Raw genomic sequence first — 56,243 nt, forward strand, 5'->3', positions numbered from 1 at the left:
CGTGACGACCCGTTCCGACGAGCCGACCGGGCGCTGGGGCGCCGCGCGGGCCCGCCTCGCGCAGCTCGCCCGCAAGCCGGTGTTCCTGCTGGCCGTCCTCTACGTGCTGTTCGTGGTCGTGTCGGCGTTCGCGCCGGGCCTGTTCACCTCGTACGGGCCCTACGACACGCATCCCGAGGCGGTCGTGCAGGCGCCGAGCATCCACCATCTGTTCGGCACCGACACGTACGGCCGCGACCTGTTCAGCCGGGTGCTGCACGGCTCAGCGCTCACCATCAAGGCCACGCTGATCGCCCTGGGCATCGCCGTCGTCGCCGGCCTCGCGCTCGGCGTCGTCTCCGGTTTCGTCGGCGGCCTGGTCGACGCGGTCCTCATGCGGCTCGTCGACGTGCTGCTCGCGATCCCCAGCCTGCTGCTCGCGCTGTCGATCGTCACGGCGCTCGGCTACGGCACCGTGCCGGTCGCGATCGCGGTCGGCGTCAGCATCATCCCCGGCTTCGCCAGGACCACCCGGGCCGAGGTGCTGCGGGTCAAGACGCTGCCCTACGTGGAGGCGGCCCGCGCCGGCGGCGCCTCCTGGGGCCGGGTGCTGCTGCGGCACATCCTGCCGAACTCGTGGGGCCCGGTCGCCGTGCTCACCGTCCTCGACGGCGGCATCGCGATCATCGCGATCGCCTCGCTGAGCTTCCTCGGGTTCGGCGCCAAGCCGCCGGCCGCCGAGTGGGGAACCCTGATCGCGACCGGCCGCAACTACCTGCTGACCGCCTCGTGGATCAGCCTGCTGCCCGGCCTGTTCGTGGCGCTGCTGGTGCTGTCCCTCAACCACATCTCCAAGACCATGCAGGAGCTGGAACGGTGACGGCGATCCTTCCCGAGACCGGCCTTTCCAAGGCCGCCGTGCCGGCCGATCCGTCAGGCCGCCCGCTGGTCGAGATCCGCGGCCTCGACGTCGGCTACGTCCGCCACCGCGAGGTCCGCCCGGCCGTCGTGGGGCTGGACCTGACGGTCCGGTCCGGCGAGGTGGTCGCCGTCGTCGGCGAGTCCGGCTCGGGCAAGACCACCACCGCGAACGCCGTCATCGGCCTGCTGCCGGCCAACGGGCGGATCACCGCGGGCTCGGCTGTCATCGACGGCGTCGAGACCGCCGGAGCCTCCGAGGGCACCCTGCGGACGCTGCGGGGCTCCGTCGTCGGGCTCGTCCCGCAGGACCCGATGGTCGGCCTCAACCCGACCCGGCGGATCGGCGCGCAGATCGCCGAGGCGGTCCGGCTGCGCGGGGTCCGCGGCCCACAGGTGGACGCCGAGGTGCTGGAGTTCCTCGGCCAGGCGGGCGTCCCCGACCCCGCCGCGCGGGCCAGGCAGTACCCGCACGAGCTGTCCGGCGGCCTGCGCCAGCGGGTGCTGATCGCGATCGCGCTCGCCGGGCGGCCCAAGCTGATCATCGCGGACGAGCCGACCAGCGCCCTCGACGTCACCGTCGAGCGCAGGATCCTCGACCACCTGACCGGCCTCGTCCGGGAGCAGGGCATCGCGCTGCTGCTCATCACCCACGACCTGGCCGTCGCCGCGGACCGGGCCGATCGGGTGATCGTCATGCGGGATGGCCGGATCGTCGAGCAGGGCGAGCCGCGGACCATCCTCGTCACCCCGCGCGAGGCATACACCCGGGCGCTCATCGCCGCCGCGCCGGGGCTCGCGCACGGCGGGCGGGTCGTGCCGCGCTTCGACGTGCGCGGCCAGCCGGCACCGGAGCCGATCCTGGTCCTGACCGACGTCCGCAAGACGTTCCCGGCCCGGGAGACCCGCCGCGGCCAGCGTGGCTTCAACGCGCTGGACGGCGTGTCGATCCAGGTGCCGCGCGGGCGGACCCACGCGCTGGTCGGCGAGTCCGGCTGCGGGAAGACCACGACGCTGCGGATCGCGCTCGGCCTCGAGGCGCCGACCAGCGGCTCGATCGTGCTGGACGGCGCCGAGCTCGGCGGCCTGTCCTGGGGCAGGCAGCGGCCGCTGCGGCGCAAGGCCCAGCTCGTGCACCAGAACCCGTTCGCCGCGCTCGACCCGAAGTTCACGATCCGTCAGTCGATCACCGAGCCGCTGGTGGCGATGCGGATCGGCGACCGGCGCGGCAGGGACGCGCGGGCCAGGGAGCTGCTGGACCAGGTGGCGCTGCCGGCGGCGTACCTCGACCGGCTGCCCACCGAGCTGTCCGGCGGCCAGCGCCAGCGGGTCGCGATCGCCAGGGCGCTCGCGCCGAGCCCCGACCTGCTGATGCTCGACGAGCCGGTCAGCGCGCTCGACGTCTCCGTGCAGGGGCAGATCCTGCGGCTGCTCACCGAGCTGCAGGCCGAGCTCGGCCTGTCCTACCTGTTCGTCTCCCACGACCTGGCCGTCGTCGCGGAGATCTCCCACACGGTGTCGGTGATGAGCGGCGGGCGGGTCGTCGAGGAGGGCCCCGTCGCCGAGGTGTTCACCAACCCGCGCAGCCCGCACACCCGCGAGCTCATCGACGCCATCCCCGGCCAACGCACCGCGGCCCTGGCCCGGGACGCTCCGACGCCCGGCGCCGCATCAGTGCCGGCGACCGATGGCTCCTGACGGCCAGGCGCGGCCACCGGGGCCCGGCTCCGGCGGCCGTCGCCCGTCCGCGCTGGCGGCACAGCTCGCCGGCGCCCGGGCGAACCCGGGGCCGGCGTGGGTCGCGACCGTCAGCGGCCTGCTCAACGGGGCCACCATGGTCGTCGGCGCGAGCGCCGTCGGCTGGTCGACCGACCATCTCGTCGTCCCGGCGCTCACCGGCGGGCGGGTGCCGGCGAGCGCCTGGTGGGACAGCGCGCTGTTCATCGCCGGCGTCTCGGCCGTCCGGTGGAGCACGATCTTCGTGCGTGGCGTCGCGACCGGGCTGGTGCAGCACCGGGCGGCGGCCCACACCCGCCGCGCCGTGGTCCGGCGCTACCTGAAGCTGGACCTCGGCTGGCACCGGCGCCATCCGCCCGGCCAGCTGCTCGCGCACGCCGTCTCCGACGTCGACGCGCTCTGGTCGCCGATGCAGTTCGCGTACTTCGCGGTCGGCATGGTCTTCATGCTGCTGCTGGCGCTGGCCGAGCTGTTCTGGCGCGACCTCGCGCTCGGCCTCGTCGGGCTCGCGCTCGTCGCCGGGGTGCTCGGCCTCAACCTGCTCTACCAGCGGCTGCTCGCGCCGCGGGCCCGCGAGGCGCAGGCCGCCCGCGGCACGGTCGGCTCGGTGGCGCTGGAGTCCATCGAGGGCGGCCCGGTGGTCCGCAGCCTGGGCCTCGCCGGCATCGAGGACGACCGGTTCGCGCCCGGCGTCGAGGCGCTGCGCCTGGCCGACGCGCGGATGGCGAAGGTCGGCTCAGCGTTCGACCCGATGCTGGAGCTGCTGCCGAGCGTCGCGGTGCTGGCGGTGCTGGCCGTCGGCGCGCCCCGGGTGGCACGGGGCGATCTCACCGTCGGCGACCTCGTCGGCGTCGTGTACCTGCTGCTGACGATCGCGATCCCGCTCAACGTGATCAGCCGCTTCCTGTCGATGCTGCCGATGGCCAGCGCGGGCCGGGAGCGGGTCGACGGCGTGCTGGGCGACCCGGACGTCGCCCGGTTCGGCGAGCGACGGCTGAGCGGGCGGGGCGGGCTGCGGGTCGAGCTGCGCGGCGTCGGCGTCGTCCGCGACGGTCACCGGCTGCTGGACCGGGTCGACCTCACGCTGGAACCGGGCACCATCACCGCCGTCGTCGGGACGGTGGGCGCGGGCAAGACGACGCTGCTCGACGTGGCCGGCGGGCAGAGTCACCCGTCGGTGGGCGTGGCGCTCTTCGACGGCCTCGACGTCCGCGAGCTCGCCGAGGACGCGGTCCCGGCGAGCGTCGCCGTCGTGTCGCAGAGCCCGTTCCTGTTCGCCGAGTCGATCCGGGCGAACCTCGCGCTGTCCGGCCACCCGCGCGAGCACCGCGAGTACGACGAGGCCGAGCTGTGGCGCGCCCTGCGGGCCGCGGCGGCCGACGAGGTCATCCGCGGCCTGCCCGACGGGCTGGACACCGTGGTCGGTGAGCGCGGCGCGACGCTGTCGGGCGGCCAGCGCCAGCGGGTCTGCCTGGCCAGGGCGCTGGTCCGCCAGCCCAGGCTGCTGGTGCTCGACGACGCCACCTCGGCGCTGGATCCGCGGGTCGAGCGCCAGGTGCTCGCCGGCCTCGCCGAGCTGGTCGCGGCCGGCGGCCCGACCGTGCTGATCGTCGCCAACCGGCCCGCCACCGTGGCGCTCGCCGACCGGGTGGTCTTCCTGCGGGCCGGGCGGGTGGCGGCCACGGGCACGCATGAGCGGCTGCTGGCGATCGAGGAGTACCGCCGGATCGTGACCGCCTACGACCACGCCCCAGCCGTCGAGGACGCGGGGGAGGTGGCCGACGATGAGCTCTGGCGCGTCTCCTGAGCCGCCGCCTGCCTTGTCAGCGGAGTACGTCCCGGCGCTGGACCGGTACGGGCTCGCGGACCTGTCGGGTGTGGGGCCGGCGCGGCTCGTCGCCGTCGCGCTGGGCGCCTCGCCGCGACTGCGCGAGGGGCTGGCCCTCACCGGCCTGCTCGCGCTGCTCGCGGGCGCCGGCCGGATCGTCGCGCCCCTCACCGTGCAGCACGTGCTGGACGCGGGTCCGCGGCCGGGCTCGGTCACCCCGGCGGTCCTCGTCGGGTCGGGTGCGCTGCTCGTGGCCGGGGTGTCGTCCGTGCTGCTGAACCGGCGGCTGCAGTTCCAGGTCGAGCGGGCGCTCGCCGGGCTGCGCCGGGCCGGGCTGCGCCGCGTCCACGACATGGCCGCGACGACCGCAGACCGGGTGCCCAGCGCCGACCTGGTGACCCGGCTGACCAGCGACCTCGACCAGGTCACGACCTTCCTGCAGGGCGGCGGCATCCAGTTCGTCACCAACGCGGCCCAGCTGGTGATCGCCATGGTGATCATGCTGATCTACAGCTGGGTGCTGTCCCTGCCGGTGCTGCTGCTGGCCGTGGCGCTGGTCGTGACGATGGTGTCGGTGCAGCGGGTGATCGCCCGCCGGTTCGACCAGGCGCGTCGCGACCTGTCCCGGATGCAGAGCGCCGTCGCCGAGTCGGTGACCGGAGCGCCGGTGATCCGCTCGACCGGCACCGGGCGGCGGACCCGGGCCAAGCTGGACGAGGCCGTCGACCGGGCCCGGGACAGTTTGGTGCGTACCCTCTGGCCGCTGCACGGGAACACCGCGTTCGGGGAGCTCGCGATCTCCACGATGACCATCGCGGTCATCCTCGGCGGGGTCTGGTGGGCGCGGGTCGGCGGCCCGGCCCAGCCACGGCTGACGGCCGGCGACCTGGTCGCGATGGTGTTCCTGGTGACGTTCTTCGTCCGGCCGCTGCAGTTCCTCGTGCAGAGCCTAGGCGAGGCGCAGAACGCGCTCACCGGCTGGCGGCGCGCGCTGGAGCTGGTCACCACCCCCAGCGCAGAGGTGCGCCACGGCGCACCTCTGCCGGCCGGCCCGGTCGGCGTCGCGCTCGACCGGGTGTCGGCGCGGTACGGCGACGGGCCACTGGTGCTGCGCGAGCTGACCGTCCGGATCGCCCCCGGCGAGCATGTCGCCGTCGTCGGGCGCACCGGCTCGGGCAAGTCGACGTTCGCGAAGCTGCTCACCCGCCGGGTCGAGCCGGCGGCCGGGACGGTGGTCCTGTCCGGCGTCCCGCTGGGGCGGATCGACGACGGCGCGCTGCCCGGCCGGGTGGTCGTCGTCCCGCAGGACCCGTTCCTGTTCGACGGGACGCTCGGGGCGAACATCGCCCTCGGCTCGCCGGGGGCCGCGGACGCCACGTCGCTGGCGGCGCTCGCCGAGCTCGGGCTCACCGACTGGCTGGCGACGCTGCCCGACGGTCTCGCGACGCCGGTCGGGCCGCGGGGCGACCGGCTGTCCGTCGGCGAACGCCAGCTCGTGGCGCTGGCCAGGACCGCGCTCGCCGACCCCGACCTCGTCGTCCTGGACGAGGCGACCTCGGGCGTCGACCCGGCGACCGACGTCGCCGTGCAGGCCGCGCTCGCCGCGCTGACCCGCGGCCGTACCACCGTCTCGATCGCCCACCGCATGATCACCGCGGCGAGCGCCGACCGGGTGCTCGTCTTCGCCGACGGCCGGATCGTCCAGTCCGGCCCACACCGCGAGCTGCTCGCCCAGGAGGGCCCCTACCTGGGCCTCGTCGCCGCCTGGAACCGGCCAACGGCCGACGAGATCGCCCGGCCGGCGGCCGGCCCTGATGACCCCGACCGGAGGAACGTCCGATGACCACGCTCGCCAGCGTCGAGCCCAGCGAGGCCGCGGCCCCGCGACCGAAGAAGCGGCTCGGGTTCAACACCCGGGTCTCGTTCCCGACGGGCGAGGCTGCCCGCGGCCTGCGCGAGGGCATCGAGCTGTTCCAGGCCGCCGAGGCGCTCGGCTACCAGTCGGGCTGGGCCTACCAGCGGCACTTCGACAACTACCTGTCCTCGCCGCTGCCGTTCTTCGCCGCCGCCGGCCAGCACACCACCACCATCACCCTCGGCAGCGCCGTCATCCCGATGCGCTACCAGGACCCGATCCTGCTGGCCGAGGCGGCCGGCACCACCGACCTGCTGACCGGCGGCCGGCTGCAGCTGGCGTTCTCCAGCGGCACCGACCTCTGGGACGGCGTCTTCGGCGGTGTCGGCACGGACGCCCGCACCGAGGGCCAACGGCGCCTGGCCCGGTTCCTCGCCGGCGTCGGGGGCGAGACCATCCACACCGTCACCGAGCAGAAGGGCCCCGCCGGCCCGCCCGCCGGCACCAGGCTGACGGTGACCCCGCACAGCCCGGGCCTGCGCGGCCGGATCTGGTACGGCTCGGGCCACATCGCCTCCGCGGTCCAGGCCGCCCGCCAGGGGCTTCGCCTGATCACCGGCACGATCCTGCACGAGGTGACGCAGGAGTCGTTCCCCGAGTACCAGGCGCGGCTGATCGGCGAGTACCGCGCCGCGTGGACGGCCGCGCACGGCACGCCCCCGCCGCCGGTGGCGGTCGCCGCGTCGGTGCTGCCGGGCACGACGCCCGAGCTGCGCGCGACCTACGCGGCCTACGACCTGGAGCGGCGCACCCAGGGGCCGGCCGCGTCCCGGCCGAAGGGGGCCCTGCCGCCGACCTTCTCGGCCGACCTCCCCAAGGGCTTCCTGATGAGCCCCGTCTACCACGGTGACCCGGACTCGGTCGCCGCCGCGGTCCTGGCCGACCAGGGCCTCGCCGCGGCGGACGAGCTCGTCCTGTTCCTACCGCCGGCGTTCGGCCTGGCCGAGAACATCCGACTGCTGTCCGACCTGGCGCGGACCGTCGCCCCGGCGCTGGGTTGGACGCCCGCCGGCTGACGCCTGTGGCGCGGCTCGCCTGCCGCCCGCCCCTCGACTTCCCTGCGTGCCCACCCCGACAGGAGAGACCATGACCGTCAGCCAAGCGACCGGACCGATCACCGATGCCTCCCTGTTCACGGCCGTCCTGAGTCACTTCGCCTCAGGCATCACCGTCATCAGCTCGACGAGTGACGGGCGGCCGGTCGGGCTGACCTGCCAGTCCTTCTTCAGCCTGTCCCTCGACCCGCCGATGGTCGCGTTCTCGGTCGCCAGGACGTCGACGTCGTTCGCCGCGATCCGCCGCGCGGGGGACTTCGTCGTCAACGTGCTGTCCGCCGAGCAGCGCGACGTGAGCTCCGCGATGGCGCGCAGCGGGACCGACAAATGGGCCGACGTCCGCTGGGAGCGGGGGACCATCACGGGTCACCCGGTCATCGAGGAGACGCTCGCGTACCTGGAGTGCCGGATCGCGGCCGAGTACGACGGCGGCGACCACGTCATCGTCACCGCGCACGTGCTCGGCCTCGGCCACGCCACCCACGAGACCGCCCGGCCGCTGCTGTTCTACCGGTCGAGCTACCACGGCCTGGCCGACCACGCCCGCGCCTGACGGCTGCGCGGACTGACGGCCGTACGGACCGGCCGACCCCGTACGGGCCGGTCAGCCGCGGCGAGCCTTGGCCGTGGCGGCCGTGTTGGCCTTCTCGATCGCGGCGACGAGCTGCTGCCTGGTCATCGACGACCGGCCCTTGATCTCGAGGCGCCGGGCGATCTGGAGCAGGTGCTCCTTGGTCGCGTTGGCGTCGACACCGCCGTGGCTGGCGCGCCTCACCGTGCGCGGCGTGGCCGCCTGGGCGTCGGACGGGCCCTTCGCGCCGCCGGCCTTGACCTCCCAGTGGTCGCCGACCTTCTCGAACGAGTGCTTGAGCGCGGCGTACGCGGTCTGGCTGGCCCGTCGCCCCGCGCCGTACTGCTTGATGGCCGAGTCGTGGGTCTTCACCCAGGTGTCCTGGGCCTTGCGCGACGACCGCGCGACGGTCGATGGCATGTCCTGCCTGCCGGGCATGTCCGCGAGCACCTCCCGTGTCTCGGCTCCCTGGGGTCCGGGACGCCGTCGGCGGCGGTACCTACCCCGGCGCCGCCCGCTCAACCGACAGCCGCCCGCCCAACCGGCGCAGGCCCTCAACCGGCAACGGCCCGGCGCGCGGCCTGTGGGAGGGTCGCAGGCATGGTGAGGGTGCCCACCCGGACGATGAACGACGGTCGCGCGCTGCCCGTGCTCGGGCTCGGGACCTACCGGACCGACGACGCGGCGGCGGCCGACGCCGTGCGGGCCGGGCTCGCGGCCGGCTACCGGCTGATCGACACCGCAGCGTCGTACTACAACGAGGCGGGTGTCGGGCAGGGCATCGTCACCAGCGACGTGCCCCGCGACGAGATTCTGGTGACCACGAAGCTGATGGGCGTCGACCATGGCTACGAGCCGGCGCTGCGCGCGTTCGACGAGTCCCGCAAGCGGCTCGGCCTGGAGTACGTCGACCTCTACCTGATCCACTGGCCGCTGCCGCGTCTCGACCGGTACGTCGAGTCCTGGCGGGCGCTGCTGCGGCTGCGGGACGACGGGCTGGTCCGGTCGGTAGGCGTCTCGAACTTCAACCCGGCCCACGTCGAGCGCCTCCTCGCGGAGACCGGCGTCGCCCCGGCGGTCAACCAGGTCGAGATGCACCCGTACTTCGCCCAGGAGCCGGTGCGGGCCTACAACGCGGCGCACGGCATCGTCACCCAGGCCTGGCAGCCGCTGGCCCGCAAGACGGCCCTGCTGGCCGAGCCGGCGCTCGCCGAGATCGCCACCAGCCACGGCGTGAGCCCCGCGCAGGTCGTGCTGCGCTGGCACCTGCAGCGCGACGTCGTCCCGATCCCGAAGTCCGCGACGCCCAGCCGCCAGCGGGAGAACCTGGACGTCTTCGGCTTCACCCTCACCGACGCCGAGCTGGCCGCCCTCGTCGACCGCCCACAGGCCAGGTCCGGCGCCGACCCCGACGACCCGGCCCTCACCTGACCCGGCCCGCCGACGGCCGGTCCCCTCGACAGTGATGACCGCCGTTTCGGCCCTCGGGTGGTTGTCTCCGAGCCGGTGGGACAGCCACGGGAGGGCGGAACGCCGATCATGGCCATGGCGGCGACGCCATCGGCCCCGGCCAGGGCATAGTCGTTTCCCTCCGAGGTGCGTATGTGGTCAGATCGGGCAATGGGTGCGGCGACCGTCCGAGATGTGGCGCCGGACGACTGGGGCGACGTTCGGGCCATCGCGGATGAGCACGAGATCCGGGTGGGCTGGCCGGCCGGTGAACCCGACTTCCTCGATCTGGAGCGCGCCGCCGGGCGGCTGATGGTCGCCGTGGCGGGCGACGGTGTCGTCGAGGGCTTCGCCGGCACGCTGACCCGTGGCACGCTCACCCACCTCGGCGATCTGTTCATCGCGGCGCGGGCGCAGTCCGGCGGCCACGGCCGGCGGCTGCTCGACGCGATCCTGCCGCCGGCCGGGGCGGACGTCGTCACCTTCGCGTCCTCGGACCGGCGCGCACAGGCGCTGTACCTGCGGTACGGCCTGGTACCCGGGCAGCCGCTCTGGTACCTGCGCGGTGGCCCGGCGGCCCGGCTCGGCGTCGGCGGCGAGCTGAGGGCCGCGTCGGTCGAGGAGATCGCCGGGCTGGACGCGGCCGCGAGCGGGGGCGAACGAGCCCGGCACCTGGCCTGGTACGCGGGCCTGCCTGGCGTCGCGGTCTGGGCCGGCCCGGGTGGCTACGTGTTCACCCGCGTCGAGGGCGTCATCTGCCATGTCGGGCCGGCCGGCGGGGAGGACGCCGCCGCGTGCACCCAGGTGGTGCTGGCCGCGGCCCGCCTGGCCGCCGCGGACCGGCTCACCGTGAGCGTGGCCGCGTTCGGCGCGCACCCGGTCACGCGCGCCCTGGTCGAGGCCGGCTACCGGATCGAGGACCAGGACACCCTGATGGCCAGCCGGCCCGGCCTGTTCGACGCGCGGCGCTACGTCCCGAACACCGACCTCGGCTGACGCCCGGCCCGCGGGCCCTTAGCCGGCGGGCACGCCGGCCGGCGTCTCCCAGGGGGCGTGGGGGAGCACGTCGCCGGTCTCCAGCAGCGTCTTGAGATTGGCGAAGACCGCCGGCCAGCCGTGCGCGATCGCGGCCCGGGCCGTGGCGTCGGGCAGGTTGGTGTGGGTGACGGTCAGCCGGACGATGTCGCCGAACGGCTCGATCGTGAACGTCACGACGCTGGGCTCGAAGGCCGGGTCGGCGTCCTGCTCGGGCGTGTCGAAGCCGAACGACAGCCGGGCCGGCGGCTCGACGACCAGCACGGTGCCGACGGCGTCGACCACGCCGGAGCCGTCGGTCCTGGTGTGCTCGACGCGGCTGCCGACGGTCCAGTCCGAGACCTGGGCGTGGCCCCAGAACCGGCCGGTGAGCTCGGGGTCGACGAGGGCGCGCCAGACGTCGGCCGCGGTGGCGCGGAGGTAGGTCGTGTAGACGTACGCGGGAACCGGGTCTGCCATCGGGCGCTCCTCAGCACGGTGGCGGATCTGGTCGAGCAGGCCGAGGTTCGGCTCCTCGAACTTCCAGATCCAGCGGGTCTGGATGTCGTGGATCGGCACCGGGTTCAGGTAGTGCAGCTTGCGCCGCCCGCTGCGCACGGCCGTCACCAGGCCGGCGGCCTCCAGCAGGGCGAGGTGCTCGCTGACCGACTGGCGGCGCATCGCCAGCCCGTCGCACAGCTCGCCGAGCGTGAGCCCCGCCTGGGCGTGCAGGGCGTCGAGCAGCCGGCGCCTGGTCGGGTCGGCCAGCGCCCGGAACACCGTGTCCGCGTCCACGGCTCCATTATGCAGGCCTCAGCCTGCATGTGTAACTGCGCAGGCCTCAGCCTGCATGTGTAACTGCGCAGGCTTCAGCCTGCATGTCGTGCCGACCCTGGGCGCCACGCGGTTTGGCAAGAGTCGGCGCGGGTAGCCGGGGAAGGAGAGGCGTCACCGAGCGCCGATCAAGTCTTGCCGTGGGTGATCGCTCTGGCGCGGGCGCGGCCGCCCCGACGCGCAGGCCGACAACTTCGCGCAGGCCGACAACTTCGCGCAGGCCGACAACAGGAGGAGTGAGCCCCGTGACGACCGCCAAGGAGCGCCGCCCGACGACGACCGACGCCGGCGTGCCGGTTGCGAGCGACGAGCACTCGCTGTCCGTCGGCCCGGATGGCCCGCTGCTGCTGCAGGACCACTACCTGCTCGAACAGATGGCGAACTTCAACCGGGAACGCATCCCGGAGCGCCAGCCGCACGCGAAGGGCGGCGGGGCCTTCGGCACCTTCGAGGTGACGCGGGACGTCAGCCCCTTCACCAGGGCCGCCGTGTTCCAGCCGGGCGCCCGGGTCGAGATGCTGGCCCGTTTCTCCACCGTGGCCGGCGAGCGCGGCAGCCCCGACACCTGGCGGGACCCGCGCGGGTTCGCGCTGAAGTTCTACACGCCCGAGGGCAACCTGGACATCGTCGGCAACAACACCCCGGTGTTCTTCGTCCGCGACCCGATGAAGTTCCAGCACTTCATCCGCTCGCAGAAGCGCCGTGCCGACAACAACCTGCGCGACAACGACATGCAGTGGGACTTCTGGACGCTCTCGCCGGAGTCCGCGCACCAGGTCACCTGGCTGATGGGCGACCGCGGGATCCCGCGCAGCTGGCGGCACATGAACGGCTACTCCAGCCACACCTACATGTGGATCAACGCGGCCGGCGAGCGGTTCTGGGTGAAGTACCACTTCAAGACCGACCAGGGCGTGGACTTCCTGACCCAGCAGGACGCAGACCGGCTGGCCGGCGAGGACGCCGACTTCCACCAGCGTGACCTGTACCAGGCGATCGACGGCGGGAACTTCCCGAGCTGGACGCTGAAGATGCAGATCATGCCGTTCGACGAGGCGAAGACCTACCGGTTCAACCCGTTCGATCTGACCAAGGTCTGGCCGCACGGCGACTACCCGCTGCACGAGGTCGGGCGGATGACGCTGAACCGCAACGTCGAGGACTACCACACCGAGATCGAGCAGGCGGCCTTCGAGCCGAACAACCTGGTGGCCGGCACCGGCCTGTCGCCGGACAAGATGCTGCTGGCCCGCGGGTTCAGCTACGCCGACGCGCACCGCGCCCGACTCGGCGTCAACTACAAGCAGATCCCGGTGAACGCGCCGAAGGTTCCGGTGTATAGCTACGCGAAGGACGGGGCGATGCGGATACGCAACGCCTCCGACCCGGTGTACGCGCCGAACTCCTATGGCGGCCCGAAGGCCGACCCGGCGCTGACCGACGACGGCGGCCTCTGGCAGGCGGACGGCGAGATGACGCGGACGGCCTACACGCTGCGCCGCGACGACGACGACTTCGGCCAGCCGGGCACCCTCGTGCGCGAGGTCCTCGACGACGCGGCCCGTGAGCGGCTCGTCGGCAACATCGTCGGGCACCTGCTCAAGGGCGTCAGCGAGCCGGTCCTGGTCCGGGCGTTCGAGTACTGGCGCAACGTGGACAAGAACCTCGGCGACGCCGTCGAGGCCGGAGTCCGCTCCAGCCAGCGCAAGGCCTGACCCGACCCCTGCGTGACCCGCCTGTCCGCGCCCGCGGCCGGGCGGGTCAGGCGGGTGATGCGGCCGCGGCGGCTTCGACGGCCTCGTTCAGCACCGCGCCCGTCGCGAACCCCGCGTAGGCGGCGAACTGCAGGACGATCTCGTCCAACTCCTCCCTTGTGAGGTCACCGGAGCGCAGGGCGGTCGTCACGTGCATGCGGATCGGCGTGGGCGCGCCGGTGGTGCCGACGCAGCTGATCGAGAGGATCCGCCGGTCGCGCCTGGTCAGCCCGGGCCGTAGCCACAGGTGGCCGAAGACGAAGCCGAGCACGCCGGCCTGCCGGTACGGCGAGGTGCGCGGCGGCGCGCCCGGCAGCAGGTTGATCTCCTTGAAGACCTCCTCGCCGCGTGCGAGGCGTTTCTCCCAGTCGTTCTCGCCCAGGCCGTCGTTCGGCAGCACCGGCCACGGCTCGGGCTCGCGGCCGTTCTCCCGCGCGATCCGGGCCGACTGCTCACCGACGACCCGCTCCAACTCGGATCCCTTCGGCCAGCCACAGTAGACGGCGAAGTGCAGCACGAGTTCCAGCATGGTCGCGAGGTCGAGGTCGCCGCTGTTCAGCGCGGCGTGGACCTGCTCCTCCATCGGCCCGGGCGAGCCGGCGGCCGCCACGCAGGCCAGCGTGACCAGGCGGCGGTCGTGGCGGCTCAGCCCTGGGCGGGACCACACGTCGCCGAACACGAAGTCACGGGCGGCCCGCGCGAACGGCGTCGCCGGGGCGGCCAGCTCCCCGGTCATCACCTCGCGGAAGGTCTCCTCCGCGTCTGGCTTGCCCATGTCGGGTCTCCCGTCGGCCCAGCTCCAGGCGAACTAACACTCGTGTCACATTCATACCGCAATCCGGGCCCCGGCCGGCGCGCGGCGGGTTACGGTCGAGAAGCTGGGCGGATGCTCAGCGAACTCCGGACCCCGTGCCAGCTCGCGGACCTCCGTCGCCCGCGAGCGAGGGTGGACCTGCTGGGAGCATGCCTTGTCGCGAGCGATCGAGTTTCCCGTCTTCGACGCGGACAACCACATGTACGAGACGACCGACGCCTTCACCAGGTACCTGCCGGCCGAGTACAGCGGCCTGGTCAAGTACGTACAGGTCAACGGCCGGACCAAGATCGCGTTACGCGGTCAGATCAGCGAGTACATCCCGAACCCGACCTTCAACGTGGTGGCGCCGCCCGGAGCCCAGGAGCTGGAGTTCCGGCTGAAGAACCCGTCGTCGAAGACGAAGGCCGGCGACATCGAGGTACTGCCGCCGCCGCGGTACGTGCCGTCGGTGCCGGCGTACTTCAACCCGGCGGACCGGCTCGAGCTGATGAACGAGCTGTCGATCGACCGGGCGATGATGTGGCCGACGCTCGCCAGCCTGCTGGAGGAGCGGCTCGCGGACGACCCCGAGGCGACGGTCATCGTCGTGCGGGCCCTGAACCAGTGGATGCACGAGCACTGGACGTTCGACTTCGAGAACCGGATCTTCCCGACCCCGATCATCACGCTGCCCATCCTGGATGAGGCGCTGCGTGAGCTGGACTGGGTGCTGGAGCGCGGGGCCCGGGCGATCCTGGTCCGGCCGGCGCCGGTGCCCGGCTACAACGGGACGCGCCGCTCGTTCGCGCTGCCGGAGTTCGACCCGTTCTGGAAGCGGGTCGAGGAGGCCGGCGTCGTCGTCGGCATGCACGCCTCCGACGACGGCTTCCAGCGGTACCTGAACGAGTGGGAGGGCGCCGCCGCCGAGTTCCTGCCGTTCAAGTCGAAGCGGTCCGGGTTCGCCGAGCTGGTGATGAGCGAGCACCGGGTGATCAAGGACGTGATAGCCTCGATCATCGGACATGGGCTGACGAGCCGGTTCCCCGGCCTGCGCTTCCTGCCGGTGGAGAACGGCAGCTCCTGGGTTCGGCCGCTGGTCACCCAGCTGGAGAAGCTCTACGCGCGCACCCCGGGCCTGTTCGACGAGGACCCGATGGTGGCCTGGCACCGGTGCGTCTACGTCCACCCGTTCCACGAGGAGGACGTGGTCGGCCTGGTCAAGGTGCTCGGCGCGGACAACGTCGTGTTCGGGTCCGACTACCCGCACCCGGAGGGGCTGTTCGACCCGGTGACCTTCATCGACGAGCTCGACAGCCTGACCGCCGAGGAGCAGCGCAAGATCATGGGCGGCAACCTCTCCTCGATCATGGGCGTCGACCCCGCGGAGAAGGTGCTCTGATTCCGAGCCGGGCGCGCGGCGCGGCCGCGCGCCCGGGTTGAGGCACCAGGAGATCGGGTCAGGCGGTCTCGGCGCGGGCCGGGATGCCCAGGGCGTTCGCCCACAGCCGGGTGAGCTCCTCGGTGGCGGACTCGACGTCCAGGCCGACCGGGTCGCGCGAGTTGAACAGCAGCTCGGCGAAGTGCGCGACCATGCCGCCGAGCGCCTGGGCCGCGTACTCCGGCTGGACCGCGGGATCGGCGACCCCGTCCTGCTGCAGTGCCCGGATGCGCCGCTCGATGGTCTGCGCGAACGCGTTCTGGCGCTGGGTGCGAATCCGCCAGACCTCGGCGTCGATCGTGGCGACCTGGTGGATGACCCGCATGATCCCGGCGTTGGCGGCGTACGAGCGCAGGTAGTGCTCGTTGGCCGCGCGGATGCGCTCGACCGGGTCGGTCTCCGAGGGAGCCGGGTCCACGGTGAGCAGGTCGACCTCGACCGAGTCGACGACCTTCCGGAAGATCTCTTCCTTGGACACGAAGTACGTGTAGAACGAGCCGTGGGACGTGCCGGCCTCGTCGCAGATGTCGGCCACCCGGGCGCGCAGGAAGCCGTCACGTTCGAACACGACCCGCGCCGCGTCGAGCAGCTGGTCATGGGTCTGCCGGCCCCGACTGGTGCGACCGGTGCCGCGCCGGCTGGTCCGCGTGTCGTCGCGCCAGCCGCGACTGGCATTGGGTAAGGAAAGCCGGTCGGCACGGTCGGTCTGTTCGGACACGGAAGATCCTTCCCGGACGGCAGAGCCGTGGCAGCGGTCTGGTCCACCGGCACGGTAACCCGCCGCCGTTGGCGGATCTCCTGTTATATCGAGTTCGACGTCGATGTCGGACCAGAAGCCTGGTTCGCGCGGGCGGGTCCTGGCAATCTTCGCGCCAGGACCCGCCTTACCGGCCCGAATCCCCAGTGATCTCCGCGACCCTTGCCGCGCCCGGCTGACGTCAGCCGGTGTGGACGGGGAGGGTCTCCCAGCCGCGGACGGTGGACGTGCGCGCCTGGACGGCGTTCGGCCAGTCGACCTCCCACTCGGGGAAGCGCTGGAGGACCTCGTCGAGGGCGACGCGGCCTTCGAGGCGGGCGAGGGCCGCGCCGAGGCAGTGGTGGATGCCGTAGCCGAAGGTGAGGTGACGGCCGACGTCGCGGCGGATGTCGAAGTGGTCCGGGTCGGGGTAGCGGCGTTCGTCGCGGTTCCCGGAGCCGTTGAGCAGCACCATGATGCTGCCCTCGGGGACGGTCTGGCCGTGGTAGGTGACGTCGTTCGCGACATAACGGGCCTGGACCGGGGAGGGCGCCTCGTAGCGCAGCAGCTCCTCGATCGCGTTCGGGATGAGCGAGCGGTCGGTGGCGAGCTCGCGGCGCTGGTCGGGGTTCTCGGCGAGGACCTTGCCGGCCCAGCCGACCAGCCGGGTGGTCGTCTCGTTGCCCGCCCCGGTCAGCAGCGTGATGTAGGTGAGGATCTCCTCGCGGCTGAGCGTGCGCGTCGTGCCCGTCTCGTCCTCGAACTGCGCGGTCAGCAGCTCGGTCATGATGTCGTCGGACGGGTTCTTGGCGCGCCAGTCGATGTACTCGCCGAACTCGTCGCCGCTGTAGCTCATGTCCGGCGTCGGGAGGTCGGTGCCGTCGCCGGTGAGCTTCAGGCCCTCGTCGAAACGGTCCCGGATCGCCTCCTGGTCCTCCTCGGGGATGCCGAGCAGGTAGCCGATGGTGCGCATCGGCATCTGGGCGCCGAGGTCCTTGATGAAGTCGAACCGGCCCGCGCCGACGAGCGGGTCGAGGCTGCGGGCGCAGAACTCGCGGACCTTCGGCTCGAGGGCGTTCATCTTCTTCGGCGTGAAGACCTGGGCGAGGATCTTGCGGTGGACCGTGTGAACCGGCGGGTCCTCGAAAAGGATGATCCCGGGCGGCAGCTCGATGTTCGCCCGGATGAGCTCCAGCACCGAGCCGCGGCCGGAGCGGTAGGTGTGCCAGTCGGACAGCGCCGCCTCGACGTCGCCGAACCGGCTCAGCGCGAAGAAGTCGAACTTCTCGTTGTAGTAGAGCGGGGCCTCGTCGCGCAGCCGGCGCCAGGTCGGATAGGGGTCGACGTCGATCGTCGCGTCGTAGGGGTCGTAGTAGACGTCGCTGCCGACTGTCGCGTTGTCGCTGCTCGTCATGCGCGGGCGCTCCTTCCGATGACGGCGTGACCCGGCTCGACCCCGTGCGGTAGACCTCGTAGAACCCGTTACACCGCGAGCCGTCCAGGAAGCGTGGCACGAGCACCGTCTCCGGAGCAACGTGCTGGTCGACCCGTCGAACAGGAGGATCCCGTCCTCGTGGCGTTGAAAATCGATGTGATGCTGGCGAACTCGGTGGTCGAGGCCGCCGACCGGGCCCGGGCGCTGGAAGGCACCGGCGTCGACGGTGTCTTCACCTTCGAGAACTCCCACGACCTGTTCTTCCCACTGGTCGCGGCGGCTCCGGTGTGCTCGCTCGACCTGATGACGAACGTCGCGATCGCGTTTCCGCGCAGCCCGATGCATCTCGCGCACGCGGCCTACGACCTGCACCTGCTCTCGGCGGGCCGCTTCCGGCTCGGCCTCGGCTCGCAGGTACGGGCGCACGTGGAGCATCGGTTCGGTGCCCGCTGGGGGAAGCCCGTCGCGCAGATGCGGGAATGGGTGCTCGCCACCAGGGCGATCCTGGACAGCTGGCAGCACGGCGGCCGGCTCGACTTCCGCGGGGAGTACACGACCCACACCCTGATGACTCCGGCCTTCAACCCGGGGCCGAACCCGTATGGCGTTCCGAAGGTGCTCGTCGGCGCGCTCGGGCCCCGCATGAACCAGATGGCCGCCGAGGTCGCCGACGGCATTCTCGTGATGCCGTTCAACAGCGACCGGCACATGCGGACCCGGACGATGCCCGCCATCGAGGCGGGCCTCGCGGTGGCCGGCCGGTCACGCGGCGATCTGGAGCTGACCGCCGAGGTCATCGTCGCCGTCGGGCGCACCGACGAGGAGCTGGCGACCGCGCGGGCCGCGACCTTCCTGCTCGCGTTCTACGGGTCGACACCGGCCTACCGGCCGGTGCTCGACGCCGAGGGCTGGGGCGACCTGCAGCCCGAGCTGAACGCGCTGTCCAAACGGGGCGAGTGGACGACGATGACCGGGCTGATCGACGACGAGATGTTGCGGACCCTCGCGGTCTGGGGCACCCCGGACGAGGTGGCCGCCGAGATCGTCGCCCGCTACGGCGACTGCGACCGGATCTGCGCCTACTTCCCCGGCTACGCGGCCGGCGACGACCTCATCGCCGACTTCGCCGCCGCCGTGCGGTCCGCCTCGGCCCAGACCGCCTGACCAGGCGCCTGGCCCACCGGGCGCCTGGCGGCCGGTCTACCAGGCGGCGGCGAGGAAGCCGGTGGCCAGGATCGTGGGCTTCGCGCCGTCGTGGGAGATCTCCAGGTCCTTGCCCGACAGGTACAGCAGCCAGTGCCCGTCCGCGCTCGCGTCGAGGCTGGTGTGGTCCCGGTCGGTCAGGCCGACGGCGACCTGCCGCAGCTGCTTGCCGCTCGCCGGGTCGATCTCCAGCATGTCGACGTTCGTCGTGTTCGGCGGGTAGCCGGAGCAGCACTGCCGGACGACGAAGAGATGCCCGTTCGGCAGGAAGGCGCCCTCGGCGTAGAAGGTGTCCTGGTTGGTGCCGGCCGGCAGCGGGACCTGGGTCGAGCCGTCGTCCTGGAAGTACGTCGTGTCGGTCGTGGGGTTCATGATCGCGAGCTGCCAGCCCTCGTTGTCCTGGACCGCGCTCATCGAGACGGCCAGCCGGCCGCCGTCGGGCGACCAGGACAGGTGGTCCACCGGGGCCGGCAGGCCGGTGGCGGCCACCTGGGGCGCCATCGGGTAGCGGTGCGTCTGGTGGGTGGCCAGGTCGAGGACGATCACCTGGTAGCCGGCGGTGATGTCGTTGTCCGGGTAGCAGCTGGCGTGGTTGTCGTTGTCGAAGTACTGCGTCGCGTAGGCGAGGCGCTCGCCGTTGGGGCTGAGTGCCGGGGCGTTGCCGGCCGTCGTGATCCGGGTCTTCGCGCCGTCGGCGGTGCTGACCCGCCAGATCTCGTGCTGGCAGCCGGCGCCGAGCTCGTAGTAGACCGCCCTGCCGTCCGGGCTGACCGCCAGGGCATCGCCGACGACGCCACTGGGCACCAGGGTCCGCGTGGCCTGGCCGTTGGTCGGGTCGAGCAGCACCAGCGCGCCCGCCGAGGTGACGGCCGCCAGGGTCGGGGCGGCCTGCGCGCCCGCCGACCCGCCCGCGCCGGTCGGCCCGCCGGTTGCCTCCGGGGGCGTGTCCGAGCCACCGCCGAACGAGCAGGCAGCCAGCACCATGGCGGCCAGCGCAAGGGTGATCGGCCCGGCGAGCGACCGTGGCCGCGCCGCGCGGCGAACCCGGCCGACGCCTTCGGTCGACGTCATCTGCGCACTCCCCATCTTTCGCGACCAGCGGGACCGAACCGTACCGTCCTGTTCCATACCGGGCGCGCTGAGTGCCTCGCAGCCGACACATCCGCGCCGGTCCGTCACCGATGGTCGCGCCTTCCGGCCGCGCCGGGATTCGGTGGGGTCAAATGTCCCACTTCGTCGGAAGGCCCCCGGATTCGATGCGCCTGTGAGGTGGATCTCCCAGACTGGTCCGGACGTGGCGGGCCGCCGCAGGGCGCCGGCCGAGTTCCTGGCCGCGAGGAGGACACCCATGGCCGTTTCCGGAATCCGCCGGCGACCTGGCGAACGAACCCCGATCGGTCGACTGTTACGCGGCCGGCCCGGCACCCGCGTCGCCACCCTGGCGTGCCTCGCGGTGCTCGGGCTCGCCACCGCGTGCGGCGGCAGCGGCGGCGGTGGCACCGCGTCCCCCGCGGCCACCACGACCGGCCCGGCGTCCGCCACCAGGACGACCCCGCGGGTGGCCGGCCCGGCGGCCGCGTTCTCGCCCCTGACCGGTGGGAACGGCGTCTTCATCGGCGCGCCGACCCCCGAGAACGTCAGCGCGGGCGGCTACGTCGAGCAGGAGTTCGCGGCGGCGGGAACCGCGTCCTCCTACAAGACCGACGGCGCGGTCAACGGGGACGGCCGGTGGAGGTTCGTGCCCGACGCGAACGCTCCCTACCGGACGAGAGTCCTGGTCCGCCGGCCCACCGACCCCAAGAAGTTCAGCGGCACGGTCGTCCTCGAATGGCTGAACGTCAGCGGCGGTGTCGACGCCGACCCCGAGTGGACCAGTCTCCACGAGGAGCTCATGCGCGCGGGCGACATCTGGGTCGGGGTGTCGGCCCAGCTGATCGGCGTGTCGGGCGGAGCGGTGGCGGTGACGCTGCCCGGCGCCAACACCGTCGCGGGCAAGGGCCTCAAGGCGATCGACCCGGCGCGGTACGGGTCGCTGCAGCATCCCGGTGACGGGTTCGCGTTCGACATCTTCACCCAGGTGGCCCGCGCCGTCGGGGCCGGTGCGGGAACCGCCGGTCAGGCGCCGAAGCGGCTGATCGCGGCGGGTGAGTCGCAGTCCGCCTTCGCGATGGTCACCTACTACAACGGCGTCCAGCCGCTGACCCACGAGTTCGACGGGTTCCTGGTGCACAGCCGGGGCAAGGCCGGCCTCCCGCTGGCCGCGCCGGGCAAGTACGCCGACATCGCCGGATCGCTGAGCGGCGTCACGACGATCATGCGGACCGACCAGGACGCACCGGTGCTGGACATCCAGACGGAGTCCGACGTCACCGGAATCCTCAACGCCTACCCGGCCCGCCAGCCCGACACGGACCGCTTCCGGGACTGGGAGGTCACCGGTACGGCGCACGCGGACGCGCACCTGGTCGGGCCGAACGCCAGCACGCTGGACTGCGGCCTGCCGATCAACAACGGCCCGATGCACGTGGTCGCGAAGGCGGCCCTGCGCGCGTTGGTGCACTGGGTCACGACCGGAACGGTGCCCGTCACCGCGCCGCGGTTCGACGTGGATGACTCGACGGGCACGCCCCAGATCCGGCGGGACGGCGACGGCATCGCGATCGGTGGGATCCGCACGCCGCCGGTCGAGGTGCCGGTGGCCGCCCTCTCCGGCGCGACCGGGCCGAACCCGTCGGTGATCTGCCTGCTGCTCGGATCGACGAAGCCGCTGCCCGCCAGCCGGATCGCCGCGCTGTACCCGAGCCGGGCCGACTACCAGCGGCGTTACGACGCCGCGACCACCGCCGCGATCAAGGCGGGCTTCGTCCTGCCGGAGGACCGGGCCGCGATGGCCGCGTTCGCGGATCCTGCGGTGGTCCAGGGCTGATTCACCGGGCGCCTGGCTCGCCGCCGCCGAGGCCGGATCGGCGGCAGCGGGCCAGGCGTGCCGTACGACCTGGCCAGGCTGGGCCGATCTGGCTGTGCGCCGGCGCACCTGGCACCGATACTTCATGAGCGGTCACTTACCTGATGGGTCGGCGCCATGCCGCCCGGGGCCGCCGCGGTAGAGGAGGTCGGGTGGCTGACGTCGGTCCGCTGGCGGGGATCCGGGTGCTGGAGGTGGCCACGCACGTCTTCGTGCCGATGGCCAGCGCGGTGCTCGCCGAGTGGGGCGCCCAGGTCGTCAAGGTCGAGCATCCGGTCACCGGCGACCCGTACCGGGCGTTGACCACGGTCGGGCTGCACAACGTCTACCGCGGCGTCGACCCGTTCTTCCAGTCCGCCAACCGGGGCAAGCGGTCGGTCGGCATCGATCTCGCGCACCCGGACGGCCGGGCCCTGCTGGGCCGGCTGCTCCAGGACACCGACGTGTTCGTCACCAGCCTGCGCGAGGACGGCCTGCGCAGGCTGCGCCTCGACGTCGAGGACGTGCGGGCCGACGCGCCGTCGGTGATCTACGTCCGCGGCACCGCGTTCGGCTCCCGCGGCCCGGACGCGGGCCGCGGCGGCTACGACACCGGCGCCTACTGGGCCCGCAGCGGCATGCAGCACCTCTACACCTCGCCGGCCGAGTGGCCAGGACCGCCGCGGCCTGCCTTCGGCGACCTCGTCGCGGGTCTCGCGCTCGCCGGCGCCGTCAGCACCGCGCTCTACCGGCGCGCGACCACCGGGGAGCCGTCCGTCATCGACTCGTCGTTGCTGGCCGCGGGGCTCTGGCAGGTCCAGCCGGACGTCGTGAACGCCCGGCTGGACGCCGCGGGCCGGACGGGCACCCGGGTCGACCGGCAGGCGGTGTGGAACCCGCTGATGCTCACCTACCGGACGGCGGACGACCGGTTCGTCGCGCTGATGATGCTCACGCCGGACCGGTACTGGCCCGACCTGTGCGCCGCGGTGGGCCACCCGGAGCTCGCCGTGGATCCGCGGTTCGTGGATCTGGACGCCCGGCGGCGCAACGCCGCCGCCTGCGTCGACGAGCTCGACGCCGTCTTCGCCACCCGGACGCTCGCGGACTGGCGGGCGGCGCTGGCCGGGTTCGCGGGGGAGTGGGCGCCGGTGCAGACCCCGCGCGAGGTCCACGACGACCCGCAGGTGGTCGCGAACGGCTACGTGGCCGACGTCGAGATGGCCGGCGGCTTCGGCCTGCCGATGGTCACCGCGCCGGTCCAGTTCGACGGGCGGCCGAGCCGGCCGACCCGCGCGCCCGAGCACGGCGAGCACACCGAGGACGTCCTGCTCGGGCTCGGCCTGAGCTGGGAGGAGATCACCGCGCTGAAGGAGCGTGGCGCGGTCCTCTGACCGGCGTGGGCGGCCGGCTCGCGTCGATGATCAGCCGGCGCGGTCCGCCGGCGGCGGCAGGGTGGAGGCGCGCACGACCAGGCGGGTGGCGAGCGTGACGTGCGCCGCCGGCGCGGCGTCGCCGCGCAGCAGGCCGAGCAGCAGTGTGACGGCGCGCCGGCCCATCTCCTTGATCGGCTGCTGGACGGTGGTCAGCGGCGGGGCGTTCAGCGCCGACTCGGGAACGTTGCCGAAGCCCACCACCGAGAGGTCGGTGGGGACGCGCAGGCCGAGCTCCGCCGCGGCGCGGACCGTCGCGACCGCGCCGACGTCGGTCGTGGCGAACACCGCCGTGGGCCGCTCGGCCCTGGCTAACAGGGCGAGACCAGCGCGGCGGTAGGCCCGCGGGCCGGGGCCGGCGACGGCGATGTCCGGGCCGAGTCCGGCCGCGGCCAGGGCCTCCCGGTACCCCTGCTCGCGCGGCTGCTCGGTCCAGGGGTCGGGCCGGCTCGTCAGCAGGGCGATCCGCCGGTGGCCGAGCCCCAGCAGGTGCTCGGTGGCGAGCCGGGCGCCGCGGCGATCGTCCGAGGCCACCGTCGGCAGGCCGGGCAGGCCGGGCAGGCCGGCGCGCGGGTCGACCGCCACGACCAGGGTGCCCCGCCGCACGTCGACCACGGTCGGCGTCACCAGCACCGCGCCGTCGATGAGCGTGCCCGACAGCCTCGACAGGGCGCGGTGCTCCCAGCCGGCCTGGTCCTCGGGGCGGCCACTGGCCGAGTAGACGATCAGCTCGAAGCCGCTGCCGCGGACCTCGTCGGCGGCGCCCTTGAACAGCTCGGCGCTGAACGGGTCCAGGTCGGCCGTGAGGATCCCGATCACGTTGGTGCGCTGGTTGCGCAGGCTCTGCGCCACGAGGCTCGCCTCGTAGCCGAGTTCGCCGATGACGGCGCGGACCCGCGCGCTGGTCGCCGCCGCGACCCCGTAGCGGCCGTTGATCACTTTCGAGACGGTCGCGACGGACACGCCGGCCGCGGCCGCGACGTCGTTGATCGTGATGCGTGGGTTCGGCTGCGGCACCGGCCGAGACTAGAGGGGTGGAACGTCGCCCACAACGATTGGCGATCAGGCGGGCGCCTTCGAGCTACCAGCGGGCGCGGGTCTCGTCCCGCTCGTCGGTCCACCGGTCGGAGCCGGGGCGCTCGTTCGGCACGTCCCGTGTGTCCGCGGCGTGCGTGTCCGCGGCGCCGCCACGGCGGTGGCGCGGTCCGCGCCGGTCGACCGCCATGGTCCGGTCGTCGGGCGCGCCCGGCGCGCTGGCGGCGGCGCGGGTTCGCTTGATGTGCCGGTAGGCCAGGAACCCCGCCACCACGATGACGATCACGAGGATGATGTAGGTGGGACCCTTGAAGTCGTCGGCGATGTGCTTGTAGTTGCCGCCGACCTGGTAGCCCGCGATGGCCAGCGCCGCGGTCCACGGGATGCACCCGAGCGTGGTGTAGATGCCGAACTTCACCGGGTTCATCCGCGCGATGCCGGCGGGCAGCGAGATGAACGTCCGGATCACCGGGAGCAGGCGTCCGACCAGGACCGAGATCGCGCCACGGTTGTCGAACCAGCGTTCGGCCTTGTCGAGGTCGTGCTCTCGCAGGAAGACGTACCTGCCGAACTTCATGATCAGCGGGGTGCCGCCATACCGGCCGACGGCCCAGGCGATGTAGCTGCCGATGACGTTGCCGACCACTCCGGCCGCGATCACCAGGACGAGGCTTGGCTTCGAGCCCGCGAACGCCCCAGCCGACATCGCGCCGCCGACCAGCATGGTCACTTCGGACGGGATCGGGATGCACGCGGACTCGAGGACCATCAGCACGAACACCGCGGCGATCCCGTAGGTGGTGATGAAGTGCTCCACGAGCGTGTCTGCCTCTTTCGTGCCGGTTGGGTCCGGATGCGGGTCGGGTCGTCGGGCCGGCACGGCGCCGGCGGGCCTGGTCTAGAAGAAGGCGAACCGCACGGTGCACAGGACGCCGGCCACAAAGCAGTAGATGGCGAACGGCGTGAGCGTACGTGTCTCGAAGTACCTGACCAGGAAGCGGGTGGTCAGGTAGGCCGCGATCCCAGCGAGTACCGCGCCGAAGACGATCTGACCGTGGATGCCCTTCGTCTCGCTGCCTGCGAGTTCGGGCAGCTTGAACAGGCCGGCCGCGAGGATGATCGGCGTCGCGAGCAGGAAGGCGAACCGGGCCGCGTCCTCGTTGTTGAGCCCGCGGGAGAGGCTGCCGATCATGGTGACGCCGGACCGGGAGATGCCGGCGAGCAGCGCCAGCGACTGGTACAGCCCGATGACGGTCGCTTCCTTGACGGTGAGGTTGTCCAGGGTCTTGGCCCGGCCTCGCCCGGTGGGATGGGCGGCGCCCTGGCCGGCCCCGGCCTGGGCCGGCACCCGGGACCGGGACCGCCCGGGAATCCTGAGCGCGAGGGTCGGCGCGTCCCCGCCGCCGGCCGTCGCGGGGTAGCCGGCCTCGGCGATCGCCGCGTCGTTCGCGGGCGCCAGGGGAGAGGTCAGGCCGTCCCGGCCCTGGGTAGCGGCCACCGAGGAGCGCTCGGCGCGGTCACGCATCCGTTGCCCGGTGTAGAGGACGACCCCGTTGATGGCCAGGAACACGGAGACCGCGACCGGCTTGGCGAAGATCGTCCGCAGCGTGTGCTCGAGCGCGAGGCCGATGATGCCGGTGGGGATGGTCCCGACGATGACCATCCAGGCCAGCCGCTGTTCCGACGTCTCGATCTTGCGGGACCGCAGCGTCTGCCCGAAGGCCCTGATCAGGCGGACCCAGTCGGACCGGTAGAAGATCAGCAGCGCGAGCGCGGTCGCCACGTGCAGCGCCACGATGAAGGCCAGGTACGGCGACTTGTCGGCCGAGTTCTCGGTCACCAGGTGCTTCCATGACCCGCCGATCAGGGCCGGGATAATCACCGAGTGCCCCAGGCTCGACACCGGGAACAGCTCGGTGGCCCCCTGCAGCACGCCGATCACGCCTGACTGCAGGTAGGTCAGGTCACTGGACACACGGGTCTCCGCTCGGTTCCGGGCCGGCAGGCCAACCAGCCTGAGCCGCTCATCGGCCTGGGCTGGTCATCGCCTTGTGCCGGCTCATCGTACCTGTTCTACTACAACCTACTACAGTGAGGTTGGCGCGGGGACGACCGGTACCGCTGGTGGTCCCGGCCCGGGTAGCTTGGGCGGGTGACGATGGGCTCCGAGGGCAGGTCGCGGCGGCGGCCGGGACAGCTGGAGGCCGAGGTGCTCTCCGCGCTGTGGGCCGCCGACCGGCCGCTCGCGCCAGGAGAGGTACAGGCCGCGCTGGGCGACGGCCTCGCCTACACGACGGTGATGACCATCCTCAACCGCCTGCACGCCAAGGGTGAGCTGACCCGGACCGCCGATGGCCGCACCTTCCTCTACCAGCCGGCCCTGAGCACGGCCGAGTTCACCGCCCGCCGGATGCGCGGCCTGCTGGAGCAGGTCGACGACCCGGTCGGGGTGCTCGCCCGGTTCGTCGGCAGCCTGAAGCCCGGCGAGGAGCAGGCGCTGCGTGACCTGCTGAACCACCCGCGCCAGGACGTGGACGGACCAGGGGCCGAGGGCTGACGCGGTGTTGCTCTCTGTCTGCCTGGCCGGCGCGGCGGCGCTGGTACTGCTCGCGGTCGCCCGGCCGGCCGCTCGCCGGCTGCCCCCGGCGCGGGCGGCACTGCTGCTCGCGACCTCCGCGCTGGGCGGCGCCGCCGTCTGGGTGATCGTCGTCGGGCTGCTCGCGGTGCTGCTGGTCGGTCAGGCTCCGCCGGTCGCGGCGGTCGGGCGCTGGTCGGCCCGGCTGGTCGGCGCCGGGGACCCCGTGCCGACGATCGCCTCCGTCGCCGCGTGGGTCGCGGTCGCCGTCGGGCTCGCGGGCGCCGTGATGCTCGCCCGACGGCTGGTGGCGGAGGCGCGCCGCTGGCTGCCGGCCTACCGCTCGGACCGCTGCGCCGGCGTGCTCGTCGTCGTAGACGACCCGGAGCCGGCCGCGCTCGCGGTGCCCGGCTGGCCCGGGCGCATCGTCGTGTCGTCGGGCATGCTGCGGGCGCTGCCGGCCGAGGAGCGCCGCGTGCTGCTCGCCCACGAGCACTGCCACCTCAGTCACGCGCACTGGCTGTTCCGGTTCGTGGTGCGGCTCGCGGCGGCGGCCTGCCCGCTGGCCCGGCCCTACGTCGCCGCCTGCGACCACGCCCTGGAACGCTGGGCGGACGAGGCGGCCGCCGCCGCGACCGGCGACCGGCGCCTGACCGCGCAGGCAGTGGCCCGGGCGGCGCTCGCCCGGCACGACGCGGCGCGGACCACCGCCGCCGCGTTCACCGACGGTCACATCTCCGACCGCGTCGCCGCGCTGCTGGCCCCACCGCCCCGCCGCCGCTGGCTGCCCGCGGCGGCCCCGCTGGTGGTCCTGGCCATCGCCGCGGTCTGCGCCCTCCTGGCCGGCCACGACGTCCACGAGCTCTTCGAGTTCGCCCGCTACCCAGGCCACGGCGCCTGACCCCCGGCCGCGGTCAGGCGGTCCACGGCCGGTAGGCGTCGGCTCGGTGGGCCACACGCAGGATGGTGACGCGTTTCTTGTCGTCATCGACCCGGTAGAGGACGCGGTAAGGGCCGCGACGAGCGCTGAGGATGCCGGTGAGTTCGCGGTCGAGCGGCTTGCCTACGCGCCTCGGCCCATCGGCAAGGTCGCCGAAGGCGAACTCGACAATCGCGGGAACGACGCGCGGCGGGACCTGGTCGAGGTCGCGCTGAGCCCGCGCGGTGAAGACGACCTGGTGGCTCATGGCGCGAACGTCACCGGTCGCCGTGGGGAACGCCGAAGCGGGCGCGCATCTCGTCCTCGCCGAGAACCCGTCCGGCGTCGGCGTCCGCGTCCGCTTCGGCGACGGACTCGCGAATCCCTGGCTGGGACAGCCAGTACAGGGTCTCCTGGATCGACTCCCACTCGTCGACGCCGACGAGCACGGCTGCCGGGGAACCGTTTCTGGTGATGGTGACCTGCTCGCGGGTGAGGGCAACGGCGTCGACTAGTTCGTTCAGTCGGTCCTTGGCCTTCGAGATAGGCAGCGTCTGCACCAGTCCACGGTAGGCCTGAATTCCAGCCTGCCCAAGACCGTGCTGGCGGCCAATCCTGGGGTGCCAGAGCATTTGACTCCTTTCCTGTGGTCTGCCTGTTCGCGCGCTCGTCCTGTTCGCGCACGCTCTGTCTGCTTAGACACTGTCTGACCAGACAGTAGCGGGAGTCCGTGCGGGCTGTCGAACGCGGTGTTCGCCGGCCACGACGTCCACGAGCTCTTCGAGTTCGCCCGCTACCCAGGCCACGGCGCCTGACGGCCCGCGGTTCGTGGGCTGGGTCGGTCGGGCTCGGCTCGTAGGATCGCCGCCATGGAGGAGCGGGTTCTGGGGCGTACTGGCCGGGCGGTGTCCGTGGTCGGGCTCGGCACCTGGCAGCTGGGCGCGGACTGGGGTGCCGTCGACGAGACGAGCGCGCTCGACGTGCTGGCCGCCGCCGTCGAGCAGGGCGTCACCCTCTTCGACACCGCGGACGTGTACGGCGACGGCCGCAGCGAGCAGCTGATCGGCCGGTTCCTGCGGGAGCACCCGGACAGCGGGGTCTTCGTCGCCACCAAGATGGGCCGGCGGCTCGCGCAGGTGCCGGAGAACTACGTGCTCGCGAACTTCCGCGCCTGGAACGACCGGTCACGGCGCAACCTCGGCGTCGACCGGCTCGACCTGGTGCAGCTGCACTGCCCGCCGACGTCGGTGATCACCGGCGACGAGGTGTACGACGCCCTGGACACGATGGTCGCCGAGGGTCGGATCGCGAGCTACGGCGTGAGCGTCGAGACCGTGGCCGAGGGGCTCGCGGCGGTTGGCCGGCCCCACGTCGCCAGCGTCCAGATCATCCTGAACGCCTTCCGGCGCAAGCCGCTGGAGGAGTTCCTGCCGGCGGCGCGCGCCGCCGGGGTGGGCGTGCTCGCCCGCGTTCCGCTGGCCTCGGGCCTGCTGTCCGGCCGCTACGACGAGAACACCGTCTTCGACCCGTCCGACCACCGGTCCTTCAACCGGCACGGCGAGGCCTTCGACGTCGGCGAGACGTTCTCCGGGGTGGACTACGCGACGGGGGTCGCGGCGGCCCGGGAGTTCGCCGCGCTGTCGGATCATCCGGCCCGGCTCGCGCTGCGCTGGGTGATCGACCAGCCTGGCGTCACCACCGTCATCCCCGGGGCGCGCAACCGGGCGCAGGCGGTCGCCAACGCGGGTGCCGCCGCGTCGCCGCCGCTGGACGAGGCGACCCTGGCCGCCGTCCGCGAGATCTACGACCAGCGGATCCGCGAGCTCGTTCATAACCGCTGGTAACCCGACTGACGCGGAGGTCGCAGGCCCGCGGTCTCGGCCCGTTTGGGCCGGGTCTGCGGGGCCTCCTTGCGGCATGATGCGGATTCATGAGCGTCGAGACCCTGGTGCACCGTCCTAACGGATGGGAGCTGCGGCGTGAGCGGGTGGCCCGGCATCTGGAACGCACCGCGCTGACGCTGTTCGCCCAGGAGGCTCCGCAGGACGTCACGATCGAGCGGATCGCGGCGGCCGCGGGCATCTCGATGCGCACGTTCTTCCGCTACTTCGGCAGCCGTGACGAGGTGCTCGCCGCGCTGCCGCGAACCCTGACCGAGATCCTCTGCAACAGGGTCCGTGACCGGCCGGCGCACGAGTCGCTGGTCGAGGCGTTCTCGGCCGCGGTCCGGGAGACGGACGCGGAGCGAGGGGACGAGCGCGAGGCGGACCGGGAGCTGCTGCTGACCTGGGGCCTCGCCGTGCACCGCCTGCCGGAGACCGTGCTGCTGGCACTGGCCCGTGGCGCGGTGAGCACCGCGGTGTCGTTCCAGGCCGCGGTGTGCGCGCGGCTCGGGGTCGGGCCCGACGACGCCCGCGCCGGGGCGTACGCGGCCGCGCTCTCCGGCGTCGTCAGCTACGCGTTCGAGCGCTGGGTCGCCCGCGGCGGCGACGACTCGCTGTCCGACACCCTGCTCGACGCCCTCGCGACCCTGCCGGACCTGCGCTAGCCCCCGACAGCCAGAGCCGACTGTCAGCCCCCGACTGTCGCCGTCGACCGGCTGCGTCACGGCCGCGTCGATGTTAGCTTCTCAGATCTGACGGGCCGTCAGCTCAACGACGGGCGGCCACCACCCGGTCGGCTGACGAGGTGACGGCGATGGGCGATCCGAGCGCGACGACGACGGCCCGGCGAGAGCTGGCGGCGCCACGGGACGTGGCGGCCGGGCTGTGGGCCGCGCTGTACGCCCGGGACTGGGCGCGGCTGCGGGGCTTCTTCGGCCCGGACTCGATCTACTACGACGTGCCGACCACCGCGGCGGCCGCCGCCCGAGGCCCCGAGCACATCGAGGCTCGGCTGAAAACCGCGCTGGCCGGCCTGTCCGAGTACAGCCACGGCACCTCGCGCGTGGTCGCCGAGGGCAACCTGGTCATCACCGAGCACGAGGAGCACTGGGGCTGGCCCACCGGGGAGAAGGTCACCCTGCCGTTCGTGTCCGTCCAGCGGATCGAGGACGGCGTGATCGAGTTGTGGCGGGACTACTGGGACCTGAACACGCTGCTGGCCGCGGCACCGCCCGGCTGGCAGAAGGCGATGGCCGCCGGCGACCTGTCCTGGGTCTTCGACGCCACCGGCCTGGTCTGACCGGCCCCGGCCTGTCTGACCGGCCCCGGCCTGGCCTGACCGACACGAGGGGCACGAGCACGAAGGCGAGCGCACCGGCATGACCGCACCGACCGTCCGGCCCGACCTCAACCTGCTCGACGGCCGGTTCTACGCCGGTGACCAGGGCGACCCACACGCGGCGTATGCCTGGTTACGGGCGAACGAGCCGGTGTTCTTCGACGAGCGCAGCGGGCTGTGGGGCGTCGCGAGCTATGCGGCCGTCCTGGAGGCCGAGAAACAGCCGCACCGCTTCTCCAGCGCGAACGGCTCCCGTCCCGGCACCGGCGCGTTTCCCCACATGATCGATATGGATGACCCCGAGCACACCAAGCGACGCAAGCTGGTCAACCGGGGGTTCACCCCGCGCCGGGTGCAGTCGCGGCACGACTACCTCGTCGAGCTGTGCGACCTGCTCATCGACGCCGTCTGCGAGGCGGGGGAGTGCGACTTCGTCCGCGACCTCGCCGCCCCGCTCCCGATGATCGTGATCGGGGACATGCTGGGCGTCGCCCCCGAGGACCGGGCCCGGCTGCTGCGCTGGTCGGACGCCATGCTGTCCGCGCTGGACACGAACCCGTCGCCCGAGGCGGTCGCCGAGTCGGCCGAGGCCTTCGCGGGCTGGCACGAGCACATCACCTCGGCGGTCGAGCGGCGCAGGTCGGCGCCGACGGACGACCTGGTCAGCGTCCTAGTGCACGCCGAGGTCGACGGCGACCGGCTCACCGACCGTGAGGTCCACAGCGAGTCGCTGCTGATCCTCATCGGCGGCGACGAGACGACGCGACACGTGATCTCGGGCGGGATGGCGGCGCTGCTGGCGCACCCCGACCAGCGCGACCTGCTCGTGGCCGAGCCCGAGCGCATCCCCACGGCGGTGGAGGAGATGCTGCGCTGGGTCTCCCCGATCAAGAACATGTGCCGCACGGTCGTCGCGGACGAGACCTGGTACGGCGCCGACCTGACGGCCGGGCAGCAGCTGCTGCTGCTCTACGAGTCGGCCAACTTCGACGACGCGCACTTCACCGACCCGGAGCGCTTCGACGTCACCCGCGCGCCCAACGACCACCTGGCCTTCGGCTTCGGCACCCACTTCTGCCTCGGCAACCAGCTCGCCCGCCACGAGCTGACCGTGATGTTCACCCGGCTGCTGGCCCGCCTCCCCGACATGGAGCTGGCCACCGGCGAGCCACTGCGGCGCCGGCCGGCCAACTTCGTCTCGGGCATCGAGGCGATGCCCGTCCGCTTCACCCCGGCGAGCCCTGCCAGCCGGTCCCGGTAAGGGGATTTGCTCGGAAACGGCGGTGTGGGCGCGGGCCCCCGGTCTACACTGAGGTGACGCACATCACACCAAGCTCAGGACACGCATTCGGGAGACGGCCGGGCCAGAGCGCCGGTTGTCACCCTCCCCCGGACGACGGCGCGTGGCACGCCCGAGGGCGGCCCCCGGCACTCCTGGAGCGGATCGCGTGGACAGGAGCAAGCGTGGCTGATGCCGAGGAACTGCTGCCGGCGGACCAGCTGGCCATCACGGGCCTGCTGGCGAGGTACTGCGTCCTGCTCGACCTCGTCGACGTCGACGGCTGGGTGGGGCTGTTCACCACGGATGCGGGCTTCGACATCGACGGGCGGACCTACCGCGGCCATGACGGACTGCGCAGGCTGATGCGGACCGCGCAACGCGGAACGCATCTGGCCAATCCGCCGGTCATCGAGGCGGTCGGCCCCGACCGGGTCCGCACCACCCGCAATGCCCTGTTCGTGAACCGGCACAGCGCCGCGCTCCGCCACACGCTCTATCGCGACGAGGTGGTCCGGACGGCCGACGGCTGGCGCATCCAGTCGGTGGTCTGCCGTTTCGTCACCGGCGACGGCCTTGTCACGTGGCCGGAGCCTGGCTGTGAGTCGCCGGTCCACGGCATCGACATCCCCGACTGGGCGGACGCCTGAGCTTCTCCGGCTCCGTCTGCGCATCGGTCCGCGTCGCCGCGCGGGCCTGAACGCACAAGCGGCGTCCTCCCGGGGGAGGACGCCGCTGTGCTGTGCCCAGCGAGGGGTGCCGGCCGTGCGGTCAGCGGCGCGAGCCCCGCCAGATGGGCTGGAGAATGAGGATGGCGCCAGCCGCCACCGCGATCTGGAGGATGTGGCGGATCCAGTCGACACCGCCGGTGTGCCCGACGCCGATGGCGCTCGCGATCACGTTGCCGATCAGGGCGCCGATGATGCCGGCGACGATCGTCAGCCAGATCGGGAGATTCTGGCGTCCACGCAGGACGAGCCGGGCGAGTGCTCCGATGATCAGACCCGCGATGATGATCCAGATGATTTGGAACATGGCACTCTCGCTTCCGCGCATGGGCCTCACCACCGTCGGGGAGGCATGGTACGAAGCCGGACAGTATCGTCTTCGCCTGCGCTTTCACGTGTAACGCCTCAATCCGATGGCGCGTTGTGTGGCGGGCCGTTTCGATGGCACCTTTCGGTAGGAGCGACGGCCATCTGCGCCGGTCAGGACGTGTTCCGCCCGTGACCGGGCATCCGTCGTCTGGGCGCGCTCGTCGTCGGGGCGGGCTCGTCTGGCCGCGCCCGCGGACCCCGCTGGTCCTTACCCTGAGGAACCGTCCAGGTCCGCCGATTCCGCGCCGGAGGTGTCATGTCCAGCCAGGGCGCTACCGCCAGGTTCGACGACCTGCGGGCCGGGGTGGCCTGGGAGCTCGGACCGCCCGCCTTCGTCCTCGAGACGAGCCGGCCCGACGACGTCGCGCCGCTGCTGGCCGAGCTGGACCGGGCCACCGCCGATGGCTGGTGGGCCTACGGCTTCCTCGCCTACGAGGCCGCGGCCGGTCTGGACCCGGTGCTCGCGGTGGGCGGGGGAGTGGACGGGCTGCCGCTGGCATGGTTCGGCGTCTGCGCCGCGCCCACCGTCGTCCCGCCGGTGCGGCCGGCCGGCGCCGGCGTCTACCGGATCGGCCACTGCGAGCTGGCCTGGGACGAGGACACCCACCGGGGCCGGGTCGAGGCCGTCCGCCGTCACATCGCCGCCGGCGAGACCTACCAGGCGAACCTGACCACCCGGCTGACCGCCGAGATCGCCGGGGATCCGCGCGCGCTGTACGCCGACCTGGCGCTCGGTCAGCGCGGCGCCTACAACGCGTTCGTCGACGCTGGCCGCTTCGTGGTCGCGAGCGCGAGCCCCGAGCTGTTCTTCGAGGTCCGCGGCCGCGACGTCCGTACCCGGCCGATGAAGGGCACCGCCGGCCGGGCCGGGACCCCCGAGGCGGACGCGGCGGTCCTCGCGGCCCTGCGGTCCAGCGAGAAGGAACGCGCCGAGAACATCATGATCGTCGACCTGCTGCGCAACGATCTGGCCAGGGTCGCCGTGACCGGCGGGGTGCGGGTGAGGTCCCTGTGCCGCGTCGAGCGGTTCGAGACCGTGTATCAGCTGACCTCCGAGGTCACCGCGCGGCTGCGGCCGGATGCCGGGCTGGTCGACGTCTTCCGGGCGCTGTTCCCCTGTGGCTCGGTGACCGGCGCGCCCAAGCCGCGCACGATGGAGATCATCCGTGAGCTGGAGGACGGCCCGCGCGGGGTGTACTGCGGTGCCATCGGGCTGGTCGCCCCGCCGAGTGCCCGGTTCCAGGCCCGGTTCAGCGTCCCCATCCGCACCGCCGTCCTCGACCGGGCCACCGGCCGCGCCGACTACGGCACCGGCGGCGGCATCACCTGGGACTCGGAGCCGACCACGGAATACGCCGAGCTGCGCACCAAGGCGAAGGTTCTGACCCGCCTGACCCGCCCGGCGCTCTCGCCCGCGCCGTAGCCTGGCACTGCGACGTCCGGGCCGTTCTCAGAAACTGGCCGACTCAGATAGGAGACCGAGTGACCGCGCAGATCCTCGACGGCCGCGCCCAGTCGGCGGCGATCCTCGACCGGGTCACGACGCAGGTCGCCGCGTTCGTGGCCGCGCACGGCCGCGTCCCGGTGCTCGCGACCGTGCTCGTCGGTGACGACCCGGCCTCGCACACCTACGTCCGGATGAAGGCCAACCGCTGCGCCAAGGTGGGCATGCAGTCGCGCCGCCTGGACCTGGACGCGTCGATCTCGACCGAGACCCTGGTCGAGAAGATCCGGGAGCTGTCCGCCGACCCGGAGGTCGACGGCATCCTGCTGCAGCACCCGGTGCCCGACCACATCGACGAGCGCGCCGCGTTCGAGGCGATCGCACCGGCCAAGGACGTCGACGGCGTCACCCGTACCTCGTTCGCGATGATGGCCTTCGACGAGGGCGGGTTCCACTCGGCCACCCCCGGCGGGATCATGGCCCTGCTCGACGCCTACGACATCCCGCTGGCCGGCCGGCACGCGGTCGTCGTCGGGCGCAGCCCGATCCTCGGCAAGCCGGTCGGCATGCTGCTGCTGGCCCGCAACGCGACCGTCACCTACTGCCACTCGCGCACCACCGACCTGGCCGACCATGTCGCCCGCGCTGACGTGGTCGTCGCCGCCGTCGGCCGCCCCGCGCTCATCCGAGGCGAGTGGATCAAGCCGGGCGCTGTCGTCGTCGACGCCGGCTACGCCGACAACAGCGGCGACGTCGAATACGAACCGGCCGCCGAGCGGGCCTCCTACATCACCCCGGTGCCCGGCGGCGTCGGCCCGATGACGATCGCCGTCCTGATCGACCAGACGATGAAGGCCGCCCAGGCCCGCGAGACCGCCCGCGCCGCCCGCCTGGGCCTCACCGCCGCCACCACCGGCCCGGAGTAGGCCTGGGCCCCACGCGCGGCTGAACAGCCCGGGTCCAGCGGGTTCTCACACCGGATCCGGGCTCGGCGGCCCGGCCCGCGGTGGTGAACTGGTCCTGGCCGGTTTCCGGCCAGCCGTCCCGCGTCGCCTCGTCGGAGCCTCCGGCCGGTGGGACGAAGAGGGGGGCACCATTCGCGCGGCCTCGAACCGGGACCGCTGGTCGGTCTGGTTCTCCTACTACCTGTTCGTCATCTTCGGCATCGGGCTCGGGGCGACCGGGGTGCTGCTGCCCGCGCAGATGCGCGACTACGGGGTGGACCAGGCGACGATCGGCGCGACGTTCGTCGCCAACTCCGTGGGGTTCGTGGTGGCCAGCGCCGTGGTCGGGCCGCTCGGCCACCGGTTCGGCATGCGGCGGATGATCCTGGCCGCGAGCGTCGTCCTCGGCGGGGCCTACCTGCTGTCCGCCAGTCGGCCGCCGTTGGCGGTGCTCGTCCTGGCCAGCTTCGTGGTCGGTTCGGCGTCCGGCTCCTGTGAGGGCGTGCTCAACGCGTACGTCGCCGGGCTGCCATCGGCCACGGCGGTCATGAACCGGCTGCACGCGTATTTCGGCGTCGGGGCGCTGCTCGGCCCGCTGGCCGCGGCCGGCCTGTTGACCGTGGCCGACTGGCCCGCGGTCATGCTGATCATGGCTGGCCTCGCGCTGCCTCCCGCGGCCGTCGGCTGGCTCACCTTCCCCGCCCGTGACGTCGATCCGCTGCTGGTCGCCCACCCCGGCGCCGTCGTCGCCAGCCAGGCGGCCGGTGTGGACGGGGTCGCTCCCGTCGCGATGAGCCGCAGCGGCCGGCACGCGCTGCTCGCCGTCGTGCGCCAGCCCCTCGTGCTGTGGGCCGGCGCGATGCTCTGCGTCTACGTCGGCCTGGAACAGGGCATCGGGAACTGGGGCTATACGTACCTCGTCGACGCCCGGTCGGTGTCCGGGCTGCTTGCCGGCTACACAGCGAGCGGCTACTGGTTCGGTCTGACCGTCGGCCGGTTCGCGGCCACTCCGGCGACCACCCGGCTTCGGCTGTCGGCGACCCAGATCCTGTCGGTCTGCATGGTCGGGACGACGGTGAGCTGCGCGTTGCTGTGGGCGGCCCCCGCCACCGCGGGCCTGGCCAGCCTGAGCTTCGTCCCGTTGGGGTTCTTCCTAGGCCCGGTCTACCCGACCACGATGTCGATCATGCACAGGCTGACCGATGCCCACCTGGTGCCGACCGCGATCGGCGCGCTGGGCGCCGGCGGGGTGGCCGGCGGCGCCCTGTTCCCGTGGCTGATGGGCACGGTCATCCAGTTGGTCGGGCCGTGGACGCTGCCTCCGGTCGCGCTGATGCTGGCGGTGCTGCAGTACGCGCTCTGGCGGGTGTTGGGGCGCCGGCTCGCCGGGTCGGGCCGGCCGGGCGGCACCAGCACCGCCGTCGGCCTGTCGAACGGCAAGGTCGGGCGCTTCGTGCCGAACCCGGCCCGGGACTGACGGTTACCCGGCCGGCAGTGGCTCCCGTGGCGCTGGACCGCCGATCGGCTTCGGATCGGCGGCGACGCGGCGGCGGTAGGCCGACGGGGTCTCGCCCACCCGCAGGGCGAAGGCCCGCGCGAAGGCGCTGACGTTCTCGAAGCCGACCGCGAGCGACACGTCCAGCACCGACGGCCCCGGCTCGGCGAGCAGCGCCATCGCGCGCAGCAGCCGAGCCTGCAGCAGGTAGGCCCGCCAGGACATGCCCAGCTCGGCGGCGAACTGGCGGCGCAGCGTCCGCTCCGACACCCCGATCGCCCGGCTCACCGTGGCCGCGGTGACGGTGCCGAGGTTCTCCCGAGTGTGGGCCATCGCCGCCGCGACGAGCGGGTCCGCCGAGGTCGGCAGGCTCAGCGGGGCCTCGTGGTCGATCGCCTCGGCCACCAGGTGCGCGAGGGTGCGGAAGAAGCCGTCGGAGACGTCGTCACTCTCGGTCCGCGCGATCGGCCAGCGCAGCGCGTAGAGGATCATCTCCCGGATCAGCGGCGAGACCGCGACGATCCGGGCCCGGTCGCCGGGCCGGGGGACGATGCGCGGGTCGAACATCACCGACACGGTCCGCACGGCCGTGTTCATCGTCGCCTGGTGGGAGAGGCCGGCCGGGAGCCAGGCCGCCTGCTGGGGCGGCAGCAGGTAGCGGCCGCCGGCGGTCTCGACCTCCACGACCCCGGACATGGCGTACTCGATCTGGTGCAGGTCATGCGAGTGCCACGGGGTGACGAGCCGTTCGCCCTCGTACATGTAGCCGCCGCCGAGAGCGTCGCCGCCGCGGCGCAGGTCGATCGCGCCGATGTGGACGCCGATCAGGTCGACCTCGCTGGGGAGCGCGGCCCCGTCGATCCGCAGCGTTCCGGTGTGGTCCGGCACAGTGACGGGGGCGGCGAGGTTGGCCGTTTCTGCGGGGTTCCTGGCCGAACGTGCGGAGACGGACATGGTTGGGAAGCGTACAACTAAGTGGGTGGTCCAGCCCACACCGTGATCTAGTCGGCGGAGGGGTTGACTGACCTGACCCACCAGGCATCCGTACGGCCCGGCCGCGCCCGAGGAGGAATCCCCAGATGAACATCGAGGACATGGTCCTGGTGAGCATCGACGACCACGTCGTCGAGCCGCCCGACATGTTCGACGGCCGCGTGCCGGCGAAGTGGGCCGACCTTGCGCCCAGCGTGGTCAAGGGTGAGGACGGCATCGAGCGGTGGATCTACCGCGGCCGCCCGACCGGCGTCTCCGGCCTGAACGCCGTCGTCTCCTGGCCCGCGGAGGAGTGGGACAAGAACCCGGCGAGCTTCGCCGAGATGCGCCCGGGCGCCTACGACATCCACGACCGGGTCCGCGACATGGACCGCAACGGCATCCTCGCGTCGATGTGCTTCCCGACCTTCACGGGCTTCTCCGCCGGTCATCTCACCCATTACAAGGACGAGATCACCGTCGCGATGATCGAGGCCTACAACGACTGGCACATCGACGGCTGGGCGGCCTCCTACCCGGGCCGGTTCATCCCGATCGCGCTCGTCCCCACCTGGGACCCGCAGCTGATGGTGGCCGAGATCAAGCGGGTGGCGGCGAAGGGCTGCCGGGCGGTCACCATGCCCGAGCAGCCTCACCTCGAAGGCCTGCCGAGCTACCACGACCTCGAGTACTGGGGCCCCGTGTTCCAGGCGATGTCGGACACCGGCCTGGTCTGGTGCCTGCACATCGGCCAGGGCTTCGGCGCGATCAAGGGCGCCCCGGACGCCCCGATCGACAACCTGATCATCCTGGCCTGCCAGATCTCGGCGCTGGCCGCGCAGGACGTCCTGTGGGGCCCGGCGATGCGCACCTACCCGGACCTGAAGTTCGCCTTCTCCGAGGGCGGCATCGGCTGGATCCCGTTCTACCTGGACCGGTGCGACCGGCACTACACCAACCAGCGCTGGCTGCGCCGCGACTTCGGCGGCAAGCTGCCCAGCGAGGTGTTCCGCGAGCACACGCTGGCCTGCTACGTCACCGACCCGACGACGCTGAAGCTGCGCAACGAGATCGGCATCGACAACATCGCCTGGGAGTGCGACTACCCGCACTCCGACTCGATCTGGCCGACCGCTCCCGAGTTCGTCCTCAACGAGCTGAACGGGGCCGGGGCGACGGACCAGGAGATCGACAAGATCACCTGGCAGAACGCCAGCCGGTTCTTCAACTGGGACCCGTTCGCCGTGATCCCGAAGGAGAAGGCGACGGTCGGCGCCCTGCGCGCCACCGCGACGGACGTCGAGACGGCTACCGTCCCCCGCGCCGAGTGGGCTCGCCGCTACGCCGAGAAGCACGGCCTCGCGGCCTGACCGCCACATGGCCTGACCGGCTTGGACCAGGGCGGCTCCGGGTCATCCGGAGCCGCCCCGGTCACCGGGCCGGGTCGACGGCCTCGGCCGTGCGGTCCCACAGCCGGCGGCGGAACTCCGGGTCGTCCACGACCGGGTTGCGGGGCGCCGGTTTCCGGTCGATGTAGTAGGCGCCGTCGACAAGTTCGCCCTCGTCCGCGGTCGCGAGCCACACCAGCGTGTCGGCGCCCTGTTCGGGCGAGCGCATGAACAGCCGTGCCGGCGAACGCATGAACGTCCGGATCACCGGCGCGCTGCCCGCCGCGAAGTTCGAGCGGATCAGGCCGGGGTGGAAGGACACCGCGCGCACGCCGGGCAGGCGTTCCGGCAGCTCGGCCGCGAAGGCGACGTTGGCTAGCTTCGCGTTCGCGTAGGCCCGCATCGGTCGGTAGCCGCTGACATCGTCGAGCAGGTCCGGGTCGAGGTCGGCGTGCCGGCCGGTGCTCGCGCGGCTCGCGGTGACCACGACCCGCCCGCCGCCGGCGGTGAGCCGGTCACCGAGCAGCCGGGTCAGCAGGAATGGTGCCAGGTGGTTGACCTGGATCGTCCACTCGTGGCCGTCCTCGGTGCGGCTCGGCCGGCTGCCGCCGATCCCGCCCGCGTTGTTGACCAGCACGTCGATCCGGGGGAGCGCGGCGAGCAGCCGTTGCGCGAGCGTGCTGACCTGTGCCAGGGACGCGAAGTCCGCGGTCAGCGCCGCCGCCCCGGTCTCCGCGGCGACCCGGCGGGTCTTCTCCTGCGAGCGGCCGACCAGGACCAGCTGGTGGCCCGGCCGGGTCAGCGCCCGCGCCGCCGCCGCGCCGATGCCGTCGCTGGCGCCGGTGATCACGATGACCTTCGAGCCGGCCTTCGCGCTGGCGGCCTTCGCGCTGACCTCCGAGTCGACCATCCGCCGACCGTACCGTCGGCGCGACAACCGTCGCGAACACGGCCGAAACCAGCGCTGAGCCCAGGGGAGCGCAAGCGTCTCGACCCGGGCCAGCCGGGATCGTAGGGTCGGCGCGTGGCGGAGATCGTGCAGTTGCTGGCCTCGCCGATCAGCCGTTACGAGGGCCGCCCGGCGGACGGCCCGCGCCCGGCACCGCCGGGGGAGCTGGTCGAGCGGATCGAGATCCGGGCGAACCTCGGCATCGTCGGCGACCGGTACTTCGGCAAGCCCGCGCACCGGGACGCGTCGGTCACGGTCACGGCGGTCGAGGGGGTGCCGGCGGGCGCAGACCTCACCCAGCTGCGGCGCAACATCCTGGTCCGCGACCTCCCGGTCGACGACCTCGTCGGGACGGTGCTGGTGCTCGACTCGGGCGACGGCCCGGTGCGGCTGCGGGTCAACCGGCGGGCGAACCCGTGTGCCTGGATGGACGCCACCATCGGCCCCGGCGCGCGCGCCGCCCTGCGTGGCAAGGGCGGCATCCGCTGCACCCCACTGAACGACGGCGTCCTGTGGGTCGGTCCGATCATCGCCACGATCGAGCGTTGAGTAAGGCCTGGTGGTCGGGGGCCGAGCCCCTTGCCGACCACCAGGCCTGACTCAACGGTCTCGCCTGGCTTCCGCGTTACATCTGCGGGCCGGCCACGAGGCGAGGGATCAGCATGTTCGAGATGATCTTGACGACGTTGCCCGAGTCGGTGTTCGGCCCGTTGGTGTTGACGTTCATGATCTTTGTCGCGACGTCGGTCGTGTTGTTGGTCACCGTGTTGTTGGCGGTCCGGTCGGTGCCGCTGGCATCGTGCCGGTCCTCCATGTAGATGGTGATCGCCGCCCCGTTGTTGGCCCAGGCGAAGTTGCCGGTGGCGGTGTCGCGGCCGCTGCTCTGGATGACGATGCCGACCTTCCGCCAGCCGTCCGGCTCGTTCGAGCCGTTACCCGCGGCGATGTTGTTCTTGAAGGTGTTGCTGTAGCCGGTCTCGTCGGTGAATCCGGAGCCGTCGTTGTTGTACGAGATGTTGTTCTCGAACGTGTTGTTGTGACACGACGCGTCCATCCACAGGCCGGACGGGTGGCCGCTGTCCGAGAACAGGTTCCCGAGGAACAGGTTGTTGGTCTCGACCGTGATCTTCACGCCGCCGCAGTCGCCGCCCGGGTCGTTCGCGTCCGGAAGCCGGTTGTGGATGAACTGGTTGTAGCGCCACACGGTGCCGTCCATGCCGCCGGCCGCGCCCTTGCACTCGTTGTCGTGGAACGTGTTGTTCTCGACGAGCGAGTTCATTCCCATCGACGCGCCCAGGTAGTTGCCGTAGATCTCGGAGTTCGTGAGCTTCCAGCCGCTGGCGGCGTCGGACTCGTGCAGGTTGCTGTCGATCGCGCCGTTACGGCCGGAGTCCGAGTACCCGGTGATGCTGATGTTGTGGATCTCGACGTTGTCCGTGCTGCCGTTCGCGCGCTGGATGCCGAGGCCCACCAGCTTCGTCCCGCCGGGACCCGCCTTGACGCCGTAGAACTTGTCACCGGCCTTCGGGTGGATGACGCCCGGGCCGCTGAACGTGCCGGCGGCCAGGTTGAACTGGGTGCCCTCGCCGTGGCTGTCGATGAAGGACTGCAGGTTCGAGCCCGCGGGCACGCTCACACCACCGGCCGGGATCTTCAGCGGCGCGGGGATGAGCGGCGCGTTCGGGTAGGCGGCGGTGTTGCCCAGGTCGGTGGTCCCGCCGCGCAGGCGGGTGCCGCCGGTGCTGCCACCGGTCGAGGGGTTGTTCGGCGCCCCGCCAGCCGGCGCGGAGGCCGACGGCTGCAGGGACGGTGTCACCTCGGGGCCGTTGATGGGCGCTCCCGCGCCCAGCGACAGCGTCACGTCCTGCGTCGGCGCGCCCTTCGCGGTCGCCGTCACCGTCAGCTTGCCACCGCTCCCGAGATGCTCGGGCAGGATGAAGCCGACCAGGAAATGGCCCGTCGCGTCGGTGCCGATGGTGCCGTCACCCGCATAGGCGGTGCCGTCGGGATACGCCAGGTCCGCGTGCAGCTTCACCGTCGACTTGACCGGGAACCCGGTGCCGCCGACCACGGCCGTATCCGTGTCGTAAAGCGTGATGGTCAGCGTCGGCGGGACGGCGGCCGAGGCCAGATGTGGGGTGAACAACAGCGCGAGCATCGTGGCGACGACAGTCGCGAGGATGCGCCGCGTACGTCGGGTCCGGCGCCGGTGGCGACCGGATGCCCTTCCCCGCTTGGGGCCCGCGACGAGAGCCAGGATCAGGGGCTGCGTGGACGGCCTCATGCGGGACATCATCGCCCGGACGGTTCGGGTGGTATACACCGGGTCCGTCTATAGCCGGTCGAGAGCGTACCCGGTGGGCGCGTCCGGTGGGAAACCACCCGCTTGTCCACCTTGGCTGCCGACACCGGTCCGCCCGGGCCCGCAGGCTGAAACGCCACCATTTGGGGGCTCCGGGCGCCACCTCGTGCGTGCGCCGGTAACGAATCCGCGTTCGGCCAGGACGGCGACCGGCTAAATGTAGCTCTATTGCCGCTATCCGTTGCTGGTGTGTTGTGTGGCTTATTGAAAGGCGTCGAGCAGGGCGCGCAGCGCATCATCGAGGTGCTCGCGCTGCTCGGGGGACAGCACGGCGGCCACCCGGTTGACCAGTTCGGCATGCTCGGTGATCGCCGCGTCGACGATCGCCAGGCCCTTCGCGGTGAGGCAGACGCGGAAGCTGCGCCGGTCGGTCGGGTCGAGGCTGCGTTCGATCAGGCCGGAGGCCTCCAGCCGGTCCAGCCGGTTGGTCATCCCCGCCCGCGACATCATCAGCAGGGCGGACAGCTGTGACGGGATCAGCGTGCACGGCGGGCCGGACCGGCGCAGGGTCGCCAGCACGTCGAACTCGCCCGGGTTCAGGCCGTGGTGGCTCAGCACCTGGTCGGCCGCGCCGGCGAGGTTCTTCGACAGCAGCTTCATGCGGGCGAAGCAGCCGAGGACGCTGGCATCGAGGTCCGGGCGTTCGCGGCGCCAGTCAGCGATGAGTTCGTCGATCGGATCCTGTCCACCCACTGACGTGAGCGCGCCCGAGAACGTGCACTCGTCGCCGGCTGAGTCCAGGGCGTCCGTCGCGCTCATGACGAGGTCGACGGGGCCGTGGGTCGCGGCACCGGGTGCGAGGTCGGCGCCCACCGCGGCGCCATTCGCGCGGCCGTTCATGACCCGAGTGTAGTTGATCAATACAGTTCGACGCCAGTCAAGTTCGATGCCGTACTATCAGGAGGTGAACTACTCCGGCCTGTCCCCCGGAGCGCCTCCGCTACCCGGCGGCCCCCGACCGACGTCCACGGCGGACGTCCACCATCCGTTGTCGCGCACCAACCCTCTGGCGTGCGTGGCTGTTCCAGCTGACCGGATCGACTTCAGCGCCGTGGAGACTCTCAGTCTCCAGGAGTTGACCCAGGGAGACACTGTGACTACAACCACCGACGTCGCGCCTGGCGAAGGCCCGGGGGGCGATGCTGCCCGGGCGGTGTCGATCCCGGCCCAGGCGACGACGAGCCCGGCCCCCGCCGCCTCGGCGCCGGGTGACGAGCCGGACCCGCGCCGCTGGCTGGCGCTGGCCGTGATCGCCGTCGCGCAGCTCATGGTCGTGCTCGACGGCTCGATCGTCACGATCGCGCTGCCGCACGCCCAGAAGGCCCTGCACATCTCCACCGCCAACCGGCAGTGGGTCATGACGGCCTACTCGCTCGCCTTCGGCAGCCTCCTGCTGCTCGGCGGCCGGATCGCGGACTTCGCCGGCCGCAAGCGGGCCTTCGTCTGGGGACTGATCGGCTTCGCCGCCGCGAGCGCGCTCGGCGGGTTCGCGCCGAACAGCGGGCTGCTGTTCGCGGCCCGGGCGCTGCAGGGCCTCTGCGCCGCGGTGCTCGCCCCGGCCGCGCTCTCCCTGATCACGGTGACCTTCACCGAGGAGAAGGAGCGGGCCAGGGCGTTCGGCGTGTACGGCGGCATCTCCGGCGGTGGCGCGGCGATCGGCCTGATCGCCGGCGGCCTGCTCACCGAGTACGCGTCCTGGCGCTGGTGCCTGTTCGTGAACGTCCCGATCGCGGTCCTCACGGCGGTCGCCGCGGTGAGCGTGGTGCGCGAGAGCCGCGCCGAGGGCAAGCCGAGCTATGACATTCCCGGCGCGCTGACGGTGACCGGTGGCCTGCTCGCCCTGGTCTACGGGTTCACCCGGGCGGCCGACAGCGGCTGGGGCTCGGCGGCCACGATCTCGCTGCTCGTCGCGTCGGTGGTGCTGCTCGTGGCGTTCGTCGTCATCGAGATGCGCACCGCCGCCCCGCTGCTGCCGCTGCGGGTCGTGCTCGACCGCACCCGGGGCGGCGCGTTCGGCTCGTCGCTGTTCTTCGGCGCCGCGCTGCTGGCGATGTTCCTGTTCATGACGTTCTACTTCCAGAACACGCTCGGCTACAGCGCGCTGCGGTCCGGCTTCGCGTTCCTGCCGTTCAGCGCCGGGATCGTCTTCGGTGCCGGGCTCGCGAGCCAGTTCATGCCGCGGGTGGGCGCGAAGATCCCGATGATCGTCGGTTCGGCGATGGCCGTGGTCGGGCTGCTCCTGCTCACCCAGGTCGACCTGCACACCGGCTACGCGTCGCACGTGCTGCCGGCCGAGCTGCTGATCAGCATCGGCATGGGCCTGGCCTTCGTCCCGATGTCGAGCGTCTCGCTGATCGGTGTCGCCCCGCACGACGCCGGGGTCGCCAGCGCGCTGGTGAACACCACCCAGCAGGTGGGTGGCTCGCTGGGCATCGCGTTGCTCAACACCATCTACGCGACGGTCGTGGCCAACTACGTGAAGGACCACGGCTCCAGCCCGCTCGACCAGGCGCACGCGCAGATCTCCGGCTACACGACGTCGTTCGTGTGGAGCGCGATCTTCATGGCGATCGCGCTGGTGATCGTCGTGGCGCTGGTCCGGGCCCGTAAGTCGGACGTGGTCGGGACCGCCACGCCGGTCCACGCCGGCTGAGTCACCTTCCGGAACCGCCGAGGCCCCGGCCGCTCCAGCGTGGGAGCGGCCGGGGCCTCGTGCGCCTGGCCAGTTCGTCAGAGCGGTGCGTCAGACCAGCGGGAGCCCGCGCCGGATCCGGCGGCGCAGGTCCAGCAGCAGCAGGTTGAACGGGAACAGCCGGACGTGGCGCGGCAGCCGGCGGGACACGGCGCCGAGCCGGCGCAGCATCCGGTCGAACCGGGCCTCGTCGCCCGCCGACCAGCGCAGCCCCAGCTCGGCGCGGAACCGCGGCGGCAGGAACCCGGTCGTGATGAACTCCAGCGGCCGGCGCGGCGGCAGGTTGAACGGGAACCGCAGCGCGCGCCGGCTCACCAGCCCGAGCAGGTAGGCCCGCACGACCGGGTCCACCGCCACCTGCGCCTGCGCGCGGTCCCAGTACTCCTCGAACGCGGCCAGGTCGGCGGGCCACAGGTCGCCGCGGACCTGCAGGGTCGTGCCGAACCGGGCGGCGTGGCGGTAGACCGTGTCCGCGACGGCGGGCTCCAGCGGCCCGTAGGCCCGGGTATAGAAGTCGGTGAGGCCGCGGTACATGCACGCGGCGACCCAGAGCTGCAAATCCTGGCGGAACGCGTTGTACTCGACGGGACTGGTGGCCGTGGACCGGACCTCGCGGTGCGAGGCGTTGACGGCCTCCCGGTACCTGGCCCGCTCGTCGTCGGTCCCGAGCCACGCCACGGCGATGTAGGTGAGCGTGGTGCGCCCCCGCTTGGCCGGGTGACGGGTCAGCTGCCCGCCCGGCGTGCGGCTCTCCACCACGCCGTGCCCGACGGGTGCCCAGCTCAGCTGCATGACGACGTTCGCGAGGCCGGCGAGGAACGCGCCGGCGCCGTCGAGGAAGTCCCGAAGATCGACCTGCGCCGCGGGTTCGGCCGCGGGCCGGAGCGCGGCGGGCCCGGTCGGTGTCGCGCGGGGGAGGGGGATCTCTCGGGTCCCGCGAGCCGGGGCGGTCGTCACCGGGCGCCTCCTTCTCCGTCTCCGCGCCTGTTCACCGGTACGGCTGCTCACCAGTAGGGCTGCTCACCAGTACGGCTGTGCCGGTGGCCCGGGCCGGCCCACGTCGGTCGACGCGGGGGTGGCCGCTGGGCGCTCGGTCTCGATGGTAAGCGAGTTGGCCACCCGCGAGGTCGCGCTTAGTGACGGTATGGGTGCGACGGAGCCGCCCTGCGGCTTCTTGTGGCACCGCTGTGACAGCTGGTGGCGACTTCGGCGTCGACGCGATTCATGTCACGGTCCCGGTGGCGCTCACCGCCGGGTCGCGGTCTGTTCACGCGGGGGCTGCCCGGTCGCTGTCTGCCCGTCCGGCTGGGCTGGCAAGGTGCTGCCCACCATGGGAGAAGCCGGGCCGGCGGGCGTCGAACGCAGCCACGAGGCCGGCGCCATCGCGCCGGGTGCCGACGAGGACTCCCCGTCGGTCGACAGCGACGGCGACGGCGAGACCGACGGCAGCGAGATCGACGGCGGCGGCGACGGCGGCACGGGCCGCCGGCACGGGGCCGTGCGCCGGGTGGGCGCGCTGGTCGCGGCCGGCGTGACCGGCTCGGTCGGCGCGACACTCGTCGTCATCACCGGCGGCCGACTCGCGCTCGGTCCGGCGGTGCAGCCCCCGACGGCGTGGTTCGGCCTGCTCGACCCGGTCTCGCTGAACGAGCCGTCGGTGTTGCCAGGCGTGCTGATCGCCGGTGCGGCGCTGCTCGTGGGCGCCTGGTGGTGGGTCTGCCGGCGCTGCCAGCGGGGCGAGCTGTCGCTGCGCGGTGTCGTCACGCTGATCTGCTGCTGGTCGGTCGTGCCGCTGGTCGGCCCGCCAATCCTCAGCCTGGACGTCTACAGCTACGTCGCGCAGGGCGTCATGGTCTCCTCCGGCCTCGACCCGTACACGGCGGGCCCGGCGCTGCTCGGCAGCGCCCCGGCCGCGCTGGCAGCGGACCCGATCTGGCAGAACACGCCGTCGCCCTACGGGCCGGTCGGCCTCGCGCTGTTCCACGCCGTCGCGGCGTTGACGGGCGGGCGGGTGGTGCGCTCCGTGCTCCTGCTGCGCTTCGTCACGACCCTGGCCGTCGTGGCGCTCGCCTGGTGCCTGACCCGCGCGGTCCCAGCGGCCCGCCGGCCGTGGACGCTGGCCGTGACCGTGGGCGGGCCGGTCGTGCTGCTGGAGCTGCTCGGCGCTGTGCACCTCGAGGCCGTGATGATGGCGTTGGCCGCTGCCGGCCTGCTGGCGGTGCTGCGCGGCCGTCCGGCGCTCGGATTCGGGCTGCTCACCGCTGCCGCGCTGACGAAGTGGCCAGCCGCGGTGATCCTGGTGGTGCTGCTGGCTCGGCGCTGGGCCGATCTGGCGATCGAGCCGACGGACGCCCCGACCACCGCCGGTCCTGTCGCTGGCACCTCGGCGGCGGACAGCCCGGCGGACAGCGAGCCGGCGGGGAGCGCGGCCGGCGGTTTCCGGCGCAGGCGGGCCCGGCGGGTGCTCGTGACGGCGGGCCGAGACCTAGCGGTGGTCGCCTGCACTGTGGCCGCGCTGTCGCTGCTGCTGGTACCGGACGGCCTCGGTTGGGTGCGGGCGACCTCGACGCCGGCGACCGGCTTCAGCGTGTACTCGCCGACCTCCGCGTTGGCCAACCTGATCGCCATCGCTACCGGTATGCCGGGCGCGGCGCTGCCCGGCAGCGAGGCGCTGCGGATCGCGCGCGGCATCGGGATGGTGCTCGCCGTCATGGTGATCGGCTGGCTGCTCGTCACCGTCCGGCGTCGCGACGTGCTCACCACCTGCGGGATCGCGCTGCTGTGTCTCGCGGTGCTCGGGCCGGTGCTGTATCCGTGGTATCTGGTGTGGGGCACCGTGCCGCTGGCGATGGCGCGCGGAGCCCAGCGCCCTGGGCTGCTGATCCTGGTCGGCGCGTTGGGCGCGCTGCTCTCCGTGCCGCACCCCGAACTACTCTTCGTCGGCCGGCCGGAGATCACGGACTGGTTCACCCGAGAGGGGCCGATCGTGCTGGCCGTCCTGGTGTTGTGCGGGGCGGCGGCGTTCCTGGCCCGGCGCCGGTTCACCCAGCCGGCGCGCCGCGATTTCACCTCATCGGCCTGAGTGGTTCCCGGTACCGTCAGCGGCGTGACGACCGCGCCCGGGACGCCCGCCCCACCGGGCTCCGTGCGCCCCGGGCTCGTCGACCCGGGGCCCGCGGCCGCGCGGACGGCCATCCGGCTGGCGGACGGCCGGGAGCTGATCTACTTCGACGACGCCCCGGGCCGCGGCCAGCCGGCGCCGGACGCGCGAGACCTGCCGGGCCGGGCCCGGCCACCGTCGCAGCTGCGGTTCGACCCGTTGACGGAGGAGTGGGTGGTGGTCGCCGCCCACCGGCAGGGGCGCACCCACCTGCCTGCCGCCGCCGACTGCCCGCTGTGCCCGAGCCGGCCCGGCCGGCCGACCGAGATCCCCGAGGACTACGACGTCGTCGTCTTCGAGAACCGGTTTCCCGCGCTGGGCCTCCCGGCTGTGCTGGAGTCGCTCGACGGTGGCGTGACCGGGCCGGCCGCGCCCTACGCTGGCCGGCTCGGTGACGGGCGCTGCGAGGTCGTCTGCTTCACCGCCGACCACGACTCGTCGTTCGCCGCGCTCTCGCCGCGCCGGGTCGCCACGGTGCTCGCCGCCTGGACGGACCGGACGGCCGCGCTTGGCCGGCTGCCGGCGGTGGAGAGCGTCTTCGTGTTCGAGAACCGCGGCGAGGAGATCGGGGTGACGCTCGGTCACCCGCACGGGCAGATCTACGGCTACCCGTTCGTCCCGACGCCGCTCGCCACGATGATCAGGATCGCCGAGCGCCGCGAGGCCTGCCCGCACTGCGAGGTCATCGCCGCCGAGACGACGGACCGGTCCCGGCTGGTCGCGCGGACCTCGGCCTGGGTCGCCTTCGTCCCGTACGCGGCTCGCTGGCCGTTCGAGGTGTCGATCTACCCGCGGCGGCACGTGCCCGACCTGCCCGCGCTCGACGACGCCGAGAGGGACGAGTTCCCCGAGCTGTACCTGGACGTCCTCGGCCGGCTGGACCGGGTATTCGGCGTCCGGATGCCCTACGTGGCCGGCTGGGAGCAGGCGCCCGCCCGGCGGGGCCGGCGGTGGGCGCACCTGAGGCTCCGGGTGTTCTCCAACCGGCGCGCTGCGGACAAGCTCAAGTACCTGGCCGGCAGCGAGGCGGCGATGGGCGTCTACATCAACGACATCGAGCCGGAGCGCGCCGCGGCGATGCTGCGGGCGGCCGGCTGACCACGCGGCGGCCCTGACCCACGGTAGCCGTTCAGTGGGGTCCCGGGGATCGCGCGCCCGGCTCCGGACGTTGCCTGGACATGACCGACGGTGCCGCGACGCGCGGCGTCACGGCGGCCGCCCGGAGCGGCCGAGGCGGCGGGGGACCGCGACCCGCTCGGGGGCGGCCGGAGGACGCGGCGGAGCCGGCCGCCGGTCCCGACGGCGACGCCGACCGGGCCTCCGGCGGGGCGCGACGGGCCCGGATGCGGAGGCGGGCCGCGCCGGTCGCGACCCGGGCCGGCCGCGGCGGGCCGGTCTCGGCCGCCGCCTTCGGGCCGGGCCGGGTCAACCTCGTCGGCGAGCACACCGACTACAACGACGGCCTGTGCCTGCCGTTCGCGATCGAGCGGGGAGTGACGGTCCGGGCCCGCCCGGCGCCCGACGGCCTGATCCGGGTGCACGCGCTCGACATCGGCGCGCACGACGTGTTCGCCGCCGACGCGCCGGCCCGCGCCGACGGCTGGCGGTCGTTCGCGCGCGGGGTCGTCGCCGAGCTGGCCGCCGCCGGCTACCCGGTCCGTCCGGCCCGGCTCTCGGTCGCCGGAACGCTGCCGCGCGGCGCGGGCATGTCCTCGTCGGCGGCGCTGGAGGTCGCCCTCGTGCTCGCCCTGCTCGCCCACAGCGGCTACGGCGAGCCGGACCGCCTCGAGCTCGCCCAGCTGCTGTCCCGGGTGGAGAACACCTGGGTCGGCGCGCGTACCGGGCTGCTCGACCAGACCGCGTCGCTGTTCGGCCGGCCGGGCCATGCGCTGCGGCTCGACATCCGCGCGCTGACCGGGGGAGACCAGGGCGCGCCGCCGCCGGCCGCCGAGCCGGCGGCCGGGCCCGGTGCCCGGGCCGGGCGGGCGGTGCCGCGTCCCCCCGGCCGCTGGCTGTCCGGGCCGGCCGGCCGGCCGGTGCCCGGCATCGAACCAGTCCGGCTCGACCTGGGCCGCTGGCGGCTGGTGACGGTCGACTCCGGCGTGCGGCACGCGATCGCGGCCTCCGGCTACAACACCCGCCGCGAGGAGTGCGCCCGGGCGTGCGAGCTGCTCGGCATCTCCTCGCTGCGGGACGCGGACGAGGACGCTCCCGGCCGGCTGCCCGAGCCGCTGGGCCGGCGCGTGCGCCATGTGCTGGAGGAGAACGAGCGGGTGCGCCGGGCGGTGGTGGCGCTGCGTGCGGGCGACCTGCCCGAGCTCGGCCGGCTGCTTGACGCGTCGCACGCCAGCCTGCGGGACCTCTACGAGGTGTCAGTGCCGGCCGTGGAGGAGACCGTCGCCCGGTTGGTGGCCGACGGGGCGGCCGGTGCCCGTCTGGTCGGCGGCGGGTTCGGCGGGTCGGTGCTCGCGCTCTTCCCTCCGGGGAAGCGGCCGCCGGCCGACGCCCTGCGCGTGGTGCCGGGCGGTCCCGGGCGTCTCGTCCGGCGCTGAGCCGCGGGCGCGCCGACCGCCCGGCGCACCCGAGTCCAGCGGCCATCGACGGCAGGATTTCGTCCAGTTGTCCGGGTGCACGACGCAGTCCGTCCGGGAAACAACGGAGACACACTTCCGTCGTTTCCCGGGCACCGTGGGGGCCGCCGCCTCGGCCGCGCCAACGGCGCCGCCTCGGGTGGCCGAGGTGGAATTACCCCGCCGGCTCCGCGCCGGGCGTCCGAATGGTCGCGTGACGCGTCCGAGGACAGCTTCGTCTCGACTGTCGGCTCAAACCGGGCCTAAAGTCCCAATAGTCCAAGGGCTTAGGTCCCAGACGAAATCTGGGCGAAGCCGAAATGTCCGCATGTGTGTCAAACCGTATCCGCGCCCGCATTCGGGAGTTCGCCGGCCTCGACGTTCGCGGTAATCGGGCGACTATGAGCGGTATGCCATTCCGGCTGGCCAGGGGCGACCCGCCGCGGCCTGGTCGGGGACGGCCGCGTCCATCGGTGTGACAACGCGCACACATGCCGGCCACTCGTCGGCCTGGCGACCGGGGGCCCGCGCGATGGCTGCGTGCGGGCGGGGCGCGTGCGCTCCCTAGCATGCGATTTGCAGTCAGCCCGGTCTCGCCGGGTGTTCCGCGCGCATTATCCCGGCGTGTTTACCACCGGCCAAGTCAAGAATGTCGCGTCCGGCGCGGCCGCGCACCGGCGAGCCGGACGTGCCGTGGCGGACACACTCCCCGCTCGTCGCCCGCGGCGGGGACCGGTTCTGGGGAAGCCGTGACGACGAGGTGGACGAGGAACTGATCGCGATGCCACGAGTACACCAGTCCGCCCGTCGGCGGGCCGATCACGCCGCGCCCGCGGCCGGCGGCTTCGGGCCGCTCGGCGGCGGGCGCAACGGGCTGCTCACCGCGCTGCTGGTCGTCGCGCTCGCCGCCCTCGTCGCGGTCGCCGCCGCGCCGTCGCCGCGCCGTCCGGTGGTCGGCGGAGCGGTCGCCGTCGGGCTGCTCGCCGCCGCCGTGATAGTCGCGGTCGCGCTGCGCCAGGCGGCGGGCCTGCGGCGGCTCACCGACCGGCTCGCCGTCCTCGACACCCAGGTGGAACACCAGTCGCGCGACGCGACGCGGCTCGCGGACGACACCCTGCCGAAGGTCGTCGCCCTGCTGCGCGACGGCGTCTCGGTGGACGAGGCGCTGGCCAGCGTCGAGCGGCCCGTGGACCCGGTCGGCGCGCGGATCATGCGCACGCTCGCGGAGGAGGTCGGCCGCGGTGAGCGGATGCGCGCCGCCGCGATGGCCGCCTGCGCGAACGCCGCGGGCCGGGTCCAGGCGCTGTCGGCGAGCATGCTCGCCGACCTGCGCGACATGGAGGACCGGCACGGCGAGGACGTGCTCGGCGACCTGCTGCGCCTGGACCACAGCACCGCCCAGACCGGCCGGCTCGCCGACTCGATCGCCGTCCTCACCGGCGCCCGGTCGGGCCGGCGCTGGACCAGGCCGATCGTGATGGAGAGCATCCTGCGCGGCGCGCTCAGCCGGATCAGCGCCTACCAGCGGGTCCGGCTGCACTCGACCAGCACCGTCGCGGTGGCCGGCTACGCGGCCGAGGGCGTCATGCATGCCCTGGCCGAGCTGATGGACAACGCGACCAGCTTCTCGCCGCCCTCCGAGGAGGTGCACGTCTACGTCGAGGAGGTCCAGGCCGGCGTCGTCGTCACCGTCGAGGACGGCGGCCTCGTCATGGGACCGGCGGCGCTGCGGCGGGCCGAACGGGCCGTCTCCGCGACCGAGCCGCTCGACCTGACCACGCTGTCGGGTACCCGCCTCGGGCTCGCGGTCGTCGGGGTGCTGGCCCGCAAGCACGGCCTGACCGTCTCGTTCCGGCCGTCCTCGCGGGGTGGCACCGGGGTCGTCGTGATCATCCCGCGTCAGCTGATCACCCAGCCGCGGCCCGAGGCCCCACGGCCGCCCGGTGCCGCGAAGCAGGCCGCCCGGGCCGCCGAGACGACCGAGTTCGCCCGGGTGGCCGACCGTCCCAGCGTGGCCGCGGCCCAGGCCGCCGCCGAGCTGCCCGCCCGGGCCGGCGCCTCGTCCCGGCCCGGCGCGGCCGACCCGCTGCCGAAGCGTGGCCGGGGGCAGACACTCGCCAACTCGGGACGTCCGCTGGCACCGCCGGCGGCCGCGTCCACGCCCGGGCGCGCCGCGTCGTCCGCCGCCTCCGCCGGCGCGCGGTTCGGCGCGTTCCAGCAGGCCACCCGTCCCAGGACCGCACCGGACGCGCCGCCGGCCACCGCGACCCCGGCCACCGCGACCCCGGCCACTGGGCTGCCGGCCGTGGACACGGCGGCGGACTCCGCCGGCGGCGCCTCCACCGGTGACGACCCGTCGCGATGACCATCCAGATCTTCGGACGCAGATTGGAGGCAGGGGCCGGCCGGCCGAGGGTTTCGGCCGCGGCCACGGTCCCCGAGACCCGATGATGAAGACCAACGACCGTGAGCTGGACTGGCTGCTCGAGAACCTGCTCGAACGCACGCCGGGTGCCCGCCACGCCCTGGTGCTGTCGCGGGACGGCCTGAAGCTCTGCCGCACCGCCGGGCTCTCCGTCGACCAGGCCGACCAGCTGTCCGCGATCGCGTCCGGGATACAGAGCCTCGCCCACGGCGCGTCCGCCGAGTTCGGCGACGGCACCGGCGGGGTCCGCCAGTCGATGACCGAGTTCCACGGCGGTCTGCTGTTCATCGTCGAGGCCGGTGAGGGCGCGCACCTCGCCGTGATCGCCGCGGAGGAGGCCGACGCCGGCGTGATCGGCCACAACATGAACGAGCTGGTCGAGCAGATCGGCGAATACCTCAGCACGCCGGCCCGCGGACCCCGGTCGGCGGTGGCGCCGGCGTGATCCGCCACTCCATCGACCGGGAGAGCCCGGACCGGCTCTACACGATCACCGGCGGCCGCAGCCGGGTCGACACGGACGTGCTCGACCTCGTGACGCTGGTCATCGCCGAGTGCGACCCGACCCCGGCGATGCAGTCGGAGCACGCCGCGATCCTGCGGTTCTGCCGGACCCCGCGGGCCGTGGTGGAGATCGCCGCGCACCTGCGGCTGCCGATCAGCGTCACCAGGATCCTGCTCTGCGACCTGCTCGACGCCGGCCGGATCGTGGCCCGCCTCCCGGCGGCGTCGGCGTCCCGGCGCACGCACGACGTCCCGTACGCCCACCCGGACCTGCTGAAAGAGGTGCTCGTTGGACTCCGCCGGCTTTAGAGGCGCCGTCGACCTGCCCGGCGGCGCGGGTCGCGCCCCGGCGCGGCGTGCGGGCGCCGGCGCGGCGACCCAGGAGGTGGCACCGCTGCGCGACTCGGCCCGCGAGGGCCTGAAGATCGTCATCGTCGGCGGCTTCGGCGTCGGCAAGACCACGATGGTGCGCTCGGTGAGCGAGATCCGCCCGCTCTCCACCGAGGAGGTCATGACCGAGGCCGGCGTCGGCATCGACGACACCGCCGGGGTCCGCGGCAAGAGCACCACGACGGTCGCGTTCGACTTCGGCCGGATCAGCCTGGACGACCACCTGGTGCTCTACCTGTTCGGCGCGCCCGGGCAGGAGCGGTTCTGGTTCCTGTGGGACCGGCTGTTCAGCGGCACCCTCGGCGCCGTCGTGCTCGTCGATACCCGCCGGGTCGAGGACTCCTGGTACGCGATCGACCGGCTGGAGCACCAGAACGTGCCGTTCGTCGTGGCGCGCAACAACTTCAGCCCACCGACCCACTCGATCGACGAGGTGCGTGACGCGTTGTCGCTGCACCCGGACGTGCCGCTGGTCGACTGCGACGCCCGCACGCGGGAGTCCAGCAAGGCGGTGCTTCTGGAGCTCGTCAACCACGTCCACACGCTGTCCACGGCCGCCTACGGCGCGCTCGCGGGCCAGGCCTGACCCTGGCCGCGGCCCCCCGGACATCACGTTAAGGCGCCGACGGTGAAGGTGGCGGCGGGGCCGGGAAGGCCGCCCATCCGGCCCTTCCAGGGCACGACGCGGTAGGCGACGGTCACCCCGGGCAGCAGGCGCTCCGACGTCCAGGTGTATCCGGAGACCGAGCCGGGCTGGCGCACGAAGTCCGGCTCGTTCCAGGACAGCACCCGGCGCTCGACCAGGTACTGGGTCGCCCCGGGCGTCGGCGGCCAGGTCAGCGTGACCCGGCCCGCGGCCCGTGGGGCGGGGACGACGGCCGGTGTGCCTCCGACGCCCGGCCAGGGGATGTGGGCGGGGATCGGCCCGAACCGTGCCCCGATGCCGAGGCCGGCCAGCGCGTCGGCGAAGCCGCGGGCGATGAGCATCTCGCCGTCCGGGGTCGGGTGCGAGCCGTCCCAGGCGTGGATCCGCGGATCCCAGCCGAGGTCGGAACGGGCGACGACGACCTTGGAAGCCGGTGTCGACCAGCCGGGGGCCTGGGCGTCGAGAAGCTGGTTGAAGACGCCGGCCGCCGGCAGGTTGAAGCTGAAGTCACGGAAGTCGGCCCGGGCCAGCACATGGCCGAGGACGAACGTCATCTTCGGGTTCGCGGCCCGGACGTTGTCGACGTACCGCTTCAGTAGCGTGATCGTGTCCGGGGGGTTCGTCCAGTACGACAGGTCGTTCGCGCCCATCGCGACCAGCATGACGTCGGCCGGGTGGGCGCGGACCACGCTTTCGATGGTCGGCGTCTCGTTGCGCAGCGAGTCGCCCCAGCGGGCGTGGTGGCGGCGGTCGAAGTTCGGGTTGACGTAGGCGTAGCAGCCGCCCTTGTCGGCGACGTTGTCCCAGACGTCGTCACGGTCCCCGACGAAGGCGACCCGGCCGGGGGCCGTCTGGTAGAGGTGTGTCGCCAGCCGGTAGCGCCAGGTGTAGTCGCCGGCCGACTGGTGCGTGATCGAATCGCCCACGATCATGACGCGGACGCGTGGTGGCGCGGCGGTCGGCGCGGGGTGGGCCGGCGTCCGTGTCCCGGCACAGGCGGCGGCACCGGCGCCCGCGAGGGCCGCCGTGGCGAGCGCCAGCAGGCCGGTCCGCCGCGTCAGGCCGGCGGGCTCACCCCCGAGCGGACCGGCCGGCCGGTCCGTGCTGCCCTCCATGCGTCCCCCAACGCTGAGATC

Annotated in this window: 51 protein-coding genes (1 of these 51 cut by a window edge); 33 read left to right on the forward strand and 18 right to left on the reverse strand. The window is 73.0% G+C overall.

Translation table 11 applies throughout. From position 1 onward, the window contains the following. The 6 genes from FRAEUI1C_RS10065 to FRAEUI1C_RS10090 all read left to right on the forward strand — a co-directional run. Positions 1–859, forward strand: partial view of an ABC transporter permease gene (locus FRAEUI1C_RS10065; RefSeq protein ID WP_013423189.1) — the 3' portion only. It extends 134 nt beyond the left edge of the window; only the last 859 of its 993 coding nucleotides appear in the window; its start codon lies beyond the left edge, outside the window; it ends in the stop codon at positions 857–859. Further along, positions 856–2,595 (forward strand): dipeptide ABC transporter ATP-binding protein, encoded by a 1,740-nt coding sequence (locus FRAEUI1C_RS10070; RefSeq protein WP_013423190.1) that lies wholly within the window; start codon positions 856–858, stop codon positions 2,593–2,595. Before FRAEUI1C_RS10065 ends, FRAEUI1C_RS10070 begins: the two co-directional genes overlap by 4 nt. After that, positions 2,585–4,441 carry an ABC transporter ATP-binding protein gene (locus FRAEUI1C_RS10075; RefSeq protein WP_013423191.1) on the forward strand — a complete coding sequence of 619 codons (1,857 nt, stop codon included), beginning with the start codon at positions 2,585–2,587 and terminating at the stop codon, positions 4,439–4,441. The genes FRAEUI1C_RS10070 and FRAEUI1C_RS10075 overlap by 11 nt, the downstream gene beginning before the upstream one ends. Further along, a complete protein-coding gene (locus FRAEUI1C_RS10080) occupies positions 4,419–6,305 on the forward strand; it encodes an ABC transporter ATP-binding protein (RefSeq protein WP_013423192.1) in 1,887 nt (628 codons plus the stop codon). Before FRAEUI1C_RS10075 ends, FRAEUI1C_RS10080 begins: the two co-directional genes overlap by 23 nt. Further along, the gene (locus tag FRAEUI1C_RS10085; RefSeq protein WP_013423193.1) at positions 6,302–7,393 is read left to right on the forward strand and encodes an LLM class flavin-dependent oxidoreductase; all 1,092 of its coding nucleotides are present in this window, start codon (positions 6,302–6,304) and stop codon (positions 7,391–7,393) included. The genes FRAEUI1C_RS10080 and FRAEUI1C_RS10085 overlap by 4 nt, the downstream gene beginning before the upstream one ends. 70 nt (positions 7,394–7,463) lie before the next feature. Further along, a complete protein-coding gene (locus FRAEUI1C_RS10090; protein ID WP_013423194.1) occupies positions 7,464–7,985 on the forward strand; it encodes a flavin reductase family protein in 522 nt (173 codons plus the stop codon). Positions 7,986–8,036: 51 nt separating this feature from the next. Here the strand turns inward: FRAEUI1C_RS10090 and FRAEUI1C_RS10095 are convergent, their stop codons facing one another. Beyond that, positions 8,037–8,441, reverse strand: coding sequence for a ChaB family protein (locus FRAEUI1C_RS10095; protein ID WP_013423195.1), 405 nt, complete (start codon positions 8,439–8,441; stop codon positions 8,037–8,039). 162 nt (positions 8,442–8,603) lie between these two features. Here FRAEUI1C_RS10095 and FRAEUI1C_RS10100 point away from each other — a divergent pair, with 162 nt between their 5' ends. Further along, on the forward strand, positions 8,604–9,434 hold the full coding sequence (locus tag FRAEUI1C_RS10100; protein ID WP_013423196.1) for an aldo/keto reductase: 831 nt from the start codon (positions 8,604–8,606) through the stop codon (positions 9,432–9,434). Positions 9,435–9,647: 213 nt separating this feature from the next. Further along, the gene (locus FRAEUI1C_RS10105; protein WP_198318735.1) at positions 9,648–10,448 is read left to right on the forward strand and encodes a GNAT family N-acetyltransferase; all 801 of its coding nucleotides are present in this window, start codon (positions 9,648–9,650) and stop codon (positions 10,446–10,448) included. A gap of 18 nt (positions 10,449–10,466) precedes the next feature. On the opposite strand, the gene FRAEUI1C_RS10110 is transcribed toward FRAEUI1C_RS10105, so the two are convergent. Then, positions 10,467–11,261 carry an ArsR/SmtB family transcription factor gene (locus FRAEUI1C_RS10110; RefSeq protein ID WP_157734882.1) on the reverse strand — a complete coding sequence of 265 codons (795 nt, stop codon included), beginning with the start codon at positions 11,259–11,261 and terminating at the stop codon, positions 10,467–10,469. A gap of 284 nt (positions 11,262–11,545) precedes the next feature. Here FRAEUI1C_RS10110 and FRAEUI1C_RS10115 point away from each other — a divergent pair, with 284 nt between their 5' ends. Beyond that, positions 11,546–13,015 carry a catalase gene (locus FRAEUI1C_RS10115; RefSeq protein ID WP_013423199.1) on the forward strand — a complete coding sequence of 490 codons (1,470 nt, stop codon included), beginning with the start codon at positions 11,546–11,548 and terminating at the stop codon, positions 13,013–13,015. 46 nt (positions 13,016–13,061) lie between these two features. Here FRAEUI1C_RS10115 and FRAEUI1C_RS10120 read toward each other — a convergent pair whose 3' ends face one another. After that, a complete protein-coding gene (locus FRAEUI1C_RS10120) occupies positions 13,062–13,829 on the reverse strand; it encodes a carboxymuconolactone decarboxylase family protein (protein WP_013423200.1) in 768 nt (255 codons plus the stop codon). Positions 13,830–14,022: 193 nt separating this feature from the next. On the opposite strand from FRAEUI1C_RS10120, the gene FRAEUI1C_RS10125 reads away from it, so the two are divergent. Continuing rightward, the gene (locus tag FRAEUI1C_RS10125; protein WP_013423201.1) at positions 14,023–15,249 is read left to right on the forward strand and encodes an amidohydrolase family protein; all 1,227 of its coding nucleotides are present in this window, start codon (positions 14,023–14,025) and stop codon (positions 15,247–15,249) included. Between the two features lie 58 nt (positions 15,250–15,307). Here the strand turns inward: FRAEUI1C_RS10125 and FRAEUI1C_RS10130 are convergent, their stop codons facing one another. Both FRAEUI1C_RS10130 and FRAEUI1C_RS10135 read right to left on the reverse strand, forming a co-directional pair. Beyond that, positions 15,308–16,006 (reverse strand): TetR/AcrR family transcriptional regulator, encoded by a 699-nt coding sequence (locus FRAEUI1C_RS10130; protein ID WP_013423202.1) that lies wholly within the window; start codon positions 16,004–16,006, stop codon positions 15,308–15,310. Positions 16,007–16,226: 220 nt separating this feature from the next. Next, positions 16,227–17,438, reverse strand: coding sequence for a cytochrome P450 (locus FRAEUI1C_RS10135; RefSeq protein ID WP_013423203.1), 1,212 nt, complete (start codon positions 17,436–17,438; stop codon positions 16,227–16,229). Between the two features lie 159 nt (positions 17,439–17,597). Here FRAEUI1C_RS10135 and FRAEUI1C_RS10140 point away from each other — a divergent pair, with 159 nt between their 5' ends. After that, entirely contained in the window at positions 17,598–18,623 is a 1,026-nt protein-coding gene (locus tag FRAEUI1C_RS10140) for a TIGR03617 family F420-dependent LLM class oxidoreductase (RefSeq protein WP_013423204.1), read from the forward strand. 36 nt (positions 18,624–18,659) lie between these two features. Here the strand turns inward: FRAEUI1C_RS10140 and FRAEUI1C_RS10145 are convergent, their stop codons facing one another. Beyond that, entirely contained in the window at positions 18,660–19,733 is a 1,074-nt protein-coding gene (locus FRAEUI1C_RS10145) for a TolB-like translocation protein (RefSeq protein ID WP_013423205.1), read from the reverse strand. 277 nt (positions 19,734–20,010) lie between these two features. Here FRAEUI1C_RS10145 and FRAEUI1C_RS10150 point away from each other — a divergent pair, with 277 nt between their 5' ends. Then, positions 20,011–21,588, forward strand: a complete 1,578-nt coding sequence (locus tag FRAEUI1C_RS10150; protein WP_013423206.1) for an alpha/beta hydrolase domain-containing protein — start codon at positions 20,011–20,013, stop codon at positions 21,586–21,588. 191 nt (positions 21,589–21,779) lie between these two features. Next, positions 21,780–23,000: a CaiB/BaiF CoA transferase family protein gene (locus FRAEUI1C_RS10155; RefSeq protein ID WP_013423207.1), complete on the forward strand. Its 1,221-nt coding sequence runs from the start codon at positions 21,780–21,782 to the stop codon at positions 22,998–23,000. 30 nt (positions 23,001–23,030) lie between these two features. Here FRAEUI1C_RS10155 and FRAEUI1C_RS10160 read toward each other — a convergent pair whose 3' ends face one another. From FRAEUI1C_RS10160 to FRAEUI1C_RS10170, 3 genes are all read right to left on the reverse strand, one after another. Further along, complete coding sequence (locus tag FRAEUI1C_RS10160; protein ID WP_013423208.1) at positions 23,031–24,056, reverse strand: LacI family DNA-binding transcriptional regulator; 1,026 nt, start codon at positions 24,054–24,056, stop codon at positions 23,031–23,033. Positions 24,057–24,120: 64 nt separating this feature from the next. Then, positions 24,121–24,891 (reverse strand): DedA family protein, encoded by a 771-nt coding sequence (locus tag FRAEUI1C_RS10165; protein WP_013423209.1) that lies wholly within the window; start codon positions 24,889–24,891, stop codon positions 24,121–24,123. 81 nt (positions 24,892–24,972) lie between these two features. Continuing rightward, positions 24,973–26,049, reverse strand: a complete 1,077-nt coding sequence (locus tag FRAEUI1C_RS10170) for an undecaprenyl-diphosphate phosphatase (protein WP_013423210.1) — start codon at positions 26,047–26,049, stop codon at positions 24,973–24,975. A 183-nt stretch (positions 26,050–26,232) separates the two neighbouring features. Here FRAEUI1C_RS10170 and FRAEUI1C_RS10175 point away from each other — a divergent pair, with 183 nt between their 5' ends. Both FRAEUI1C_RS10175 and FRAEUI1C_RS10180 read left to right on the forward strand, forming a co-directional pair. Continuing rightward, positions 26,233–26,631, forward strand: a complete 399-nt coding sequence (locus tag FRAEUI1C_RS10175) for a BlaI/MecI/CopY family transcriptional regulator (protein ID WP_013423211.1) — start codon at positions 26,233–26,235, stop codon at positions 26,629–26,631. Positions 26,632–26,635: 4 nt separating this feature from the next. Further along, complete coding sequence (locus FRAEUI1C_RS10180) at positions 26,636–27,550, forward strand: M48 family metalloprotease (RefSeq protein ID WP_013423212.1); 915 nt, start codon at positions 26,636–26,638, stop codon at positions 27,548–27,550. A 13-nt stretch (positions 27,551–27,563) separates the two neighbouring features. Here the strand turns inward: FRAEUI1C_RS10180 and FRAEUI1C_RS10185 are convergent, their stop codons facing one another. Together FRAEUI1C_RS10185 and FRAEUI1C_RS10190 are read right to left on the reverse strand one after the other, a co-directional pair. After that, entirely contained in the window at positions 27,564–27,836 is a 273-nt protein-coding gene (locus FRAEUI1C_RS10185) for a type II toxin-antitoxin system RelE family toxin (RefSeq protein ID WP_013423213.1), read from the reverse strand. 10 nt (positions 27,837–27,846) lie between these two features. After that, on the reverse strand, positions 27,847–28,128 hold the full coding sequence (locus tag FRAEUI1C_RS10190; protein WP_013423214.1) for a type II toxin-antitoxin system Phd/YefM family antitoxin: 282 nt from the start codon (positions 28,126–28,128) through the stop codon (positions 27,847–27,849). Between the two features lie 309 nt (positions 28,129–28,437). On the opposite strand from FRAEUI1C_RS10190, the gene FRAEUI1C_RS10195 reads away from it, so the two are divergent. From FRAEUI1C_RS10195 to FRAEUI1C_RS10215, 5 genes are all read left to right on the forward strand, one after another. After that, positions 28,438–29,412, forward strand: a complete 975-nt coding sequence (locus FRAEUI1C_RS10195; protein WP_013423215.1) for an aldo/keto reductase — start codon at positions 28,438–28,440, stop codon at positions 29,410–29,412. Positions 29,413–29,498: 86 nt separating this feature from the next. Then, positions 29,499–30,116: a TetR family transcriptional regulator gene (locus FRAEUI1C_RS10200; protein ID WP_013423216.1), complete on the forward strand. Its 618-nt coding sequence runs from the start codon at positions 29,499–29,501 to the stop codon at positions 30,114–30,116. Positions 30,117–30,265: 149 nt separating this feature from the next. Continuing rightward, complete coding sequence (locus tag FRAEUI1C_RS10205) at positions 30,266–30,751, forward strand: nuclear transport factor 2 family protein (RefSeq protein WP_013423217.1); 486 nt, start codon at positions 30,266–30,268, stop codon at positions 30,749–30,751. 79 nt (positions 30,752–30,830) lie between these two features. Continuing rightward, positions 30,831–32,051 (forward strand): cytochrome P450, encoded by a 1,221-nt coding sequence (locus tag FRAEUI1C_RS10210; protein WP_013423218.1) that lies wholly within the window; start codon positions 30,831–30,833, stop codon positions 32,049–32,051. A gap of 203 nt (positions 32,052–32,254) precedes the next feature. Next, positions 32,255–32,719, forward strand: coding sequence for a nuclear transport factor 2 family protein (locus FRAEUI1C_RS10215; RefSeq protein WP_013423219.1), 465 nt, complete (start codon positions 32,255–32,257; stop codon positions 32,717–32,719). Positions 32,720–32,840: 121 nt separating this feature from the next. Here FRAEUI1C_RS10215 and FRAEUI1C_RS10220 read toward each other — a convergent pair whose 3' ends face one another. Further along, on the reverse strand, positions 32,841–33,104 hold the full coding sequence (locus FRAEUI1C_RS10220) for a GlsB/YeaQ/YmgE family stress response membrane protein (RefSeq protein ID WP_041259150.1): 264 nt from the start codon (positions 33,102–33,104) through the stop codon (positions 32,841–32,843). Positions 33,105–33,422: 318 nt separating this feature from the next. Here FRAEUI1C_RS10220 and pabB point away from each other — a divergent pair, with 318 nt between their 5' ends. The 3 genes from pabB to FRAEUI1C_RS10235 all read left to right on the forward strand — a co-directional run bounded on the left by pabB (position 33,423) and on the right by FRAEUI1C_RS10235 (position 37,031). Continuing rightward, complete coding sequence (pabB, locus tag FRAEUI1C_RS10225; RefSeq protein ID WP_013423221.1) at positions 33,423–34,589, forward strand: aminodeoxychorismate synthase component I; 1,167 nt, start codon at positions 33,423–33,425, stop codon at positions 34,587–34,589. 59 nt (positions 34,590–34,648) lie between these two features. Beyond that, positions 34,649–35,536: a bifunctional 5,10-methylenetetrahydrofolate dehydrogenase/5,10-methenyltetrahydrofolate cyclohydrolase gene (locus tag FRAEUI1C_RS10230; protein WP_013423222.1), complete on the forward strand. Its 888-nt coding sequence runs from the start codon at positions 34,649–34,651 to the stop codon at positions 35,534–35,536. An 88-nt stretch (positions 35,537–35,624) separates the two neighbouring features. After that, positions 35,625–37,031 (forward strand): MFS transporter, encoded by a 1,407-nt coding sequence (locus FRAEUI1C_RS10235; protein WP_438270027.1) that lies wholly within the window; start codon positions 35,625–35,627, stop codon positions 37,029–37,031. A 3-nt stretch (positions 37,032–37,034) separates the two neighbouring features. Here FRAEUI1C_RS10235 and FRAEUI1C_RS10240 read toward each other — a convergent pair whose 3' ends face one another. Continuing rightward, positions 37,035–38,003, reverse strand: a complete 969-nt coding sequence (locus FRAEUI1C_RS10240) for an AraC family transcriptional regulator (protein ID WP_013423224.1) — start codon at positions 38,001–38,003, stop codon at positions 37,035–37,037. Between the two features lie 125 nt (positions 38,004–38,128). Between FRAEUI1C_RS10240 and FRAEUI1C_RS10245 the strand changes: the two genes are divergently transcribed. Then, entirely contained in the window at positions 38,129–39,391 is a 1,263-nt protein-coding gene (locus FRAEUI1C_RS10245; protein WP_013423225.1) for an amidohydrolase family protein, read from the forward strand. 61 nt (positions 39,392–39,452) lie between these two features. Here FRAEUI1C_RS10245 and FRAEUI1C_RS10250 read toward each other — a convergent pair whose 3' ends face one another. Further along, positions 39,453–40,319 carry an SDR family NAD(P)-dependent oxidoreductase gene (locus FRAEUI1C_RS10250; RefSeq protein WP_013423226.1) on the reverse strand — a complete coding sequence of 289 codons (867 nt, stop codon included), beginning with the start codon at positions 40,317–40,319 and terminating at the stop codon, positions 39,453–39,455. A gap of 114 nt (positions 40,320–40,433) precedes the next feature. Between FRAEUI1C_RS10250 and FRAEUI1C_RS10255 the strand changes: the two genes are divergently transcribed. Next, positions 40,434–40,907 (forward strand): hypothetical protein, encoded by a 474-nt coding sequence (locus tag FRAEUI1C_RS10255; protein ID WP_041259152.1) that lies wholly within the window; start codon positions 40,434–40,436, stop codon positions 40,905–40,907. A gap of 76 nt (positions 40,908–40,983) precedes the next feature. On the opposite strand, the gene FRAEUI1C_RS10260 is transcribed toward FRAEUI1C_RS10255, so the two are convergent. Together FRAEUI1C_RS10260 and FRAEUI1C_RS10265 are read right to left on the reverse strand one after the other, a co-directional pair. Then, entirely contained in the window at positions 40,984–42,642 is a 1,659-nt protein-coding gene (locus FRAEUI1C_RS10260) for a right-handed parallel beta-helix repeat-containing protein (protein ID WP_232425367.1), read from the reverse strand. Between the two features lie 279 nt (positions 42,643–42,921). Further along, on the reverse strand, positions 42,922–43,560 hold the full coding sequence (locus tag FRAEUI1C_RS10265; RefSeq protein WP_157734883.1) for a MarR family winged helix-turn-helix transcriptional regulator: 639 nt from the start codon (positions 43,558–43,560) through the stop codon (positions 42,922–42,924). Positions 43,561–43,813: 253 nt separating this feature from the next. Here FRAEUI1C_RS10265 and FRAEUI1C_RS10270 point away from each other — a divergent pair, with 253 nt between their 5' ends. Further along, on the forward strand, positions 43,814–45,373 hold the full coding sequence (locus FRAEUI1C_RS10270) for an MFS transporter (RefSeq protein WP_198318737.1): 1,560 nt from the start codon (positions 43,814–43,816) through the stop codon (positions 45,371–45,373). 90 nt (positions 45,374–45,463) lie between these two features. Here FRAEUI1C_RS10270 and FRAEUI1C_RS10275 read toward each other — a convergent pair whose 3' ends face one another. Further along, positions 45,464–46,369 carry an oxygenase MpaB family protein gene (locus FRAEUI1C_RS10275; protein WP_013423231.1) on the reverse strand — a complete coding sequence of 302 codons (906 nt, stop codon included), beginning with the start codon at positions 46,367–46,369 and terminating at the stop codon, positions 45,464–45,466. A gap of 373 nt (positions 46,370–46,742) precedes the next feature. On the opposite strand from FRAEUI1C_RS10275, the gene mptB reads away from it, so the two are divergent. The 7 genes from mptB (at position 46,743) to FRAEUI1C_RS10310 (ending at position 55,047) form a co-directional block, all read left to right on the forward strand. Further along, entirely contained in the window at positions 46,743–48,494 is a 1,752-nt protein-coding gene (mptB, locus tag FRAEUI1C_RS10280) for a polyprenol phosphomannose-dependent alpha 1,6 mannosyltransferase MptB (RefSeq protein ID WP_013423232.1), read from the forward strand. Between the two features lie 24 nt (positions 48,495–48,518). Further along, positions 48,519–49,670 (forward strand): galactose-1-phosphate uridylyltransferase, encoded by a 1,152-nt coding sequence (gene galT / locus FRAEUI1C_RS10285; protein ID WP_232425368.1) that lies wholly within the window; start codon positions 48,519–48,521, stop codon positions 49,668–49,670. Between the two features lie 80 nt (positions 49,671–49,750). Next, complete coding sequence (locus FRAEUI1C_RS10290) at positions 49,751–51,124, forward strand: galactokinase (RefSeq protein ID WP_013423234.1); 1,374 nt, start codon at positions 49,751–49,753, stop codon at positions 51,122–51,124. Between the two features lie 667 nt (positions 51,125–51,791). After that, positions 51,792–53,507 (forward strand): ATP-binding protein, encoded by a 1,716-nt coding sequence (locus tag FRAEUI1C_RS10295; RefSeq protein WP_083819474.1) that lies wholly within the window; start codon positions 51,792–51,794, stop codon positions 53,505–53,507. An 82-nt stretch (positions 53,508–53,589) separates the two neighbouring features. After that, positions 53,590–54,012: a roadblock/LC7 domain-containing protein gene (locus FRAEUI1C_RS10300; RefSeq protein ID WP_013423236.1), complete on the forward strand. Its 423-nt coding sequence runs from the start codon at positions 53,590–53,592 to the stop codon at positions 54,010–54,012. After that, on the forward strand, positions 54,009–54,380 hold the full coding sequence (locus tag FRAEUI1C_RS10305) for a DUF742 domain-containing protein (RefSeq protein WP_013423237.1): 372 nt from the start codon (positions 54,009–54,011) through the stop codon (positions 54,378–54,380). Before FRAEUI1C_RS10300 ends, FRAEUI1C_RS10305 begins: the two co-directional genes overlap by 4 nt. 76 nt (positions 54,381–54,456) lie before the next feature. Then, a complete protein-coding gene (locus FRAEUI1C_RS10310) occupies positions 54,457–55,047 on the forward strand; it encodes a GTP-binding protein (protein ID WP_041260564.1) in 591 nt (196 codons plus the stop codon). 23 nt (positions 55,048–55,070) lie between these two features. Here FRAEUI1C_RS10310 and FRAEUI1C_RS10315 read toward each other — a convergent pair whose 3' ends face one another. Next, positions 55,071–56,222: a GDSL-type esterase/lipase family protein gene (locus FRAEUI1C_RS10315; protein WP_013423239.1), complete on the reverse strand. Its 1,152-nt coding sequence runs from the start codon at positions 56,220–56,222 to the stop codon at positions 55,071–55,073. Positions 56,223–56,243 lie beyond the last annotated feature (21 nt).

Source organism: Pseudofrankia inefficax, assembly GCF_000166135.1.
GTDB classification, from domain to species: Bacteria; Actinomycetota; Actinomycetes; order Frankiales; family Frankiaceae; genus Pseudofrankia; species Pseudofrankia inefficax.

Coding starts and splice junctions, on each gene's coding strand:
- FRAEUI1C_RS10075 (WP_013423191.1), top strand. CDS start 2,585: ATGGCTCCTGACGGCCAGGCGCGGCCACCGGGGCCCGGCTCCGGCGGC.
- FRAEUI1C_RS10080 (WP_013423192.1), top strand. CDS start 4,419: ATGAGCTCTGGCGCGTCTCCTGAGCCGCCGCCTGCCTTGTCAGCGGAG.
- FRAEUI1C_RS10085 (WP_013423193.1), top strand. CDS start 6,302: ATGACCACGCTCGCCAGCGTCGAGCCCAGCGAGGCCGCGGCCCCGCGA.
- FRAEUI1C_RS10090 (WP_013423194.1), top strand. CDS start 7,464: ATGACCGTCAGCCAAGCGACCGGACCGATCACCGATGCCTCCCTGTTC.
- FRAEUI1C_RS10095 (WP_013423195.1), bottom strand. CDS start 8,441: ATGCCCGGCAGGCAGGACATGCCATCGACCGTCGCGCGGTCGTCGCGC.
- FRAEUI1C_RS10100 (WP_013423196.1), top strand. CDS start 8,604: ATGGTGAGGGTGCCCACCCGGACGATGAACGACGGTCGCGCGCTGCCC.
- FRAEUI1C_RS10120 (WP_013423200.1), bottom strand. CDS start 13,829: ATGGGCAAGCCAGACGCGGAGGAGACCTTCCGCGAGGTGATGACCGGG.
- FRAEUI1C_RS10135 (WP_013423203.1), bottom strand. CDS start 17,438: ATGACGAGCAGCGACAACGCGACAGTCGGCAGCGACGTCTACTACGAC.
- FRAEUI1C_RS10145 (WP_013423205.1), bottom strand. CDS start 19,733: ATGACGTCGACCGAAGGCGTCGGCCGGGTTCGCCGCGCGGCGCGGCCA.
- FRAEUI1C_RS10150 (WP_013423206.1), top strand. CDS start 20,011: ATGGCCGTTTCCGGAATCCGCCGGCGACCTGGCGAACGAACCCCGATC.
- FRAEUI1C_RS10175 (WP_013423211.1), top strand. CDS start 26,233: ATGGGCTCCGAGGGCAGGTCGCGGCGGCGGCCGGGACAGCTGGAGGCC.
- FRAEUI1C_RS10185 (WP_013423213.1), bottom strand. CDS start 27,836: ATGAGCCACCAGGTCGTCTTCACCGCGCGGGCTCAGCGCGACCTCGAC.
- FRAEUI1C_RS10195 (WP_013423215.1), top strand. CDS start 28,438: ATGGAGGAGCGGGTTCTGGGGCGTACTGGCCGGGCGGTGTCCGTGGTC.
- FRAEUI1C_RS10200 (WP_013423216.1), top strand. CDS start 29,499: ATGAGCGTCGAGACCCTGGTGCACCGTCCTAACGGATGGGAGCTGCGG.
- FRAEUI1C_RS10205 (WP_013423217.1), top strand. CDS start 30,266: ATGGGCGATCCGAGCGCGACGACGACGGCCCGGCGAGAGCTGGCGGCG.
- FRAEUI1C_RS10210 (WP_013423218.1), top strand. CDS start 30,831: ATGACCGCACCGACCGTCCGGCCCGACCTCAACCTGCTCGACGGCCGG.
- FRAEUI1C_RS10220 (WP_041259150.1), bottom strand. CDS start 33,104: ATGTTCCAAATCATCTGGATCATCATCGCGGGTCTGATCATCGGAGCA.
- pabB (WP_013423221.1), top strand. CDS start 33,423: ATGTCCAGCCAGGGCGCTACCGCCAGGTTCGACGACCTGCGGGCCGGG.
- FRAEUI1C_RS10240 (WP_013423224.1), bottom strand. CDS start 38,003: ATGTCCGTCTCCGCACGTTCGGCCAGGAACCCCGCAGAAACGGCCAAC.
- FRAEUI1C_RS10245 (WP_013423225.1), top strand. CDS start 38,129: ATGAACATCGAGGACATGGTCCTGGTGAGCATCGACGACCACGTCGTC.
- FRAEUI1C_RS10250 (WP_013423226.1), bottom strand. CDS start 40,319: ATGGTCGACTCGGAGGTCAGCGCGAAGGCCGCCAGCGCGAAGGCCGGC.
- FRAEUI1C_RS10260 (WP_232425367.1), bottom strand. CDS start 42,642: ATGAGGCCGTCCACGCAGCCCCTGATCCTGGCTCTCGTCGCGGGCCCC.
- FRAEUI1C_RS10265 (WP_157734883.1), bottom strand. CDS start 43,560: ATGAACGGCCGCGCGAATGGCGCCGCGGTGGGCGCCGACCTCGCACCC.
- mptB (WP_013423232.1), top strand. CDS start 46,743: ATGGGAGAAGCCGGGCCGGCGGGCGTCGAACGCAGCCACGAGGCCGGC.
- FRAEUI1C_RS10290 (WP_013423234.1), top strand. CDS start 49,751: ATGACCGACGGTGCCGCGACGCGCGGCGTCACGGCGGCCGCCCGGAGC.
- FRAEUI1C_RS10295 (WP_083819474.1), top strand. CDS start 51,792: ATGTCGCGTCCGGCGCGGCCGCGCACCGGCGAGCCGGACGTGCCGTGG.
- FRAEUI1C_RS10300 (WP_013423236.1), top strand. CDS start 53,590: ATGATGAAGACCAACGACCGTGAGCTGGACTGGCTGCTCGAGAACCTG.
- FRAEUI1C_RS10315 (WP_013423239.1), bottom strand. CDS start 56,222: ATGGAGGGCAGCACGGACCGGCCGGCCGGTCCGCTCGGGGGTGAGCCC.